Origin of the sequence: Micromonospora lupini, assembly GCF_026342015.1 — a bacterium.
Lineage (GTDB): Bacteria > Actinomycetota > Actinomycetes > Mycobacteriales > Micromonosporaceae > Micromonospora > Micromonospora lupini_B.
Window position 1 is genome coordinate 3074252 of the sequence record NZ_JAPENL010000001.1, and the last position, 55268, is coordinate 3129519.

The following is a 55268-nucleotide window of genomic DNA, read 5'->3' on the forward strand; positions in this document are numbered from 1 at the left end:
TCCGGCTCCCGCCCGGTCGCGAGGTACGCCTGGCAGGCCTCGGTGGTGATGGTGAAGCCGGGCGGGACGGGCAGGCCGAGGTTTGTCATCTCGGCGAGGTTGGCCCCCTTGCCGCCGAGCAGATCCTTGAGATCCTTGTTGCCCTCGGAGAAGTCGTAGACGTACTTGTGTTCGTCGGTCTCTTGCGCTGCCACCAGAGCCTCCCACGCGCGCCGGATTGACACTTAACGAAGGTTCAGGGCGAAGGTTAAGCGAAGATCGGGCGGCCTGGGACCGTTCGGTGACAATAGGCACAGCTATCACGACTATCCGCGTTCGTACCGGTTTTTGGGAACGCTTCCACGCGCACGATCACGCAATATCCCCGGTCCTCGTATTGTTGACGCCACTGGTTCTGCCGAAGCTCACTTTTGCCATATCCGACGCGAATAACCCCCTCCGGAGCCGTCGTCGTGTCATCCCTTCCGCTCTCCTCCCCCGCCCCCGAGCCGAGCACCGAGCCGACCGCCACCGAGCCGATCCCGACGGCCACCCCCGCCGACGCGGCCGCGCTTCCCACGCACCAGCCGGGGGCCGGCGACCTGGCCGTGCTCGCCGCGCGGGCGGCCGGCGACGACCTGCTCGCCCCAGCGGTACGCCTCGACACCGTCGTACCGGCGCCGGAGCGGGTCGAAGCGGACCCCAGCGCCACCTTCGTGCTCACCGGGGACACCGCCATCCGGGTCACCGCCCACCCGGGCGCCCGCGAGGTGGCCGACCACCTCGCCGAGCTGCTCCGGCCGGCAACCGGCTTCCCCCTGCCGATCGCCGACACCCTCGAGGTCGCGCCGACCGGCACGCTGACGCTCACCCTGGCCGCCACGCCCGCCAGCCCGGCCCCCGCACCCCCCGCCGACCTCGGCGCGGAGGGCTACCGGCTCGACGTGACAGGCACCGAGGTACGCGTCGTCGCCAGCACCGCGACAGGTCTCTTCTACGGCGTCCAGACGCTCCGGCAGCTACTCCCCGCCGCTGTGGAGAGCCCGACCCCGGTGACCACACGCTGGGCGCTGCCCGGTGGCACGATCCTCGACCGCCCCCGCTTCCCCTACCGGGGCGCGATGCTCGACGTGGCGCGGCACTTCTTCGCCGTCGAGGACGTCCTGCGGGTGATCGACCACCTCGCCCGCTACAAGCTCAACCACCTGCACCTGCACCTCACCGACGACCAGGGTTGGCGCATCGCCGTCGACTCCTGGCCGAAGCTGGCCACCGTCGGCGGGGCGAGCGAGGTCGGCGGTGGCCCCGGCGGCCACTACACCAAGGCTGACTACCGGCGGATCGTCTCCCACGCCGCCGCCCGCCACGTCACGCTGGTCCCGGAGATCGACCTTCCCGGCCACACCAACGCGGCGCTCGTCGCGTACCCCCAGCTCGCACCGGACAAGACCGCGCCGCCGCCGTACACAGGCACCGAGGTCGGCTTCAGCTACGTCGACCCGGCCGACGAGCAGACGTACGACTTCATCGCCGACGTGCTCGGCGAGGTGGCCGCCCTCACCCCCGGGCCGTGGCTGCACATCGGCGGCGACGAGGCGTTCAAGGTCAAGGGCGCGGTCTACACCGACTTCGTGGAGCGGGCGCAGCGGATCGTCGCCGAGACCGGCAAGGCAGTGGTGGGGTGGCACCAGCTCGCCCCGGCCGCACACCTCGACGGGCGCGTCCTGCAGTGGTGGGGTACCGACGCCGACGATCCCACCACTGCCGACGCGGTCCGGCGGGGCGCCCGACTGGTCCTCTCCCCCGGCAACCACGCCTACCTGGACATGAAGTACGCCGAGGACACCCCGATCGGGCACGACTGGGCCGGCCTGATCGACGTACGTCGGGCGTACGACTGGGATCCCGGCACGCACGTCGCCGGCGTGCCCACCACGGCCGTCCTCGGCGTGGAGGCCCCGCTGTGGACCGAATCGGTCACCTCGCTCACCGACGTCGAGTTCATGCTGTTTCCCCGACTGCCCGCCATCGCCGAGCTGGGCTGGTCGCCCCGGGCCGCACACGACTGGGCCGGGTTCCGGGAGCGCCTGGCCGGGCACGGCCCGCGCTGGTCCACGGCCGGCATCACCTTCCACCGCGCCCCCGAGATCCCCTGGCCGGCAACGCCCGCGATTCCCCGGCAGGACCGCGCACCCCAGCACGACCCGACAACCCCGTAGGTCCCCGCCAAAACGTGATCGAGGACTGGCCCCGACTGACCGCCAGGGACGTGAGTTTTTGTCCGGTATCAGAGTTTGCGTCCCGTGGTCGGTGCCACCCGGGCGGCGGAATCGTGGGCCCGGCGCGGTCGTTATACCTGGCATGCCGCCGCGACCCCCGGGCCGCGGCGCACGGCAGCCGCCGGGAACACCCGACCGGCCCCCACGGTTACACCCCCGCAGGGCCGAGCAGCACCACGTGCTGGCCCGTGCGGCCGTCGCCGGGAACACCCCGCCGGTCGCCACGGTTACACCCCCGCACCACCCGAGCACCGCGACCGTCGAGAGCCCGGCGGAATGACCCGCCGCCCCGCACGGTTACACGTTGTCCCGACGCCGGCCCCCTCGGGCCGCCGGGCAGAACCCCAGAACCTTCCCCCAGCACGCCGCGGCACCCCCGTCCCCCATGGGGTGTGCCGCGCACCCCCGATGCAGAGGAGCACGCCATCATGCGTACCGATCTGATTCGTAAGACCGCTCTGACCGCTGCTGGCCTGGCGTTCACCGGTGGCGCCATCGCCGGCCCGGTGACGACCGCGTTCGCCGCGCCGAGCACCGACAAGCCCACCACCCAGACCCAGACCGACCGTAAGCCGTCGGGTGAGCGTCAACTCGGCGTCCGCTACCAGGCGCAGCCGAACTTCTACTACTGCGGCCCCGCCGCGGCCCGTAACGCCCTGTCCGTGCAGGGCAAGGACATCAGCGTCGACGACATGGCCAAGGAGATGGGCACCACCGAGGCCGGCACCAACAGCATCAACGACATCACCCCGGTACTGAACAAGGAGACCGGCAAGGCCGACGCCTACCACTCCGTGGAGATCAGCAAGCCCGACGCCGACGCCACACAGACCGATACGCTGCGCGCCGACGTGGTCAAGACCGTCGACAACGGCCGGGCCGTGGTCGCCAACATCGCCGGCACCACCACCGACACCGACGGCGGCACCCACTCGTTCGAGGGCGGGCACTACATCAGCGTCGTGGGCTACCGCGACAACGGCACGATCGTGAGGATCGCCGACTCGGCCGACCCGAACACCGCCTCCTACGACGTCACCATCGAGCACCTCGCCGACTGGATCGCCACCCGCGGCTACGCCACCAGCTGACCCCGCGAACACACAAACCGACAGGGCCGGACCCCACCAGGGGTCCGGCCCTTTCGGCATGACGGGGTTGCCTGCTGTCCAGAGCACAGCAGGCAACCCGCCGACCGCGTCACGGGTCCTTTGGAGCTGATGTCGTAAACGAATCAGGGGATGGCCGACCGAGCCGCGAACGAAGCAGAGGATGGCCGGGCCGGGCCGCGAACGAAGCAGAGGATGGCCGGGCCGGGCCGCGAACGAAGCAGAGGATGGCCGGGCCGGGCCGGGCCGGGCCGGGCCGGGCCGGGTGATTCGTTCACGACATCAGCTCGACAGGTCGCCGAACTCACCTGCCGGCCCTGCGCCGAGGCCGGGTTCGGCAGGCATCTTCGCGGGGCATCTCTGCTCAGCCGACCAAGGGGCTCAGCCGCCGGAGTCGTCCATCTCGGCGCCCTCGGGGACGGTGTCGTCGTCCCGGCTGGCCAGCCAGCCGTCCGGGAGGAAGACCTTGCCCGGCGAGTTGGTACGCCCGCGCGGCTGACCCAGGGCGGCCACCGGGAAAGGCTCCGCCGGGTCGAGCTTGCCGAGCAGGTCGTCGAGCTGGGCCAGGCTCTCGATCATCGCCAGCGAGCGACGCAGTTCGCCACCGACCGGGAAGCCCTTCAGGTACCAGGCGACGTGCTTGCGGAAGTCGGTACAGCCGTCCCGCTCACCGCGGGCCGGGTTGCGGGCGCCGGCCACGAACTGGTCGACGAGCAGCTCGGCGTGCCGGCGCATGGTCACCGCCACCTCGCCGAGGGTGGGCAGGCGCCGCTCGGGCCGCCCGTTGAAGGCGGCCTCCAGATCGGCGAACAGCCACGGCCGGCCGAGGCAGCCGCGCCCGACGACCACGCCGTCGACCCCGGTGTGGGCGATCATCCGCAGCGCGTCGTCGGCTTCCCAGATGTCGCCGTTGCCGAGCACCGGCACGTCGAGGGCCTGCTTCAGCGTGGCGATCGCGTCCCAGTCGGCGGTGCCCGAGTAGCGCTGCGCGGCCGTCCGCCCGTGCAGGGCCACCGCGGCAACGCCGGCGTCCTGGGCGGCGAGCCCCGCTTCGACGTACGTCAGGTGGTCGTCATCGATGCCCTTGCGCATCTTCACGGTGACCGGCACCCCGGAGGGTGCGGCGGCGTCCACCGCGGCCCGCACCAGGCGGGCGAAGAGCCGGCGTCGCCACGGGAGCGCCGCACCGCCGCCGCGCCGGGTGACCTTGGGGACCGGGCAGCCGAAGTTGAGGTCGATGTGGTCGGCCAGGTCGCGCTCGACGACGATCCGCACGGCGGCGGCGGTGACCTCCGGGTCGGTGCCGTAGAGCTGGAGACTGCGCGGCTGCTCGTCGTCACCGAACGCGATCATGCGCAGCGTCTTCGGGTTGCGCTCGACAAGCGCCCGGGTCGTGATCATCTCGCAGACGTAGATGCCGCCGCCCTGCTCGCGGCAGAGCCGGCGAAACCCGACGTTGGTGATCCCGGCCATCGGCGCGAGCACCACCGGCGGCCACACCTGGTAGCCGCCCAGGGTCAACGGGCGTCCGGTCGCCACCGCAACATCAGTCACTCTCCGATTATAAGGAGAGGTTCCTCCACCTATGCCTGGCACACGGCGGGCGCCCGGGGCCGACCTAGCGAGCCACCCGTCGGGCGGTGCTGAATCCCGTCCCGCTCCGCCCCGTGCAGGTCTGGAGCACGAGGTCGTAGTGGCTCATCCAGGATGGCAGCGAGCCGCCCTTGCGCGGCTGCCACCGATGCCCGACCACCCGATAGGTACCCGTGCACGGCCCCGACCCGACCCGCACCACAGTCCCTGTCGCGAGGTCGTCCAGCCACGCCCAACCCATCGTGTCGTGCCCCGCCAGGAGGCACGTCGGCGACGTCGTCCAGGTGACCAGCGCTCCTCGGTCGACCGCGGTCTGCGAGTGGATCGCCGTGACGGGCGAGAGACGTGTCGTACCGGTCCCGGGGGACGCGACCGGCTTGCGAGCGCGCCGGGACGCGACAGGCGGCTCGGGCCTCTCCTGGGCGGCCTCGATCATCCCCTCGACGGACGACGTGACCATGGCGAGGGGACCGCTCGACCCGCGGGACGCCGACGCGTTCGGCAGCGGGCTGGCGTGGGCGGCAACCTCGGCGGGCGCAGGCCGGGCGGCGCTGTAGTGGGCCGAGGAGCCCGCAAGCGCCGGCAGGCCCGCGACAATCGACGCCGCAGCGGTCAAGCGGAGGACAGTAAATCGCTTCGCCAACGTCGTCTCACTTTCTTCCGACTGAGACCACGATATCGAAGAATGGCGTTGAATTGATTTCATCGGCCGCGACCCGCCGCCGGTCGACAATTGCCGACAACCGATTTCGTCTCGTGTCCCGTCCCTGGCCCGGAACCGAAAGTGCCTCCTCTCCACGGCGGTGGAGAGGAGGCACTTTCGCCATCGGGTCAGCAGCCGGGAAGGCGCTCGATCAGGTAACGCTCGACCTGGTCCAGGGAGACCCGCTCCTGGCCCATGGTGTCGCGGTTCCGCACCGTCACGGCGTTGTCGTCCAGAGTGTCGAAATCGACCGTGACGCAGAACGGGGTGCCGATCTCGTCCTGCCGGCGGTAGCGGCGGCCGATCGCCTGCGAGTCGTCGAACTCCACCACCCAGCGCTTGCGCAGCAGCGTCGCGAGGTCCTTCGCCTTGGGCGAGAGCGCCTCGTTGCGCGACAGCGGCAGCACCGCCACCTTCACCGGGGCCAGCCGCGGGTCGAACCGCATCACCGTGCGCTTGTCCACGCCGCCCTTGGTGTTGGGCGCCTCGTCCTCGTCGTACGCCTCCAGCAGGAAGGCGAGCACGGCGCGGGTCAGACCGGCGGCCGGCTCGATGACGTACGGCATCCAGCGCTCACTCTTGGTCTGGTCGAAGTACGACAGGTCGACGCCGGAGTGCTTGCTGTGCGTGGAGAGGTCGAAGTCGGTGCGGTTGGCGACACCCTCCAACTCGGCGAACTCGGTGCCGCCGAACTGGAAGCGGTACTCGATGTCGACAGTGCGCTTCGAGTAGTGCGAGAGCTTCTCCGCGGGGTGCTCGTAGAGGCGCAGATTGTCCGCCGACAGACCGAGGTCGAGATACCAGTTCCAGCGCTCCTGGAGCCAGTACTCGTGCCACTCCTCATCGGTGCCCGGCTCGACGAAGAACTCCATCTCCATCTGCTCGAACTCGCGGGTCCGGAAGATGAAATTGCCCGGGGTGATCTCGTTGCGGAACGACTTGCCGGTCTGCGCGATGCCGAACGGCGGCTTCTTGCGGGCGACCGTCTCGACGTTCTTGTAGTTGACGAAGATGCCCTGCGCGGTCTCCGGGCGCAGGTAGTGCAGCCCCTCGTCGCTCTCCACCGGGCCGAGGTAGGTCTTCATCAGGCCGTTGAACATCTTCGGCTCGGTGAAGGTGCCCTTGTTGCCGCAGTTGGGGCAGTTCAGCTCGGCGAGCGAGGCCGGCGCGTGGCCGTGCTTGGCCTCGTACGCCTCCTCCAGGTGGTCGGCCCGGAACCGCTTGTGGCAGAACTGGCACTCGGTGAGCGGGTCGACGAACTCGGCGATGTGGCCGGACGCCTCCCACACCTTGCGAGCCAGGATCACCGCGGAGTCGAGGCCGACGACGTCGTCGCGCTGCTGGACCATTGTCTTCCACCACTGCCGGCGGACGTTCTCCTTGAGCTCCACGCCGAGCGGACCGTAGTCCCACGCCGATCGGGTGCCTCCGTAGATCTCGCTGGAGGGGAAGACGAAGCCTCGGCGCTTGGCGAGGCTGACGACGGCGTCGATACGGTCGGCTGGCATGTTTCCTCCTACGCCGGCTGGCGGTCGGCGGGGGCGAGATGTGGATGGATCGGGTCGGTTCGGGACAACGGTACGACCACCGGCGTCCCGAGCCCAGCAGAATACCGGGGGGCGGGGTCAGCTCACCCCGCAGACCTCCATGCCGCCGGTCTGACCGTCCTGGCCCAGGCTGACCTGCTGGCGCTCCCGGCCACCCCCGTCGAGGGTCACGTCGACCGGGACGGTCAGGTTGTTGGTGTCCACCTCACCCACCCGGAACGCGGTGACCTGCGGCTCGGCGGCCGCCCGCCGCTCGAACTCGGGGCGGGACTCGCGCCGCTGCGCGTCGTCGCAGAGCTGGTCGTACGCCCGGCCGTAGTTCCGCTCGACGAGCGCCTGGTAGTAGTCGTCGGTGACCGTGCGGCCCTGCTCGCGGACCGCCTGCACGCCGCTCACGGCCAGGCCCACGACTGCCGTGCCTCCTCCGCCACAGCAGAGCAGCACGGCGAGGGCGCCGACGCCGAGGCCGATCCAGAGCCGTTTGCGACGACCCTCGGTGGGCGGCGCGGCGAACGGCGGAGCCACACCGGGACCGGGCGGCGGGGCGGGTGCGGTCATAGGAGCAGCGTAGTGTCCTGCCGCTCAGCGGTAAGGACCCGCAGCCCGATCACTCTCGGCGACCACCACGGCTCCCCCGGGTGCGGCGCTGGCCAGCGCCTCGTACGCGGACGGCTCGTCGACCGACTCGGCGAGCAACGGCACCGCGCTGACCTTTACCTCGAACGCGCCCAGCGCCCGCCGGTAGGTGCCTACCGACTCCCACTCGGTGACGAGTGACCAGTACCGGGGGTCGTCCAGGGCTCGGACCAGTTGGCCGCGCAGGTAGCCGGGGCAGGCGGCCAGCGCGGTGAGGGCGTTGTGCGCCCGTTCGGTGAAGCCGTCGGCGACATCGACGTCGACCACGAACCGGTTGGTCACCAGCACCTGGGGTTCCTCCTCGTAGAGTCTGTGGGATGCAGCGTACGCAGCGCCCTCTGCTGGCCCGGTTGGCCGGGGCTAACCCGACGTCGGTGTTCCTGCTCACCCTGGTGGTGGTGCTTGTGGCGTTCTTCACGCCGGGGGTGGTCGGCGGGCTGCTGACGCTGGCCCTCGCCGCCGTCCTGATCGCCCTGTTGGCGACCACCTGGCCGGTTCAGGCGCCGCAGACCCGGCTGATCCGGCTGCTGATGCTGACCCTGCTGGTCACGGTGGGTCTGGCGAAGCTGCTCTGACATGCAAGCATGCGTTTTTGACAATCATTGTCGTTACCACGGACAGTTGGGGACATGACCAACCGCACCACGTCCCGTGTCCTGGCCGCCGCGACCGCCCTGCTCGCCCTGAGCGCCGGTGCCGGCTGCTCCACCGGCGGCGCCGCCGGCGCCGACCCCCAACGGGTCGACGTGGTTGCCGCGTTCTACCCCCTCCAGTTCCTCGCCGAGCGCGTCGGCGGTGACGCGGTCCGCGTGACGAACCTGGCCAAGCCCGGCGCCGAGCCGCACGACCTGGAGCTGAGCCCGAGCCAGGTCGGTCAGGTCACCGAGGCCGAAATGATCGTCTACCTCAAGGGCTTCCAGCCTGCGGTGGACGAGGCGGTCGCGCAGGACGACGATGACCGGGTGTTCGACGTGGCAAGCGTGCAGCCGCTGTTGGACGCGAGCGCCGGTGGCCACAACCACCAGGGCGAGGAGGAGCAGGGCGAGGAGCAGCACGGGCACGCCAAGGACCCGCACGTCTGGCTCGACCCGACCCGCCTCGCCGACATCGGCGACCAGCTCGCCAAGCGTCTCGGCACTGTCGATCCGGCCCACGCCGCCGACTACACCGCCCGCGCCACGGCGCTGCGCGCCGACCTCACGACCCTCGACGGCGAGTTCACCCAGGGCCTGGCGACCTGCCAGCGGCGGGAGATCGTGACCAGCCACGCCGCGTTCGGCTACCTGGCCGACCGCTACCGGCTCGACCAGGTCGGCATCACCGGGCTGACCCCCGACGTCGAGCCCTCGCCACAGCGGCTCGCACAGGTCATCGAGAAGGCCAAGGAGCACCGGGCCAGCACGATCTTCTTCGAGTCGCTTGTCAGCCCGAAGGTCGCCGAGACCATCGCCGGTCAGGTCGGCGCGAAGACCGCGGTGCTCGACCCGATCGAAGGGCTCGCCGCGGGCAGCGGCTCGGACTACCTTTCGGTGATGCGTACCAACCTGCAGACCCTGCGGACGGCGTTGAGCTGCTCGTGAGCGCCCCCGTCATCACCGTCGAGCACGGCGCGGTCGGCTACGACGGCCGCCCGGTGCTCCGGGACGTCTCGCTCACCGTGACCGCCGGGGAGGTGGTCGCGGTGCTCGGGGCAAACGGCTCCGGCAAGTCCACGCTGATCCGCGCGATCCTCGGCCTCGTGCCGCTCGGCGCCGGCTCGATCACCCTCTTCGACAGGCCGTTGCGCCAGTTCCGCCAGTGGCAGCGCATCGGGTACGTCCCGCAGCGTCTCGGCGCCGGCGGAGGCGTGCCCGCCACGGTCCGCGAGGTGGTGGCCTCCGGCCGGCTGGCCCGCCGGGGCGTACTCCGTCCACCAGGCGCCGCCGACCGGGCCGCAGTCGACTCGGCCCTGCGCGCGGTCGGGCTCGCCGACCGGGGCAGCGACCCGGTGGCCACCCTCTCCGGCGGTCAGCAGCAGCGCACCCTGATCGCCCGCGCGCTGGCCGGCCAGCCGGAGCTGCTGATCCTCGACGAGCCCACAGCCGGGGTCGACGCGGCCAGCCAGGAGGCGTTCGCGGGCGCGCTGCGCGACTTCGTCGCCGACGGCGGGACGGTGCTGCTGGTGGCACACGAGCTGGGCCCGCTGCGACCGGTGATCACCCGGGCGGTCGTCGTCCACCAGGGCGGCATCTGTCACGACGGCGCGGTTCCGGACCCGGCCGGCCACCACGCGGAGCCCGACCACGACCACGTGCACCCGCACGGTCCCGACGAGCCCGCCGGGCTGTGGAGCAACTGAGAAATGGAACTCTTCCAGTACCCCTACATGCAGCGCGCCCTGATCGGCGCGTTGGTGATCGGCCTGGCCGCTCCGGCGCTCGGCATCTATCTGGTGCAGCGCCGACTGACGCTCATCGGCGACGGCATCGGGCACGTGGCGTTGACAGGCGTCGGCGCCGGCCTGCTCCTCAACCGCTCGCCGGTGCTGGTGGCGGTGATCGTCGCCACGGTCGGCGCGATCGCCATCGAGGTCGTCCGCGCTCGTGGGCGGACCTCCGGCGACCTGGCCCTGGCACTGCTCTTCTACGGCGGCATCGCCGGCGGCGTCCTACTGGTCGGCCTGTCGGACGCGACGAGCGCCAACCTCAACGCCTACCTGTTCGGGTCGCTGCTCTCCACCTCGACCAGCGACCTGATCACCGTCGGAGTGCTCGGTGCGGCGATCCTGATCACCATGATCGTGCTGCGGCCGGCGCTCTTCGCGATCAGCCACGACGAGGAGTACGCACGCGTCTCCGGCCTGCCGGTGCGCACCCTCAACCTGCTGATCGCGGTCACCACCGCGGTCACTGTGACAATCGCGATGCGGGCCGTCGGGGTGCTGCTCATCAGCGCGCTGATGGTCGTTCCGGTGGCCACCGCCCAGCAGATCACCCGGGGCTTCCGCAGCACGATGACCGCCGCCATGGCGCTCGGGTTCTTCGCCGCCGGCTCCGGTGTCTGGGTGGCGGCCACCGCCGACACCCCGCCCGGCGCCTCGGTGGTGCTGCTGGCGATCGCCTCCTTCCTGGTGGTGGCCGTGGCCGGCGCGATCTGGCGGGCCGTACGCCGTCGCACCGCGCAGGCCCCCGTGCCGGTGCCGGAACCGCACGAGGTCGTACTCGACCGAGGCTGATCGGCGGATGTCGGTGGTATTGGTTACCGTTGCAAGATGACCAGCGCAACGGGCTACGAGGGGTTCGACGGAGCCAGCGAGCTGCTCCGGGCCCTGTCGGCGCCCATCCGGCTGGCCATCGTCAGCGAGCTGGCCGGCGGCGAGCGGTGCGTGCACGAGCTGGTGGAGAAGCTGGGCGCCGCACAACCGCTGGTGTCCCAGCACCTGCGGGTGCTGCGCGGGGCGGGCGTGGTGCGCGGTTCCCGCCGGGGCCGGGAGATCGCCTACAGCCTCGTCGACGAGCACGTCGCGCACATCGTGGCGGACGCGGTCAGCCACGCCGGGGAGGGGTCATGAGCGAGAGCGGCGCCGCAGTGCGCAACACCCGGCAGCGCTCGGCGGTGAGCGCGCTGCTGGGCGAGATGGAGGGCTTCCACAGCGCCCAGGACCTGCACGCGATGCTCCGGCAGCGCGGTGAGCGGGTCGGCCTCACGACTGTCTACCGCACCCTCCAGGGGCTTGCCGACGCGGGCGAGATCGACGTGATGCGCCCGCCGGGCGGCGAGCACCTCTACCGCCGGTGCAGCGAGGGGCACCACCACCACCTGGTCTGTCGGGCCTGCGGGCGTACGGTCGAGGTCGCCGGCCCCGCGGTGGAGAGCTGGGCAGACCGGGTCGCCGCGCAGCACGGCTACGCCGACGTCAGCCACACCCTGGAGATCTTCGGCACCTGCCCGGCCTGCGTCCACTGAAACCCGCCGCCGGCCTCTCCGACCACCGATCGACGGGTGCCGGGGCGGAGCCGTTCGTGGCACGCTGTCCGGCGTGAAGATCTACGCCGATCGGTTTCCGACCGCCGTCCGCCAGTTGCTCACCGACCTGCTCGTCGTCGCCTGGGTGTACGTCGCGATCCGCGCCGCGCTCTGGCTGCACGATCTGGTGCAGAAGCTCGCCGTACCCGGGCAGAAGCTGGAGGGCGCCGGCAGTGGCCTCGCCGACAACCTCGCCGACGCCGGTGGCAAGGTCCGCCGGGTGCCGTTGGTCGGTGACGAGCTGACCGCGCCCTTCCAGCGGGCCGCCGACGCCGCCCGAGGGCTCGCCGACGCCGGCCGCGACCAGCAGCACCTGGTCGACCAGCTCGCCCTCGCCCTCACCATCGCGGTGCTGATCTTCCCGCTCGGCCTGGTGCTGTTCGGTTGGCTGCCGCTGCGGCTGCGCTGGATGCGCCGGGCCGGATCGGCCGCGAAGCTCGCCGCCGGGCCGGCCGGACGGGACCTGCTCGCCCTGCGCGCGCTCGCCACCCAGCCGCTGGGCCGACTGACCCGGATCGCGCCGGACGTCGCCGAGGCGTGGCGACGCGGCGACGACGCGACAGTCGACGCGCTGGCCGCCCTGGAGCTGCGCCAACTCGGCCTACGCAGCCGGGGCCGTTAGGGTCTTCGGGTGTTCTACTTCCTGATCGTCATCGCCGTGCTGCTGCTCGGCTACGCCGCCGTCCTGGTCTCCTTCGTCCGCAGGGGCAAGAAGATCCCGCCCGCGGCGTACCTGGGCCTGGCGGTGCTCAACGGCCTGATCCTGGCGGCGGTGCTGGCCTGGGCGGTCTCCCGCTGACCCCTGCCGCGGGCAGCCGGCGACGCTCCGGCCGGGCGACCCGACAGCCGGGCGCCCCGACAGCCGGGCGACCCGAGGGGCCGGGCGGCTTGCGTCACGGCTTCGGCGGGATGCGGCGGCGGACGTCCTCGGCGGTGGACGGGCCGGGCGACCAGCGGGCCACCCACGGCAACTCGTCTGACGGGGTGATGACGCCCTCCTCCAGCCCCGCGTAGCGCCCGGCGAGGATCCGCTTGGCGGCGGCGGTGTCGACGGAGTCGGTGTTGTCCCAGAGTGCGGCGAACAGCGCGTCCACCCGGACCCGGGCCTGCCGGCAGAACAGGTCCGCCAGCTCGACGTTCTCCGGCCGGGTGTCGCGCTCGGCGGACGCCCGGACACAGACGGCGGACATCGCGAACAGCTCCGCGCCGATGTCCACCACACGACCGAGGAACGCCTGCTTGCGCTCCATCTTTCCCTGCCAGCGGGACATCGCGTAGAACGTCGACCGGGCCAGCTTGCGCGACGACCGTTCCACCTGCCGCAGGTGCGCGGCCAGGGGGCCGAACTCGGCGTACGCCGATGGGCTCTGGCCCCTGCCGACCGCGAGGGTGGGCAGCCACCTCGCGTAGAACGCGCCCGCTCGTGCTCCGGCGCGCGCCTTGCGGCCGAGCCCGGCGTCCGGGTCGATGATGTCGCCGGCCACCGACAGGTGGGCGTCGACCGCCTCCCGGGCGATCAGCAGATGCATGATCTCGGTCGAGCCCTCGAAGATCCGGTTGATCCGCAGGTCGCGGAGCACCTGCTCGACGTTGGCCGGGCGTTCTCCGCGGGCGGCCAGCGAGTCTGCCGTCTCGTAGCCGCGACCGCCCCGGATCTGGATCAGCTCGTCGGCGATTTTCCAGGCCATCTCGCTGGCGTACAGCTTGACCAGCGCCGCCTCGATCCGGATGTCGTTGCGGTCGTCGTCGGCGAGCAGGCAGCACAGGTCGAGCATGGTCTCCATGCCGTACGTGGTGGCGGCGATGAAGGAGAGCTTCTGGGCGACCGCCTCGTGCTCGCCCACCGGCCGGCCCCACTGGACCCGGTCGGCGGCCCACCCCCGGGCCACGTTCAACGACCACTTGCCGGCGCCCACGCACATGGCCGGCAGCGAGAGCCGACCGGTGTTCAACGTGGTCAGGGCGATCTTGAGACCCCTGCCCTCGCCGCCGATGACGTTCTCCGCAGGTACGAACACGTCGTGGAACCGGGTCAGGCTGTTTTCCAGGCCGCGGAGGCCGACGAACTCGTTGCGCCGTTCCACAGTGATGCCCGCGCTGTCGCCGTCCACCACGAACGCGGTGATCCCTCCACGCCGGCCCTCGGCGGCCGGCACCCGGGCCATCACCACCAGCAGGGTGGCGACGATGCCGTTGGTGGCCCAGAGCTTCACCCCGTTGAGCCGGTAGCCGGCGCCGTCCTCGGTCGGCTCGGCGGTGGTGGCGAGCCGGGCCGGGTCGGAGCCCACGTCCGGCTCGGTGAGCAGGAACGCCGAGACCTCGCCCGCGGCGAGCCGGGGCAGGAAGCGCTGTTTCTGCTCGGCGGTGCCGAACATCTTCAGCGGCTGTGGCACCCCGATCGACTGGTGGGCCGAGAGCAACGCGCCGATCGCCGGGCTGACCGAGCCGGCCAGCATCAGCGCCCGGCAGTAGTGCAGGTTGCTCAGCCCGAGGCCGCCGTACTTCCGGTCGATCTTCATGCCGAACGCGCCGAGGTCGGCCAGGCCGTGGAACACCGAGTCCGGAATGGAGGCGTCCCGCTCGATGGCGGCGCCGTCCACCTCGGAGGTGAGGAACGCGCGGAACCGGCCGAGGAACTCCTCGCCCCGCGCCACGTCGTCGGGGTCGGAGCGCGGCCACGGGTCGATGAGGTCGAGCCGGAACCGCCCGAGGAACAACTCCTTGCCGAAACTGGGTCGGTCCCAGGTGGACTCCCGGGCGGCCTCGGCGACCTGCCGGGCCTCCTTCTCGGAGACCTGCCCGGCCTCGGCGGGCAACGGGGCCGCGCCGCCTGCGGTGTCGGGTGCGGATTCGGAGTCGGGGCCGTCCGGTGCCGGTCGGCCGTTCTGCGTCGTGGTCACGGCTGCCCCCTCGAAGCTCGGTGCGGCTGCGGCTGTTGCGCGTCCCCGGCGTCCCGGCTGGACCCGCCCGGACCGCGTCGACATGCGCGACTACCGCCACGCTACCCCCGGTTGTTACCCAGGGGTAGCGCTGCGTGCGGATCGACGTGCTCAGCGACCTCCGACCGCATCCGGGTCGTCGTCCTCGTCGTCGATGTCGTCGTCACCCCAGTTACGCCTGGCGAACGGCAGGATCACCCAGAACGCGAGGAACCAGAGCCCGGCCACCGCGCTGAGCACGAACGCGATCGGCCGGTCCAGCACGAAATCGGTGATCAGCAGCACCGCGCTGATCACCGCGATCAGCATGAAGGCGAGACCGCCGGTGGCCATCCGGTGCGCGAACCGCACCAGCTCCGGCTTGCGACCCTGGCGGAACAGCGCCCGGTGGAACGCCACCGGCGAGATGATCAGCGCGGTGGCGGCGGCCGCGGCGAGCAGCGCGACGATGTAGACGTCGCGCTGGAACTCGCTGGTCCGGGTGAACCCGTTGCTGAACGGCAGGGTGAGCAGGAAGGCGAAGAGGATCTGCACGCCGGTCTGTGCGACGCGCAGCTCCTGCAACAGGTCGGCGAAGTTGCGCTGCCAGCGCTGCTTCTCGGTCTCCTTGGACACGCGCTACCTCCGGAAAGACGCTACTGCCGGCGGTCCCGGCCGCCGGCAGCAACGCCAATGCCCCACCCGGCCGAGCGCGAAACAGGTTCACGACACGTCCCGGCCATCTCCCGGTAGCCCGCCGGTCATCTCCCGGTCGCCTGGCCGGTCACCTCCCGGTCGCCGCGCCGCCGGCCGCCCGGTCACCGCGCCGAGGGCACCGCGACGCCCGTAGCCCGTCACCCGTCACCCGGTGCTCGGTGTCAGGAGCCGCGGCGGATCCGGCCGGCGTACCGGGCCTCCAGTGCCGTGTTGTGCGCGTCGCCGTCCGGGATGTTCGCCGACAGGTAGACCGGAGGCCGCTCCCCCGCCGCCAGCAACCGGGCGACCACCTCGACGGTGACCTGCTGCGCCAGCAGCGCGGCGGTGATCGACGAGACCGCGCCGACCGCGCCGCCGCCGGGCAGCGGCAGCGTCGCGTCGCCGTACGGCGCGCCGTTGTCGAGCACCACGTCGGCGAGGTCGGCCAGCTTGCGCCCGGACGGGTGGCGGGACGTCATGCGGCCGGAGTGCTGCGCCGAGGTGATCGCCACCAGAGGGTGACCATGCTCCTTGACAAGCGTGGCGAACTCGACCATCGCGCCGTTGACCCCGGAGTTCGAGGCGAGCACGAAGACGTCGGCGGGCCGTACGGGGGCCAACTCCCACAGCCGGTGCGCCACCGCCGGATCCCGCTCCAGCAGCGGCCCGAGACGCTCGGCCGGTTCGCCGCCGAGCAGCACCAGGTCACGCAGCGCGATCCGGTTGGTGGGCACCAGACCACCCGCCCGACCAGCGATCTCCATGGCGAGGGCCTCCGAGTGCCCGGTGCCGAAGGCGTGCACCACCCCGTCGGCACGCACCGCTTCGGCGATCAGGTCGGCCGCCCGCCCCACCGCCTCCCGCTGGCTGGCGGACACCCGGCCGATCGTCTCGGTCACCACGGCCAGGTAGTCCTCGGCGCTCACACTCATGCGTCCTCCGTCGTCCGGTTGCGGGCCATCCACCGCTCCGCGAAGTCGACAGCCGCCCGCTGGCGTACCAACCTCCCCGTTCCGGCGCCCACCGCGCCGGAGCGCACCGCCCCGGTGGCCTCCAGGTCCCCGCCCAACGCGCCGAAGTCGCTCGCGTCGAGCCGGACGTCCTGCCACCACACCCACTCGCGGCCACCGTCGGCCGTGCGCACCGCCGCGCCCAGACGCTCGCGGACCAGCGCGGGGCGGCGGTACTCGGCCAGGTGCAGCGAGGTGTTGACGCTGTGGTCCACCCCGAGCAGCAGCACGTCGGCGTCCAGGTCGTAGAGCCGGGCCAGCGGAGACCTCTCGCCCAGCATGTCGGCCAGGCCGTGCCCGGTGACCACCTGCTCGGCCGTCGGCCCGAGCGCGGCGAACGACACGTGGGGATGCCCGCTGCGCTGCGCGGCGGGCCAGCAGCGGACCGTCTCGGCGAACACGCCCATGTGCCGGCTCGGCGTGACCGCCGGGTCGAAGCCCGGCATCTCGGCGCGGATCAGCGGCCACCAGTCCACGGGAACCGGCGGATTGCGCCACTGGGCCGGGTCACTGTTGTCGGGAGTGTGGGTGGGCACCACTATCGTTCCGTCCGGGCCGAGCGCGTCGCGCACGGCGAGCACCAGCGCCTGCGGCCCACCGCAGACGAAGCCGAGCGGGCGCATCCCGGCGTGCACCAGCAATGTCGAACCGGGGCGTACACCCAGCAGGCGCAACTGCGCGGCGATCGAGCGACGGGTGCCCAGCCCGCCGGCGGGCGTCGTCACGACGCTCGTCCGCGCGGCGCGCTTCGGCTCGGCGCTCGTCCGGCCGGCGCCGCTCCGCCCGGCACCCGCTCGCCCGGCACGGCTCAGGCCGTCCCGGCGACCCGGGCCAGGACCGCCTCGGCCAGCGCGGCGGGCGCGGCGTCCGGGATCCAGTGGCTCACCCCGGGCAGCGGTACGAAGCGGTAGTCGCCTGTGACGTTGGCGGCGCACGCCTCGGCGGCGGTCCGCCCGATGGCGATGTCCCGGTCGCTCCAGACGTAGGTGGTGGGCACCGCGACCGGACCGACGGCGGCCAGGTCGGCGCGGGACATGGCCCGGTACCAGTTCAGGGCGGCGGTGAGCGCGCCCGGCTCCCGCATCGGGTCGGCGTAACGGTTCACCCGGGAGGCGTCGCCCACCCCGCCGAGCATCCTGCGCAGCGCCGTCGCGTGCCACGCCAGCAGCACCTTCTCGGCCTTGCCCGGCTTGCGGAACAGCGCGATGTACGACGAGCGGGCCTTCTGCTCGGTGTCGGTGCCCAGCGCGTGCGCCATGGCCGCCGGGTGCGGCACGGACACCGCCGTCAACGTACGGACCCGCTCGGGGTGCGCGGCGGCCACCGCCCAGGCCACGATCGCGCCCCAGTCGTGGCCGACCAGGTGGACGGCGTCCACACCGAGCGCGTCGAGCACCGCCACCACGTCGGCGACCAGTTCGGGAATCCGGTACTTGTCCACCGCCTCCGGCCGGGCGCCCGGCGAGTAGCCGCGCTGGTCCAGCGCGTACGTGCGCAGCCCGGCGGCGTGCAGTGCCGGCACCACCTCGTCCCACTCGCCGCTGTGCTGCGGGAAGCCGTGCAGCAGGAGGACGGGGACGCCGTCGGAGGGGCCGCCGGTGCGTACCTCGAACGTGAGACCTCGCGCGTCGACCTGCATGATCGTCAGCCTACCCAGCCGCCGCCGCGCCGGTCCGGATGCGCGGGCGACCGGATGCCCTGCTGGGCCGTTACCCCTGGTCGGTGCTAGCGTCAGCGAGACAACTTCACATCCGACAGGGGAGCGCACAGCGCTGAGAGTGCGGGCACGCCCGCAGACCCTCGAACCTGATCTGGGTAATGCCAGCGCAGGGAGTTCGGTCGACCTCCAGCCGCGCCGTGAGTCCGGTGCCACCGGACGCGCGGCGTGCGTCTTCTCCTGGTTCGTTCCACTGAACTGGGAGCACAGCATGGACAACACCACAAGCCGTTGGCGCACCATCGACATCGTGGTCGCCTCGGTGATCGCGGTCGCCTTCGGCGTCATCTTCTGGGCCTGGGGCCTGGTCTGGAGCGCCACCGAGGGCGCGTTCGCCTTCTTCCCGCCGGCGCAGACCCTGATCTACGGCGTCTGGCTGCTGCCGGCCGTGGTCGGCGGCCTGGTCATCCGCAAGCCTGGCGCCGCGCTCTACTGCGAGACGGTGGCCGCTGTCGTCTCCGCGCTGCTGGGCAGCCAGTGGGCCGGCACGGTGATCCCCCAGGGCATCGTGCAGGGCCTCGGGGCCGAACTGGCCTTCGCCGCCTTCCGGTACCGGTCGTTCCGGCTGCCGACAGCCGTGCTCGCCGGTGCGCTGACCGGTCTCAGCGCGGCGCTGTTCGACTTCTTCGTCTGGAACGTCGACTACGCGCTGGGCGACTACCGCATCCCGTACGCCCTGCTCACCATCGTCAGCTCCACGATCATCGCCGGTGTGGGCGGCTGGGCCCTCACCCGAGCCCTGGCCAACACCGGCGCCCTGGACCGCTTCCCCGCAGGCCGCAACCGAGCCCTGATCTAACCCCCACCCCCAACCCCAACCCCCAACCCCACCCCCGCACCCACCCCGGTGATCAAGAGGTTTGCGTCATCGGAGGGCGGAATTCTGACGCAAACCTCTTGATCACGCGGCTGTAGGCCGGAGGGCCGGAGGGGGTGGGTGGGTGGGGGGCGGGGTTTTGTTGCGGGGGTTCGGGTGGCGGCATGCCGGGAGGCGGGCCTGGGCTCTGCGCGGGGTGGATCTGCGGGTCGAGGCCGGGGAGCGGGTTTTGCTGCTCGGGCCTTCGGGGGCCGGCAAGAGCACCCTGCTCAGCGCGCTGGCCGGGCTGCTGCCCGAGGATTCCGGCGAGCAGGAGGGCACCGTCGAGATCGACGGGCTCGACCCCCGCAAGGCGCGGGAACGGGTCGGCATCGTCTTCCAGGACCCGCAGAGCCAACTGGTGATGGCGCGCAGCGGCGACGACGTCGCGTTCGGGATGGAGAACCGGGGCGTGCCGACCGACGAGATCTGGCGCCGGGTCGACGAGGCGCTGCGGCGGGTCGGTTTCCCGTACCCCCGCGACCGCAGCACGGCCGCGCTCTCAGGCGGCGAACAGCAGCGCCTCGCCCTGGCCGGCGCGCTGGCCCTGCGGCCCGGTCTGCTGCTTCTCGACGAGCCGACCGCCAACCTCGACCCGGACGGGGCCGCCCTGGTCCGGGGCGCGGTGGCCGGCGCGCTGGACGCCGACACCACTCTGATCCTTGTCGAACACCGGGTCGCCGAGGCACTGCCGCTTGTCGACCGGGTGGTAGTCCTGGAGCCCGGCGGCGGGGTCCGCGCGGACGGTACGCCCGACGCGGTCTTCGCCGCACACGGCGCCGCCCTCGCCGCGGAAGGCGTCTGGGTGCCGGGTCACCCCGTCGCGCCCCGCACGGCCACCGCCGCCCCCGGCGACGTGCTGCTCACCGCCGACCGGCTCGGCCTGCCGTCCCGGCTGGGCCCCACCGACCTGGCGGTACGCGCCGGAGAGGCCCTCGCCGTACGCGGACCCAACGGCGCCGGCAAGTCCACCCTGGCGCTGCTGCTCGGCGGCCTGCTCAAACCGGGCACCGGCCGCGTCACCGCCTCGGTCGAATTGGCGGGGGCGGACCATCGCGCTCCCCCACACCGCTGGCGAGCGCCCGCGCTGGCCCGGCGGATCGGATCGGTCTTCCAGGACCCGGAGCACCAGTTCGTCACCGGCACCGTCTTCGACGAGCTGGCGCTCGGGCCACGCCGGACGGGTCAACCCGAGGCCGCCGTGCGGGAGACCGCCACGGCGCTGCTGGATCGTCTGGGGCTGACCCGGCTCGCGGCGGCCAACCCGTACACCCTCTCGGGCGGGGAGGCGCGGCGGCTGAGCGTGGCGACGGCCCTGGCCACGGCGCCCCGCCTGCTGATCTGCGACGAACCGACATTCGGGCAGGACCGGCGGACCTGGCGGGAACTGGTCGACCTCTTCGCCGATTTGCGGGACGCCGGGCACGGCGTGGTCACTGTCACCCACGACCTGGACTTCGTCGCCGCGGTCGCCGACCGGACCGTGACCCTGGAGCGCGGGTGATCACCCTCGAGCCGGTGGCCGCGCCCGGCGCCCCGCTGGCCCGCCGCAACCCGGTGGCGAAGGTGGCAGCCGCGCTGGTCTTCTCGTTCACACTGCTGGCGACGCTCGACCCGGTGGCGCCGGCGATCGCCATCGCTGTCGAACTCGCCGTCCTGCCACTGTTCGGCGTCCGCTACCGGGTGCTGGGCCGCCGCGCCCTGCCCCTGCTGCTCAGCGCCACAGGCATCCTGGTCACCCTTGTGCTCTTCGCCGCCGACCAGTCCGGCCGGGTCCTGCTTGACGTCGGGCCGGTGCTGGTGAGCACCGGCGTGCTGCGCACCGCTCTCGGCCTGGTGCTGCGGATCTTCGCGGTGGCCCTGCCCGGCGTGATCGTCTTCGCCACCACCGACCCGACCGACCTGGCGGACGCGCTGATCCAGAACGCGAAGGCGCCGGCACGGTTCGCCATCGGCGCGCTTGCCGCGTTCCGGCTGGTGCCGCTGCTCGGCCAGGAGTGGCAGATGATCAGCATGGCCCGGCGTGCCCGCGGCGTCGACGCCGGACGCAACCCGGTGGCGAAGCTGCGGCTGTTCACGTCGACGGCGTTCGCGCTGCTGGTCGGGGCGATCCGCCGAGGCACCCGGCTGGCCGTCGCGATGGACGCACGCGGGTTCGACGGCGACACACCCCGTACCGTCGCCCGACGCCAGCGCTTCGGGCTCGCCGACGCGCTGCTGATCGCCGGGGCGGTCGCGCTGGCCGGAGCAGCCCTGACGACGAGCGTGCTCCTCGGCACCTTCCGCCCCCTGATCGGCTGATCCTCTCCCCACCTTCACTCCTCGACACGCGCGATGATCCTCGACACGCGCGATGACCCTCGACACGCGCGATGATCCACCCCACATCGCCGACGTGGGGGCATCCCGATGCCCGGATACCCCCACGTCGCCGACCTTGAGCGGATCAACCGCCCGGCCGCCCCGGCGGTGCGGGGGTTGGTCAGCTCCGTCGGAAGGCGTAGCGGCGGGGCTGGCCGGCCCGTTGGCTCTTGCCGCCCACCGAGCGGGCTCCACCGGCCTGCGGTGGTCCGGCCTTGGGTGCCGGAGGCCGCACGGCCGCCGAGGGGTCGACCACCGGGGGCACGGCTGGCGCCGCCGGCACCTCGACCACCCCAGGCACGTCGACCACCACCGGTACGTCGACGGCCGCTCGCACCTCGACGGCGGCCGGCACGTAGACCGATCCGGACGGCTCGACCGGCAACGCCGGCAGCGAGGGCTCAACCGCCAAGGCCGGCAGGGCCGCATTCACCGGCAGGGCCGCATTCACCGGCAGGGCCGCATTCACCGGCAGGGCCGCATTCACCGGCAGGGCCGCATTCACCGGCAGGGCCGCATTCACTGGTAGGTCCAGCCCGGGCGGCCGGGCCGTGGCTGGGCCGTGGCCGGCCGTCGGGTCGGTGCCCAGCGGGTTTGGAGCGGGGATACGGGTCTTCTTCGGATTGCGCCTGGCAGGCATCCGGGCCTCCTTCGGTGCCGACCGTCCCGACGGTCCCGCGCTCCGGCGGTCGGTCGGATCGGCTGGTGACCGTCGCAGCGCGACTGTCGATTGGGGAAGGGACTGCTCACCGGGGGCCGGGCCGGGTCAACACCGCCGAACGGTGGACGGAGACGCGCGACGCCCGGGAGCGCACGGACCGCGATCGCGGGGCGGCGGGCCGGCTCGGGAAGAGGGGCGTCAGTTGCGCATGCCCGAACCCTAACCACCGCCCGATGAGACGCGCACCCGATTTTCCTGGCACGATCGGCGCATGCTGATCGCGTTCTCGATCACCCCGCTCGGCGCCGGCGACTCCGTTGGTGACCTGGTTGCCGAGGCGGTACGGGTGGTCCGCGAGTCCGGGTTGCCCAACCGGACCGACGCCATGTTCACCACTGTCGAGGGTGAGTGGGACGAGGTGATGGCGGTGGTGAAGCGGGCGGTCGACGTGGTGGCCGCGCAGGCGCCCCGGGTGAGCGTCGTCCTGAAGGCAGACGTCCGGCCCGGGGTCACCGACGCGCTCACCGCGAAGGTGGCGCGTGTGGAGGATCGACTGGCCGGTCGGGATGGGGACGCGCCGGGCGGACGGGCCGCGACCAGGCAGTGACCCGCCGTGGGACGACGTGCCCACGATGCCGCGCGCCGCGATACGGTCGCAGCAGGAAGTTCGACGGCGAGAGGTGGCGGCACGAATGGCTGAGCAGGCGACGGCGCAGATCGGCGTGACCGGGCTGGCGGTGATGGGCCGGAACGTGGCCCGCAACCTGGCCCGCAACGGCTTTACCGTGGCCGTGCACAACCGGTCCCCGGAGCGCACCCGGAGCCTCGTCGCCGAGCACGGTGACGAGGGCGCCTTCGTGCCCGGTGAGTCGATGGCCGACTTCGTGGCGTCGCTGGAACGGCCGCGCGCGGTGATCGTGATGGTCAAGGCCGGTGCGCCCACCGACGCCGTGATCGACGAGCTGGTGCCGTTGCTCGACGAGGGCGACATCATCGTCGACTGCGGCAACGCCCACTTCGCCGACACCCGCCGTCGGGAGGAGGCGCTGCGCGCGCAGGGGCTGCACTTCAGCGGCACCGGCGTCTCCGGTGGTGAGGAGGGCGCGCTGCTCGGGCCGAGCATCATGCCCGGCGGTTCCGCCGAGTCGTACGCGAAGCTCGGGCCGATGTTCGAGAAGATCGCGGCTCACGTGGACGGCGTGCCGTGCTGCACCCACGTCGGGCCGGACGGCGCCGGGCACTTCGTCAAGATGGTGCACAACGGCATCGAGTACGCCGACATGCAGCTCATCGCCGAGGCGTACGACCTGCTCCGGGCCGGCCTGGGCGCGAAGCCGGCGGAGATCGCGGAGATCTTCCGCGACTGGAACGGCGGCGAGCTGGAGTCGTTCCTCATCGAGATCACCGCCGACGTGCTCGCGCACACCGACGCGGCGACCGGCCGCGCGTTCGTCGACGTCGTGCAGGACCGGGCCGAGCAGAAGGGCACCGGTCGGTGGACCGTGCAGAGCGCCCTGGACCTGGGCATTCCGATCACCGGGATCGCCGAGGCGACGTTCGCCCGCTCGCTGTCCGGGCACGTCGACCAGCGCGAGGCCGCCCGCCGGGCCTTCCCGGACGCGGGTGAGCAGTGGCAGGTCGCCGACCGGGACACGTTCGTGGAGGACGTCCGCCGGGCGCTGCTCGCTTCCAAGATCGTCGCGTACGCGCAGGGCTTCGACCACATCCGGGCCGGCAGCCAGGAGTTCAACTGGGACATCGACCTCGGTGGCACGGCGACCATCTGGCGGGGCGGCTGCATCATCCGCGCCCGCTTCCTGAACCGCATCCGCGAGGCGTACGACGAGCAGCCCGACCTGCCGACGCTGCTGGTAGCGCCGTACTTCGCCGAGGCTGTCGCTGCCGGTGTGCCGAGCTGGCGGCGGGTCGTGGCCGACGCGGCCCGGGCGGGTGTGCCGACGCCTGCGTTCTCGTCGTCGCTTGCGTACTTCGACGCGCTGCGCGCCGAGCGACTGCCCGCCGCGCTGATCCAGGGCCTGCGGGACAACTTCGGCGCGCACACCTACCAGCGTGTCGACCGCGAGGGCTCGTTCCACACCACCTGGGCCGGCGACCGCACCGAGTCCCCGGCGTAACGCGTCACTGCACGACGCGCGCCGCGCTCATGATCGTGCTCGATCCGGGATGTAGTGGCCTCACCGTCCGGGGAGGCCACTACATCCTTGTTCGTGTGGCGTCTTCGAGGGCGGGACGCGGTCAGGCGACGGTGGCGTGCATCTCCCAGACGAGGATCTCGGCCGGCTCGTCGGCGGTCACCCGCCGGCCGCCGGTCATGGTGAGCCGGGCGGCGTCGCCGGTGCCGAGCGGGCCGCTGTCCTCCAGGGTCACCGTGCCATTGGGCACGTACAGGTGCACGAAGGGCGCGTCCGGGATGGTGACCTCGTCGCCGGGGCCGAGTCGGGCGGCGTGCAGGGTCGCGTACCGGTTGCGGATCCGGATCGCGGACGCGCTGTCGTAGCGGTCCATGCCCGAGGCGATCGGCACCAGGCCGCCGCGCAGCAACTCGTCCTCGATCTCCAACTGCTCGTACCCGGGGTCGACGCCCTGCTCGTCGGGGAGCACCCACATCTGCACGAAGTGCACGGGGTCGCTGTGCGGTTCCTGGTTGTCGAGCCGCCAGGCGTCGTTCTTCTCCGAGTGCAGGATGCCGGTGCCGGCGCTCATCCGCTGCGCCAGGCCCGGGTAGATCACTCCGGAGTGGCCTGTGGAGTCCTGGTGCACGAGCGAGCCGCGCAGCACCCAGGTGACGATCTCCATGTCCTCGTGCGGATGGGTCTCGAAGCCGGCGCCCGGCCGGACCACGTCGTCGTTGTTGACAAGCAGCAGCCCATGGTGGGTGTTGGACGGGTCGTAGTGCCGGGAGAACGAGAAGGAGTGCTTGGAGTCCAACCAGGAGATGCGGGTGGCGAACCGGTCGTCGGCGCGACGCACGTCCACCGACGGCGCGGGCGCGGTCACCAGGCACGCTGCCCGGTGTCGGGGGTCGACGGCGCCCAGGTCAGGGCCGGCTCTCCGGTGGCCAGCTCGGCGATCTCACCGGTACGCAGCTGCGGCGTGTGACCGAACTCCGCACAGTGCTGCTCGGCGATCTCGGCGCAGATCTCGGCAACCTGTTCGCAGATCGGGTCACCCAGATCGGCCGCGTTCAACGCCATGATCATCTTGAATCGGATATCCCGCATATATCCATCCCAACCGCCATCATCCCGCCATCTCCGGACCCTACCCGCCCCCATCCCCCACCACCTGCGAACGGTCGCACATCCCACGTCGACCGCCCGAGCGACGCCGCCACGTCCACCAGGCCGCCCGAGCGACGCCGCCACCTCCGACACCGGCGGCCGGAGCGATGGGCGTGGGCACGAAAAGGCGCCGCCCGCGTTCGTGCGGGCGGCGCCGGAGAGTCGGGATCTACCAGAACCGGCGGCGCTTGGCCTTCTGCGGGCGGATCAGATCCGCGCCCCTGGTCAGCAGCCGGGTCGCCCCGGAGGGACCACGCCGGGCCTCCAGGGTGTGGCTGAGCCGGCGGGCGCCGGCCGCGGCCAGCGGCACCGCGACGGCCATCACCGCCCACTGGGCAATGCGCTTCTGGATCATGTGGGTTCACCTCCGTCAGTGGCTGTCTGACGTCCTGATACCCAACGTGACGTGTGGGTAAGCCTCACTCAGACCGTCGGGGCCACCGGGTTGGGCAGCGCGCCGCCGAAGCGCCGGTCCCGCTGGGCGTACAGCTCACACGCGTACCACAGGTGGCGGCGGTCGAAGTCCGGCCAGAGCGTGTCCAGGAAGACCAGTTCGGCGTACGCGGTCTGCCAGAGCAGGAAATTGGAGATCCGCTCCTCGCCGGACGGCCGCAGGAACAGGTCCACCTCCGGGATCTCCGGGTGGTAGAGGTACTTGGCGACGGTCTTCTCGGTCACCTTCGACGGATCCAGTCGACCGGCCGCCACGTCCCGGGCTATCGCCGCGGCGGCGTCGCCGATCTCGGCCTGCCCGCCGTAGTTCACGCAGAACTGCAGGGTAAGCGTCGAGTTGCCCCGGGACATCTCCTCGGCGGTCTGCAACTCGGAGATGACGCTCTTCCACAACCGCCCCGGCCGCCCGGACCAGACCACCCGGACGCCGAGGTCGACCAGCTGGTCGCGGCGTCGACGGATCACGTCCCGGTTGAACCCCATCAGGAACCGGACCTCGTCGGGTGAGCGCCGCCAGTTCTCGGTGGAGAACGCGTACGCCGACAGGTAGGGGATGCCCATCTCGATGGCGCCCTCGATGGTGTCGAAGAGGCTGTGCTCCCCCGCCTCGTGACCCTTGGTGCGGGGCAACCCGCGGTCCTTGGCCCACCGGCCGTTGCCGTCCATCACGACTGCCACATGCTTCGGCACCGCCTCGCTGGGCAGCGCCGGCGGCCGGGCACCGGACGGGTGCGGCGTCGGTGGCGTCGGCTCGCGCCGGCCGGACCTCATCGATCGGATCACTCGGCTCTCTCCCTGCTCGTGCCGTCCGCCCCGGCCTCGGCGTCACCGCGCGGCCGGAGCATCGCAGCCCCACCGCCGCCCGGCGGCGGGACCGTGCCGGCGACCGAGGGCCCCCGGTCGACCAGCGGCAGCGAGCGTAGCGCGCGTTCCAGGTGCCACTGGAGGTGCGCCGCGACCAGCCCACTGCACTCCCGGCGTACACCGGTCTCGGTGGCGTCGGCGACCACCCAGTCGCCGGTGGTCAGCGCGGACATCAGGTCGATTGTCGCCGGCGCGGGGTGGGCCGCGCCGGGCGGCCGGCAGTCCGGGCAGACCGCGCCCCCGGCGGGCACGGAGAACGCGCGGTGCCGCCCGGGGGTGCCGCAGACCGCGCAGGCGATGAGCGCCGGCGCCCAGCCCGCGAGAGCCATCCCGCGCAGCAGGTACGCGTCGAGCACAAGCGTCGTCGCGTGCTCGCCCCGGGACAGCGCCTTCAGCGCCCCCACGGTGAGCTGGAACAGCCGCAGCGACGGCTCCCGCTCGACGGGCGTCAGCCGCTCGGCGGTCTCGGCGATCGCGCTGGCCGCCGTGTAGCGGGGATAGTCCCCGAGGAACCGCTTGCCGTACAGCTCGATGCCCTCGACCTGGCTGACGGTGTGCAGCGCACTGCCGAGGTTGCCCTTGGGGTCACCGGCGAGCTGGAGGTCGACGTGACCGAACGGCTCCAGCCGGGCGCCGAACTTGCTCATGGTGCGCCGGACCCCCCGGGCGACCGCCCGCAGTCGGCCGTGCCGACGGGTGAGCAGCGTGATGATCCGGTCGGACTCGCCGAGCTTCTGCACGCGCAGCACCACCGCGTCGTCGCGGTAGAGCTGTCGGCGGTACCCGGCCATCGGACCATTCTCCCTCGGGGTGTGAAATCAGGGTCGGTTCGGGGTGGACGCACGGACGAACCCCGATGCGCCAGGCTCGTCACCGGCCGTAGCGTGCTCGCCATGGCACTGCACCAGACCACCGCCGCCCGTCGTCGCCGCGCCGCCGCGCCCGTCGCGTTGGGGCTGACCACCGCCCTCATCCTGCTCGCCGCGTGCGACAACCTGTCCTTCCGCCGGCTCGACTACGACAACACCGAGGCCGTGAAGATCACCACCGTCCGGGTGGAGGGAGGCTCCGGAGACGTGATCGTCCGGGGCACCGGCACCGCCGGCGAGGCACGGATCAAGCGGGTCGTGCGCTACCAGGGCGGCGAACCCAAGGCCCGGTACGAGATCAAGGACAGCGAGCTGGTGCTGAACACCGACTGCGGCGACAGGTGCAGCGTCTCCTACGAGGTGACAGTCGGAGAGGGCGTGACCGTGCAGGGCGAGAGCGGCTCAGGTGACGTCGAGCTGACCAAGATCGGCGCGGTGAAGCTGCGGCTGGGCTCCGGCGACGTACGGATCAGCGACGTCACCGGGGCGATCGACGTGGAGACCGGCTCCGGCAACATCGAGCTGAGCGAGGCCCGTTCGGGCGTACGACTGCGCGCCGGCTCCGGCGACATCACCGCTCGCCGGGTGGGCGGCACGACTGACGCCGAGGCCGGCTCCGGCAACGTCACAGTCGAGCTGGAGACCGCCGCCTCGGCGCGTCTGCACGCCTCCAGCGGGGACGTCTCGCTCGTGGTGCCGGCCGGCAGCTACCGGGTCCGCTCCAGCACCGGCTCCGGCGACGCCCGGATCACAGTCGCCGACGACCCGGCCGCGTCCCTGGTGCTCGACGGCTCGGCCGGCAGCGGCGACGTGTCGATCAGCCAGCGTTGACGTCGATCAGCCGGCGTTGATCTCGCCGGTCGCCGCCGCAGCGGACACCCGCTGCGGCGGTACGGCCACTCGTCCCACGGTCCCGCCGGATGGCGCTCAGAAACCCAGCTTGCGCAACTGCCTCGGGTCGCGCTGCCAGTCCTTCGCGACCCGCACGTGCAGGTCGAGATAGACCCGGCTGCCGAGCAGCTCCTCGATCTGCCGGCGGGCGTTCGTGCCGACCTCCTTGAGCCGGCTCGCCTTGTGGCCGAGGACGATTGCCTTCTGACTGGGCCGTTCCACGTACAGGTCGGCGTAGATCTTGATGACCTTCCCCTCGGGGACCATCTCCTCGACCACCACGGCGATGGAGTGCGGCAGCTCGTCGCGGACGCCCTCCAGGGCGGCCTCCCGGATCAGCTCCGCGACCATCACCTGCTCCGGGTCGTCGGTAAGCATGTCGTCCGGGTAGAGCTGGGGCGACGGCGGCAGGTATTTGGTCATCACGTCGACGAGCGTGTCCACCTGGTGCCCGGAGACCGCGCTCACCGGCACGATCTCGGCGAACTCCCCCATCTGACTCACCGCGAGCAACTGCTCGGCCAGGCGGCGCTTGTCCACCAGGTCGGTCTTGGTGACGACCGCCAGCACTGTCGCCTTCAGCTCGGCCAGCTCGCCGGTGATGAACCGGTCGCCGCGTCCCACCGGCTCGTCCGCCGGGATGCACAGGCCGATCACGTCGACCTCCGTCCAGGTGGAGCGGACCAGATCGTTGAGGCGCTCACCGAGCAGCGTACGAGGGCGGTGCAGGCCAGGCGTGTCCACCAGGACGAGCTGTGACTCCGGACGGTGCAGGACCGCCCGGATGACGTGCCGGGTGGTCTGCGGCTTGTTCGAGGTGATCGCGATCTTCGTGCCGACGATCGCGTTGGTGAGCGTGGACTTGCCGGCGTTGGGCCGGCCCACGAAGCAGCCGAACCCGGCCCGGTACGGGCGCGGCTCCGGATCCTGGACGGGGCTCACTCGGTCACCGTGCCGAGCACCGTGCCGTCCGGCGCGGCCACGTGGATCGGCGCGTCCACGGCGAGATCGCGCACCGCGGCGTGACCGGCGCCGTCAAGCGTCGACGCCTCGGTCACCACCGCCGCCGCCTCCAGCCGACCCGCCCCGGCGGCCACCGCCGAGGCCACCGCCAACTGCAGGGCCGTCAGGGTAAGCGAGGGCAGCGCGACGCTTGCCGCCGCGTACGTCCGGCCGTCGGAGTCCCGGACCGCGGCGCCCTCCACGGCACCGACCCGCCCACGGGCGCCCCGGGCCAGGACGACGAGCTTGCCGTCCTCCGCGCTCAGCGGCGCCGGCGCGGTGGGGGTGGGCCGGGCGGCGGGCGCGGCGGGTGTCTCAGGCATCGGCGGCTTGCCTCTCCTCGTCTCGGTAATGGTCCGGGTCGTCCCCGGGGCCGGCGTGGTCGCCGCGCCCGGTGCTGTCCTGCTCGTCGCCCGACTCGACCCTGCTGACCAGGACTGTGTCGATCCGGTTGCGCCGGCCCGTGGTGCCCTCGGCGACCAGTCGGAGACCGGCCACCTCGGCCTGCGCTCCGGGGATCGGCACCCGCCCCAGCGACTGGGCGAGCAGGCCACCGACCGTCTCCACCTCGTCGGTGGGCAGGTCGGCGCCGAACATCTCGCCCAGGTTCTCCACCGGCAGGCGGGCGGTCACCCGCACCGAGGAGTCCGCGAGGCGTTCGACAGGCGGGCGTTCGACATCGTACTCGTCGGTGATCTCACCGACGATCTCCTCCAGGATGTCCTCGATGGTGACCAGACCACCGGTGCCGCCGTACTCGTCGACAACGACGACCAGGTGGTTGCGGGCCGCCTGCATCTCCGACAGCAGATCGTCGACAGGCTTGGACTCCGGCACGAAGGTGGCGGGGCGCATCAGCTCGGCCACCGGCAACTGCTCGGCGTCCGGCTCGCCGCCCCGCGACCTGCGGATCAGGTCCTTGAGGTAGAGCACCCCGAGCACGTCGTCGACGCTCTCGCCGATCACCGGAATGCGGGAGAAACCTGAACGCAGGAACAGCACCAACGCCTGGGCGAGGGTCTTGCCCTCCTCGATCCACACCATCTCGGTACGCGGCACCATCACCTCGCGGGCGATGGTGTCGCCGAGCGCGAAGACCGAGTGGATCATCTGACGTTCGCCGTGCTCCACGACGCCGCGCTGCTCGGCCAGGTCCACCAGCTCGCGCAGCTCCACCTGGCTGGCGAACGGCCCCTCCCGGAAGCCGCGCCCCGGGGTGACCGCGTTGCCGATCAGGATGAGCAGCGACGCGAGGGGGTTGAGCGCGCGGCCCAGCCAGCGGACCAGCGGCGCGACCGCCCGACCCACCGCGTACGCGTGCTGCCGGCCGATGGTGCGCGGCGCGACACCGACCACCACGAAGCTGACCACTGTCATCGCGCCGGCGGTGACAAGCGCGGCACGCCAGCCGGCGCCGAAGCTGTCCACCGCTACCAACGCCACAAGCGTGGTGGCGGTCAGCTCGGCGAGCAGCCGCAGCAACAGCAACAGGTTGAGGTGCCGGACGACGTCCGAGGCCACGACCTGGAGGGTCCGGGCGCCGCGTACACCGTCGCGGGCCAGCTCGGCGGCCCGGGCCGGCGAGACCGCGGCGAGCGCCGCCTCGGTCATGGCGATCACACCGGCCAGCACCACCAGGCCCGCCGCGAAGACGATCAGTTGCAGGTCGGGAAGGCCGGCCGTGGGGCCGACCGCGAGTAACGGAGGAGTGGACATCACTGGGTGCGGGTCGACCGCCAGCTCGCCAGCAGTCGAGCCTGCAGAGCGAACATCTCGCGCTCCTCCTCCGGCTCGGCGTGGTCGTAGCCGAGCAGGTGCAGCACCCCGTGCACGGTGAGCAGGTGCAGCTCGTCGGCCGAGGCGTGGCCGGCGGTCGCCGCCTGCTTGGCCGCGACCTCGGGGCACAGCACGATGTCACCGAGCAGGGCGGGCTCGCCGCCGGCGGGGGCGCTCTCGCCCGGACCGTGGTCGACGCTTCCCTCGTCCATCGGGAAGGCGAGCACGTCTGTCGGGCCGTCCCCGCCCATCCAGCGGTGGTTCAGCTCGGTCATGTAGTCGACGTCGACAAGCAACACGGACAGCTCGGCGAGGGGGTTGACCCCCATCTCGTCGAGGGCGTGCCGGGCGACGGCGAGCACGGCGTCGGTGTCGACCTCGACACCGGACTCGTTGGCGATCTCGATGGACAACTGCTTTCCTCTGCTTTAGCGGCGGCGGCCGGCCCGGCCGCCCTGGGCGGGTCGCCCGGGCACGGCATGGACGCCCTGCGCCTGCTGGTTCTCCCGCTCGGCGTCCCAGCGGGCGTACGCGTCGACGATCTCCCCGACCAGCCGGTGGCGGACCACGTCGGAGCTGGACAACTGGGAGAAGTGCACGTCGTCGACGTTCTCCAGGATGTCCCGAACCACCCGCAGGCCGCTGCTCGTCCCGCCGGGAAGGTCCACCTGGGTGATGTCACCCGTCACGACGATCTTGGAGTTGAAGCCGAGCCGGGTGAGGAACATCTTCATCTGCTCGGGCGTCGTGTTCTGCGCCTCGTCCAGGATGATGAACGCATCAGAGAGGGTCCGGCCCCGCATGTACGCCAGCGGGGCGACCTCGATCGTCCCCTGGGCCATCAGCCTCGGGATCGACTCGGGGTCGAGCATCTCGTGCAGCGCATCGTAGAGCGGGCGCAGGTACGGGTCGATCTTCTCGTTGAGCGTGCCGGGCAGGAAGCCCAGCCGCTCCCCCGCCTCGACCGCCGGTCGGGTCAGGATGATGCGGTTGACCTGCTTGGCCTGCAACGCCTGGACGGCCTTCGCCATCGCCAGGTAGGTCTTGCCGGTGCCGGCCGGGCCGATGCCGAAGACGATGGTGTGCGAGTCGATCGCGTCGACGTACCGCTTCTGCCCGAGGGTCTTGGGGCGGATGGTGCGCCCGCGACGGGAGAGGATGTCGAGGGTCAGGACTTCGGCGGGCCGCTCGGCGCTGCCCTGCTCGAGCATGCCGACGGTACGCCGGACGGCGTCACTGGTCAGGGTCTCGCCTTTCTCGATGAGTTCGAGCAGCTCACTGAAGACCCGCTCGGCGAGGGCGTTGTCCGCGGGGGCGCCGGTGATCGTGATCTCGTTGCCCCGGACGTGCACGTCACTCGCGACCGAGCGTTCGACGAGTCGCAGGATCTCGTCGCCCGCGCCGAGCAGATTGACCATGATCTTGGAGTCGGGCACGGTGATCCTGGTCTGCACCCGGGGCGGGCCGGGAGGTGGGGTGCCGGTCATAGGTCGGGCCGAAGGGCCCTGCGCACCTGCTCTCGATCTCGGCGCCGGCCCTGCTGGCACGGCGTGCGGACGTTACACCCATCGTATCGGGTCAACGCGGGCCGCATCGCGCCCATTTCCGCTGGCCGCGATCAACTCCCGGCCCGGAAGTCGTACCTGTCGAAGGTCTCCTGGTGGCGGGTGAACCGGTAGGTCGCCCAGTGCATCCGGACCACCGTCCGTGAGTCGTCCCGGGTGAGCCGCAGCAGCTCGCCGACCTCCCGGCCGGAGACCGTCCGGAACACGTCCGGCCGGTCCGGCAGCGGTGCGAAGACCGCCGGCGGGCGGCCCGCCGGGTCCCGGACCCCGCGCGCCTGAAGGGTGCCGTCGTGCCAGGAGAAGACATATTCGGAACCCTCGCCCCACCAGCGGCCGAGCATCCCCCGCAGGGCTGCCGGAGCGGATGCGCCGGGCACCCAGGGCTCGATGTCGGCGGGGTCGTGTTCGACAGCCTCGGTGAGCAGCCGGTGCGGCAGCTCTAACAGCTCGGCCGCCGTACCTGACGAACCGAGCACCGCGACGCCCATCGCGCCGGCCGTGCCGTCGCCGCCCCGACGGCCGTACACGCCGGCCAGGAAGCCCGGCATCGCGCCGTCGTGCCCCACGTGCACCACCCGTTCGCCCTGCGGGACGAGGATCAGGCCGAGCCCGAAGCCGGCGCCCCAGAGCGTCTCGTCGGTGGTGGTCAGCGGCCAGCGCATCTCGTCCAGGGTGCCCGGGGCGAGCACCGCGCCGGCCGGGTCGAGCGCCGCCGGGTCGGCGAGGAACGCCGCCCAGCGGGCCATGTCGGTAGCGGTGCTCCAGAGCTGGGCCGCCGGGCCGACCGCGCCGAGGTCGGTCGGCGGCTCCGGGTGCGCCTCGTCGGAGTACGCGTCGACCAGGTAGCCGGTGGCCGCCGAGGGCCTGGGCGTCACTGTGGTGTCGGTCAGCCCCAGCGGCGTCAGCACCCGCTCGGCGAGCACCTCCGCCCAACTTCCCCCGCGTAGTCGGCCGACCAGCAGGCCGAGCACGGCCAGACCCAGGTTGGAGTAGTGGAACCGACGGCCGGTGGGCAGCACCCGCTCGGCGCGGTCCAGCCCGGCCACCAACTGCTCGGCGTCCGGCGCGTCCAGGGTGTCCCAGACGTCACCGAACGGCTCGCGTTGCAGGCCGCCGGTGTGCGACAGCAGCCGGCGCACGGTCAACTCGCCGTGCGCGGGAAGCTCCAGGTGCCGGCTCACCTGGTCGTCCAGGTCCAGCAGCCCGTCGTCGCGGCACTGCAGGGTGAGCACCGCCGTGAAGGTCTTGGTGACCGAGCCGATCCGGAACTGGGTGCCCGGACCCAACGGGCTGTCGGTGCCGGTGCCTCCGACGGTGCAGGTCCACAGCGGCCGGTCGGCGCGGTGCAGCGCCGCCGACACCGCCGGCACCCGCGCGTCGGCCTGCACCCGCCGGACCAGCCGACCCAACCTGTCGTACGCGTCCGGTCCGTCCGTCACGCCAGGTCCCGGGCGAGCATCGGGCCGAGCGGAGCGCCACCGAGCAGGTGGGCGTGCGCGTGGAACACCTCCTGCCCGCCGTACGCCCCGGTGTTGAACATCAGCCGGAACCCGTCGCCGAGCAGCCCCTCGTCCTCGGCCACCGCGGCGGCCGTGGCGAGTACCGCACCGGCCAGCGCCGGATCGCCCTCGGCGAGCGTGGCGACGTCGGCGTAGTGCTCCTTCGGAATGACCAGGACGTGCACCGGGGCCTTCGGGTCGATGTCGCGGAAGGCGAGCGTGGTGGCGGTCTCCCGGACCACTGTGGCCGGGATCTCCCCGGCGACGATGCGGCAGAACAGGCAGTCGGATCCCATCGGGGCAGTGTAGGTAAGCGCGACCGGCTCGGGCAGGATGGCCGGCATGACGGATCGGGCGGTACTGGTGACCGGTTCCTCGCGCGGCATCGGCCGGGCGGTGGTGGAGGCGTTCGCCGCCGGCGGCGACCGGGTGGCCATCCACCACCGCGACTCCGCCGACGCGGCCGAGGAGCTGCGCGCGCGGCTGCCCGGCTCGGGGCACGTCGTGGTCCGCGCCGACCTCACCGACCCGGACGCGGTCCGGGCCATGGTCGACCGGGCCGCCGAACTGCTCGGCGGGCTCGACGTGCTCGTCAACAACGCCGGGGTGTACGGCGACCGGGACGCCCCGCACCCGGTCTTCGGCACCTCGTACGAGCAGTGGCAGCGGCGCTGGCGTCAGGCGGTGGAGACAAACCTGACCGGGGCCGGCAACGTCATCTGGTGCGCCGCCCAGCACCTGCGCGAACGTGGCGGCCGGATCGTCAACGTGTCGTCCCGGGGCGCTTTCCGGGGGGAGCCGGACCAGCCGGCGTACGGCGCCAGCAAGGCGGGACTGAACGCGTTGGGGCAGTCTCTCGCCGTGGCGCTCGCGCCGTACGGCATCACGGTTGCCACCGTCGCGCCGGGCTTCGTGGCGACCGACATGACGACCGAGCACCTGCGCGGCGAGCAGGGCGCGGCGATCCGGGCGCAGAGCCCGTTCGACCGGGTGGCCCGGCCGGAGGAGATCGCCGCGGCCGTGCACTGGCTGGCCTCGCCGCAGGCGGAGTGGGCCTCCGGCACCATCGTCGACCTCAACGGCGCCTCCTACCTGCGCAGCTGACCGGCCGCTCCGACAAGATCGGCTACCAGCGGCCCAGTCGGGTGGCGAGCACGCTGAGCGCGGCCACTCCGGCGGTGGAGGTGCGCAGCACCGCCGGGCCGAGTCGCACCGGCCGGCCACCGGCCTCGCGGAACGCGGTCAGCTCGGCCGGGGCGATGCCGCCCTCCGGGCCGACGACCAGGACGATCTCACCGGCGGACGGCAGCTCGGCGGTGGTCAGCCGCTCCTCGGCCTCCTCGTGCAGGACGAACCCGGCGGCGGCGCCGGCGATGCGGCGGGCGACAGTCGCGGTGGACTCGTCCGGCGCACCGGCCACCACCGGTAGCCAGGGCCGGCGGGCCTGCTTCGCCGCCTCGCGGGCGGTGGCGACCCACTTCTCCCGGGCCCGTACGCCCCGGTCGCCGCGCCACTGGGCCACCGAGCGCGACGCCGCCCAGGGCACGATCTCGTCCACCCCGACCTCGGTCATCGCCTGCACGGCCAACTCGCCCCGGTCGCCCTTGGCGATGCCCTGCACGGTGACGATCCGGGGTACGGGCGCGTCCGCGTACCCCCGGGAGGTGACGGTGACGTCCAGGCTGCCCTTGCCGACGGCGGTGACCACGGCGGCGGCCGTGCCACCCCGGCCGTCGGCGAGCAGCAACTCCTCGCCGACGCGCAGCCGCTGCACGGTCGCGGCGTGGTGGCCCTCGGGGCCGTCCAGGGTCAACGCGTCACCGGTGGGCAGCGCGTCGACCAGGAAGAGCGGCGCCGACACCTCAGGCGTGGCCGTTGAACGCGTCGCGCATCCGGGAGAAGAAGCCGCCCTGCTTGGTCAGCTCGGCGACCTCCTCGCCCCGGGTTTTGGCGAAGTCGCGCAGCATCTTCTCCTGGTCGGGGTCGAGCTTGGTGGGCGTCCGGACGTCGAGGTGCACGTAGAGGTCGCCCCGGCCGGTGCCGCGCAGGTGCGGTACACCCCGGGCGCGCAGCCGCAGCGTGCTGGCCGGTTGGGTGCCGGCCTTGACGTCGACGGTCTCCTCGCTGTCAAGCGTCTTGATGGTGAGCCGGGTGCCCAGCGCGGCGGCAGTCATCGGCACGGTGACGCGGCAGTGCAGGTCGTCGCCCTTGCGGGAGTAGACGTCGTGCGGCCGCTCGTGGATCTCCACGTAGAGGTCGCCGGCGGTGCCGCCGCCCGGGCCGACCTCGCCCTGCTGGGCCAGCCGGATCCGCATGCCGTCCTCGACACCGGCCGGGATCTTGACGGTGAGCGAGCGGCGGGTGCGTACCCGGCCGTCGCCGGCGCAGGTGGGGCAGGGGTGCGGGATGGTGGTGCCGTAGCCCTGGCAGACGGTGCACGGCCGGGCGGAGACCACCTGGCCGAGGAAGGTGCGCTGCACCGACTGCACCTCGCCCCGACCACCGCACGCCTCGCAGGTGGCCAGGTGGGTGCCGGCGGCCGTGCCGGCGCCCGAGCAGGTGGTGCAGAGCACGGCGGTGTCCACGGTGATCGGGGCCTCGACGCCGAACGCCGTCTCGTGCAGGTCGAGTTCGAGTCGCAGGATCGCGTCGGCGCCCGGGCGGGTCCGCGGACGTGGGCCACGGGCGCCACCTCCGGCGCCGCCGAAGAACGCGTCCATGATGTCCTGAAAACCGACGAACGGGCCGGCCCCGCCGGGGCCACCCGGGCCGCCGGCGCCGCCGCCTCCCGGGGCGAGCGGGTCGCCACCCAGGTCGACGATCTGCCGCTTCCGGTCGTCCGAGAGGACCTCGTACGCGGCGTTGATGTCCTTGAACTTCTCCTGAGCCTCCGGGTCCGGATTGACGTCCGGGTGGAACTGGCGCGCCAGCTTGCGGTAGGCGCGCTTGATCTCGTCATCGGAGGCTTCCCGGCTGACACCGAGGATGCCGTAGTAGTCCCTGGCCACTGCGTTCCGTGTCCTCATGTTCGTCTCGCGTTACGCCGACCGGCGGCCGCAGCCGGCCGTCGGCCCTGACTGGTCAGTTCTGGGCCAGCAGCTCGCCCACGTAGCGTGCCACGGCGCGCACCGTGGCGATATTGCCGGGGTAGTCCATCCGGGTGGGCCCCAACACGCCGAGGCCACCCACGATGGTGGCCCCCGGGCCGTACCCGGTGCTGACCACCGAGGCGGCGCGCAGGTTGTCGAACTCGTTCTCGTCGCCGATCAACACCCGGGTCGTGCTGGGCTCGGTCTCGCCGATGAGCTTGAGGAGCACGACCTCCTCCTCCAGGGCCTCAAGGATCGGCCGCAGCGAGCCCTGGAAGTCGAGCAGGCCACCCCGGGTGAGGTTGGCGGTGCCGGCCAGGGCGATGCGTTCCTCGTGCCGCTCGACGAGCGTCTCCAGCAGGACCGTGGCGAGGGTGGTCATCGCCGGACGCAGCTTGGGCGGCGCCTCCTCGACAAGCGCCTGCACCAGCGGCGGAGTGTCCGACAGCCGGGCGCCGGCGAGCTTCTCGTTGACGAGCCGGCGCAGGTCGGTGACGTCGTCGGCGGGGACCGGCCCGGGCAGCTCCACCAGCCGCTGCTCCACCCGCCCGGTGTCGGCGATCATGACGAGCATCAGCCGGGTGGTGGAGATCGGCACCAGCTCCAGGTGCCGCACCGAGGAGCGGGCCAGCGACGGGTACTGCACGACTGCCACCTGCCGGGTGAGCTGGGCGAGCAGGCGTACGGTGCGGTGCACCACGTCGTCGAGGTCGACCGCGCCGACGAGGAAGCGCTCGATGGCCCGGCGTTCGGCAGGGCTGAGCGGCTTGACCCGGGACAGCCTGTCGACGAAGAGGCGGTAGCCGCGGTCGGTGGGCACCCGGCCGGCACTTGTGTGCGGCTGCCGGATGTAGCCCTCCTCCTCCAGCACAGCCATGTCGTTGCGGACCGTGGCCGGGGAGACCCCGAGCTGGTGCCGCTCGACCAGGGCCTTGCTGCCGACCGGCTCCTGGGTGGAGACGTAGTCCTCGACGATGGCGCGGAGCACGGCGAGCTTGCGGTCGTCCAGACCCATCCTCCGCACCTCCTGTCGCACGTCGGCCGCAGGCCCGCGCGGGGCCGACGGCCGTCCTGGCACTCGACTGTAACGAGTGCCAGTCTACGTCGGCGCCCCCGCCGACGCGATGATCAACGACAGCCCGTCGGTGCGGTCCGCGCCACCCCATGCGAGCCGATCGGCCCGCGGGGCCGGGCGGTGTCGCTCTGGTGCGACGTTGCCGCCGGCACCTACCGTGACAGTCATGACTGAACCACCTCGCCCTCCCGGCGCGGGAGACCCCGGCAGTTACCCGCCGGAGCCGACTCCCCCGGGCTCGTCCTCCGCGGCCGAGCCGCCCACCGCACCACTGTCCGGGGCACCCGGCCCGGGCGGCTATCCCCCGGCCGGTGGCTATCCGCCGCCCACCGGTGACCAACCGCCGTCGGGCGGCTACCCTCCGCCGGGTGACTATCCGCCGCCTGGCGGTTACCCGCCGGGCGGCCCGACTGGCGGTTATCCGACCGGGGGCGCGTTCGGCGGTCCCGGTGGCGGTTACGCCAACAACGAGGACAAGACCTGGGCGCTTGTCGCGCACTTCGGTGGCGCGGCTGGGATGATCATCAGTGGGGGCGTACTCGGCTGGATCGCTCCGCTGGTGGCGCTGCTGGCCCGGGGCAACCAGTCCCCGACGGTCCGGTCACACGCCGTCGCCGCGCTCAACTTCCAGCTCATCTGGTCGATCGTCGGCCTGGTCGGCTGGGTGCTCTCGTGCATCCTGATCGGCTTCATCGGCGTCGGGGCGGCCATCATCCTCGGTGCCGTGTTCGGCATCATCGCCGGCATCAAGGCCAACGAGGGCAGCCTCTACCGCTACCCGCTCTCGGCCAACCTCGTCAAGTGATCCGGGCCGGCCGCTCCCCCGGCCGGTCCGGCGCACCACCATCGCCGCCCGGGCGGCACGCCGGGTCCGGGCGGCCGGGGCGGCACGCGGGGTCCGGGCGGCCGGGGCGGCACGCGGGGGTCAGGGCAGCAGGTCGCGGACGACCGCGTCGGCGAGCAGTCGCCCGCGCAGGGTGAGCACCGCCCGGCCGGCGGCGTAGTCCCCGGCGGCCAGCAGGCCGTTGGCCAGTGCCCGCTCGGCGCCGGCCCGGCCGGCCGCGTCGAGCACCGCCAGCGGCAGCCCGCTGGCGAGCCGCAGCCGCAGCATCACGTCCTCCATGTGCGCCTCGTCGACGGTCAGCACCTCGCGGGCCAGGCCGGGTGACGCTCCGGAGGCCAACCGCTGGGCGTACGTCGTGGGGTGCTTGACGTTCCACCAGCGCACCCCGCCGACGTGGCTGTGCGCCCCCGGGCCGAGCCCCCACCAGTCCGCGCCGGTCCAGTAGAGCAGATTGTGCCGGCACCGGGCCGCGTCGGTGCGCGCCCAGTTGGACACCTCGTACCAGGACAGGCCGGCCGCGTCGAGGGCGGCCTCCGCGGCCAGGTAGCGGTCCGCGGCGACGTCGTCACTGGGGTACGCCAGCTCGCCGCGCTTCATCCGCGCGGCGAGCCGGGTGCCGTCCTCGACAATCAGGGCGTACGCGCTGACGTGGTCCACCCCGGCGGCGACCACCTGCTCCAGCGTGGCGGCGAAGTCCTCGGCCCGCTCCCCAGGCGTGCCGTAGATCAGGTCCAGGTTGACGTGCTCGAACCCGGCGTCGCGTGCCTCCAGGGCGGCGGCGGTGGCCCGACCGGCGCTGTGTTTGCGGTCCAGGATCGCCAGCACGCCCGGTGCGGCGGACTGCATGCCCAGCGAGATCCGGGTGTAGCCGGCCGCCCGCAGCCGCCGCAACGACTCCGGCGTGACCGACTCCGGGTTGGCCTCGGTCGTCACCTCGGCGTCGGCGGCGAGCCCCCAGGTGCGATCGATGCCGTCGAGGATGCGGGCCAGGTCGTCGGCGGGGAGCAGGGTGGGAGTGCCGCCGCCGACGAAGACCGTGTCGACCCGGGGCGGCGGGTTGTCGCCGAGCACCCGGGCGGCGAGCGCCAGCTCGGCAAGCACGGTGTCGGCGTACGCCTCGCGGCTGGCGCCCCCGCCCAGCTCGGCGGCCGTGTAGGTGTTGAAGTCGCAGTAGCCGCAGCGGCTGGCGCAGAACGGCACGTGGACGTACACGCCGAAGCCGCGCGCGCCGACCGCCGAGGTGGCGGTGACGGGCAGCGATCCGTCGACGGGGACGGTCTCACCATCTGGAAGGACGCCGGGCATGGCCACTAGTGTGCCCGGCATGACCTCTCCCGACGTCCTCGTGCGGGTCGCCACGGCCCGTGGGGTGACCACCCTCACCCTGGACAGCCCGCACAACCGCAATGCGCTCTCCACCGCCCTGATGACCCAGTTGCTGGCCGGGCTGGCCGCCGCGGTGGCCGACGACGCGATCCGGGTGATCGTGCTGGACCACACGGGCCCGGTCTTCTGCGCGGGCGCGGACCTGAAGGAGACCGCCGCTGCGTACGCGAGCGGAACGGTGCCGGCCGGGATGCTTGGCGACGTCCTCGCGGCGCTCTGGGAGTGCCCGAAGCCGGTGCTCGCGCGGGTCGCCGGGCCGGCGCGGGCCGGCGGGCTGGGCCTGATCGCGGCCGCCGACCTGGCGGTCTGCGCCGACGAGGCGACCTTCGCGTTCACCGAGGTGCGGATCGGGGTGATCCCGGCGGTGATCTCCGCGACCGTGCTGCCCCGGCTGCACCCGCGCGCCGCCGCCGAGCTGTACCTGACCGGCGACACCTTCGACGGCCGACGGGCGGCCGAGATCGGCCTGGTCACCGCAAGCGTGCCGGCGGACGCGCTGGACGACGCGGTCCGGCGCTACTGCGACTCGCTTGTGCGCGGTGCGCCCGGCGCGCTGGCCGGCGCGAAGGAGCTGCTGCGCCGACCGGGTACCGCCGAGCTGCGGGGAGACCTGACCCGGCTGTCCGCCCTCTCGACCGGCTACTTCCTCTCCGACGAGGGGCGCGAGGGGGTCACCGCGTTCCGGGAGAAGCGATTGACGCGATGGGTGGCCGCTCTGGACGCGGATCACGGCGATCACGCGGGGTAGGACAGGTGGCGTTCGCGTCGGTCCTACCCCGCGTGATCCGGTCGGGTCACCAGGCGGTCGCGCCGCCGTCGACGGGGTAGTTCGCCCCGGTGATGTACGACGCCCGGTCGGACGCGAGGAAGACCACCAGCTCGGCGACCTCCTCCGGTCGGGCGAAGCGCTTGAGGAGCGTCTTCGCCGTGATGGCGTCCCGGGCCGCCTGGTTGTCGCCGAGGTCCCGCTCACTTGCCGGGGTGAGGATCGGGCCGGGGCTGACGGCCACGGCGCGGATGCCGTGGGGTGCGCCTTCGAGCGCGAGCTGCCGCGTCAGACCGATGACGCCGGCGTTCGCGGCGGTGTGGCCCACCATCGGGGGGACCTGGCCCGCGATCATGCCGGCCATCGAGGCGGCGTTGATGATGACGCCGCCACCGCGCCGGACCAGGTGCGGCCAGGCGAACTTCGACACGAAGTAGGGAATGTCGAGTTCCCCGGTGATGGTGTAGCGCCAGTCCTCCACCGAGAAGTCCGGCATCGGGCCGAAGCGCAGCGCGGCAGCGTTGTTGTAGACCACGTCGAGCCCCCCGTAGACGGTCGCGGCGTCCTCGACCAGCTTCCGGGCCTGTTCCGGGTCGGTCAGGTCGACGGGCGCGATGCTCGTCATCTCCCCGCCGGCCGCCCGGACGAGGTCGACAGTCTCGTTGTTGCCGTCGATCTGGATGTCGGCTCCGACGACCTTCGCGCCCTCGCGGGCGAAGGTGAGCGCCGCGACGCGGCCCAGACCGCCGCCGGTGCCGGTGATGACTACGACCTTGCCGTCAAGCGTTCCCATCGAACTCCTCCTTGCCTGGTCGGGATCCGTTTCCGGTCCCGCAGTTGACGTGTCAATCGCTCAAGTCCCTGACCTGTCGATCGCTTCCCGACGCCAGGGTTCCGGTGACCTGGGAGACAGGCCGGAGTCCGGCCCGCCCGCCAGGTGAGTTCCTCGCCGCAGCGGGAACGTCCCGATCGGTACGCGCCGGCAGCGCGGACCCCGAACCGCTCGGACGACCCGGACGACGCCACCGGGGACGTACGCTTGTCGAACTGTCGTTCAGGGGGTGTGGGTGCGAACTCGGGCAGCCGTGGCGGGTGGAGTGGTGCTCATCCTCGTCGCCGTGATCGCGATCTGGCTCGTCGTCCGGCAGGTCGGAAGTGAACTGCGCCTCCCGCTGGCCGGACGGACCTGCACGGTCCAGGCCGACGGCCAGGTCGCGCTGGACGTCGAGCAGATGGCCAACGCGGCGACCATCGCGGCGATCGGCGCCCAGCGCGGGATGCCGGAGCGGGCCGTGGTGATCGCGCTGGCCACCGCGTACCAGGAGTCGGGGCTGCGCAACCTCGCCGACGGCGACCGGGACTCGGTCGGCCTGTTCCAGCAGCGCCCGAGTCAGGGCTGGGGCACGTCGAAGCAGATCCGCGACCCCCGCTACGCGGCCACCCGGTTCTACAAGGCGCTCAAGAAGGTGCGCGGCTGGGAGAAGATGCGGGTCACCGACGCCGCCCAGCGGGTGCAGCGCTCGGCGTTCCCCGAGGCGTACCAGAAGTGGGCCGACGACTCCGAGGTGCTCACCAGGGCCCTGCTCGGCGACGTCACCGGCGCGGTGGCGTGCACGGTGGGGCGTACGCCTGTGATGCACGGCGCGGCGGCGGCCGCCGAGCTGACCCGCAACCTGGTGCTGGACTGGGGCGTGTCGAGCGCCGACCCGGCCAGCCAGACCGGGCTGGCGGTGACGGCGGGCGACAAACGTGACGGCTGGCGGTACGCGCACTGGCTGGTCTCGCACGCCCAGGACCACGGGGTGAAACGGGTCCGCTTCGGCGACCTGGAGTGGACCGCCCGCAACGGCACCTGGGGCCGGGTCACCGGCGAGCAGGGCCCTGCGGGCCAGGTGGTGGCCGAGGTCTTCGCCGAGGGCTGAGCGACCCGGATCTCTTAACCGGCAGTCACCGCACAATCGGGCACCGCACCACAGGACGCCCAATTCACCCCACACATGTCACTGTGCGCAGCAGTACCGCTGCATGCGGTCTGGCCGAGGCCCGCCCGCGTCGCACGCCCTCCCCGATGCCTGGACAGTCGCGTTACGATCGGCGGCCTGTGCCAGAAATGGTTTCACCTCATGGGGAGGGGTACGACGCGGTGTTCGATTACGGCGACCGGACCGGCTACGAACCGATCAGCGACACTGACCGCAAGGAGTTTCACGAGCAGGGCTTCCTCCTGCTGCGCAACGTCCTGACGGAGGACCACCGGGCGGCGCTGGAGGCGGCTGTCGACCGCGTCTACGCGGAGGAGCAGGCCAAGGGCAACACCAAGAAGGACGGCACGCTGCACCTGCTGGGCTTCCTGGAGCGCGACGAGCTGTTCGGCGAGCTGCTCACCCACCCGATCGCCTTCCCGTACATGTGGGGGCTGGCCGGCTGGAACATCTACACCCACCACAACCACCTGGACGTCACCCCACCGGCCGCCGAGCCGGAGAAACCGTACTGGGGCTGGCACCAGGACGGGTACCGCCAGAACTCCGACCCGGAGACGATGGACCCGAACCTGCCCCGGCCGATGTTCTCGCTGAAGGTCGCGTACGTGCTCTCCGACCTGTCGGAGACCGGCCGCGGCGCCACCAAGGTCATCCCGGGCAGCCACCTGAAGAACTCGCTGCCGCGGCCGGCGGACCTCACCGTGCAGAACCCCGACCCGGAGGGCACGGTGGAGATCACCGCGAACCCGGGCGACGCGTTCATCTTCGACCGTCGGCAGTGGCACTCCCGCTCGACGAACCTGTCGACCATCACCCGCAAGATGCTCTTCGTCGGCTACACCTACCGATGGATCCGCCCGCTCGACGAGCTGCACCCGGACCTGGACGGCGAGTGGTACCGCAACCGCACGCCAGTGCAGCGCCAGCTGATCGGTGAGGGCACCCACACCGCCAACTACTGGGGCATCAACTGGGACGGGTACGTCGACGACGAGATCCCGCTGCGCAAGGAGCTCAAGGAGCGCGGTCTGCTGGACCGCAACGTTCCCTGGCTGCGCTGATCACCGGCGTCTGAGGACGGCTCCCTGCCAACTGTGGCAGGGGGCCGTTCTCGTATCCGCTTCCGGGCCACCCGCTGCCGCGTCGCGGCGACGCCGTCAGCCGCGGAAGGTGAGACGGCGGCGGACCTTCTCCCGGATCGGCTCGGGCAGGTCGTCCGCGTCGAGCAGGCGGGGCAGCAGCTCCGGCTCCAGGCTGGTCGCCCGGAACACCTCACCGATGGTCACCCCGTGGGCGGGCCGGTCCACCACCTCGACCGGGTCGCCGGCGCCCACCTCACCCTCGCGCAGCACCCGCAGGTAAGCCCCCGGGCTGGCCCGCACGGTGAAGCGCCGGATCAGGTCGGGCACTCCCCAGAAACCCGCGAACGTCGTGCAGGGGGTACGGGGCATCGTCACCTGGAGCACCGCCGTACCCACCGCCCACTGCTCGCCGATGACCGCGCCGGTCAGGTCGATGGCGTAGGTGGTCAGGTTCTCCCCGAAGCCGCCCGAGCGGATGGACCGGCCGATCTCGGCCGACCACCACGCGGCGTCCTCCTCGGCGTACGCGTAGACGGCCATGTCCGGCCCGCCGTGCACGGCCCGCTCACCGATGAAGTCACCGGCCAGGCCCTCGGTGAGCACCGACACGGGCCCGTCGACAGGTCGCTTGTCGATGCCGCTGCGACCGCTCGCGTCGCCAGCCCACGCCGCCTCGGTCACGACGCCGATGTTCACCGCTGCCACCCTGCCCGTCATGACGCACAGCCTAGGTGAATTCGCGGTAGGGGACTTCGAGAGATGATGCGCCAGCGCGGCTGGTCCGGATGGAGCGGCTGGCGGACACGACCCCGATCGCTGGCCCCCGGGGCGTCGTGGCCGACCTGTCAGCCCTTGACGGCGCCGGCTACCAGGCCGGAGACCATCCGCCGCTGCACCAGCAGGAAGAAGATGATGACCGGCAGGGTGAACAGGGTGGAGGCGGCCATGACCGGCCCCCAGTTGGTGTCGTCGCGCCCGAAGAAGAACGTCATCGCCACCGGCAGCGTGTAGCGACTCTGGTCGTTGACGAACGTCAACGCGAAGATCAGCTCGTTCCACGCGGTGATGAAGGAGAAGATGCTTGTGGCGACCAGGCCGGGCGCGACAAGCGGGAACAGCACCCGACGGAATGTCTGGGCCCGGCTCGCGCCGTCGATGGCCGCCGCCTCCTCCAGCTCCTTGGGCACGGCGGCGACGAACCCGCGCAGCATCCAGACCGCGAACGGCAGCGAGAAGCCGAGGTACGTGAGGATCAGGCTGGGCAGGGTGTTGTAGAGCCCGAGCCGCTGGATCATCAGGAACAGCGGGATGACCAACGCCTCCAGCGGGATCATCTGCACCACGAGCAGCATGATCAGGAAGCTGGTCCGCAGCTTGAAGCGGAACCGGGCCACCGCCGTCGCGGCGAGCAGCGCGACCAGGCCGCTGAGCACCACGGTCGACACCGCGACGATCGCGCTGTTGACGAAGAAGTCGAAGAAGCTCACGCCGGGGATCAGGTTGCCGGTCAGGATCTCCCGGTAGTGCGCAAGCGTCGGGTGGGTCGGCACCGGCTGCGGGGTGGACGAGAAGATCTCGTTGCTCGGCTTCAGCGAGGTCGAGATCATCCAGTAGACCGGGAACGCCGCGAAGAGCGCGACAAGCAGCCCGGCGGCGTTGAGGGCCACCTTCTTCACGACTCGTCCTCCTGCCTGAGCACCATCCGTACGTAGAAGCCGGTCACCACGAGCAGGATCAGCGTGAGGATCACCGCGATGGCAGCGCCGAGGCCGTACTTCGGCGGCGGAGAGAAGGCTTCGGCGTACGAGTAGATGGAGAGCATGAACGTCGGCCGGTCCTGGGTGCCGCCGGCCAGGACGAACTGCTGGGTGAAGACCTTGAAGTCCCAGATGGTGGAGAGCACGATCAGGATCCCGAAGACCGGGCGCAACAGCGGGAACGTGATCTTCCAGAAGACCCGCCATGGGCTCGCGCCGTCCACCCGGGCCGCCTCGTGCAACTCGCTCGGCACGCTCTTCAGGCCGGCGAGCACGCTCACCGCGATGAACGGGAACGAGTGCCACACGACCACCAGGGTCAGGATGGCGAAGAAGAGCAGCGGCGAGTTGAACCAGCCATAGCCGGTCCAGTCGCTGCGACCGAAGAGGCCGTTGGACAGACCGTCGGGCAGCGCGTTGAACAGCCAGGTGACCAGGCCGCTCGTGTCATCGAAGATCCACTTCCAGACGATCGTGCCGGTCAGCGCCGGGGTGGCCCAGGCAAGCATCACGCAACTGGCGACGAAGGTGGCCATCTTGCGGCCGAGCCGGTTGAGCAGCAGCCCGACCAGGGTGCCGAGCACCATCGTGAGCAGCACGTTGGCCGCGGCGAACAGCACCGTGTTGCGCAGCACCGTCAGGAAGAACGGGTCGGAGAGGATGTCTGTGTAGTTGCCGAGCCCCACCCACGGCCACTCCCGGTCGCCGCGCAACTGCCGGACGCTGTTGAGGCGGTAGAAGGACATCGCCACCACCTGGCCGAGCGGCCAGAGCAGCAGCACCCCGATGATCACCAGGGCGGGCAGGAGCAGCAGGTAGGGCAGGCGGTCCACCCGGCGACGCCGCCGCGCGGGGTTCTCCCGCGCGGCGGCCGTCTCCGGGCTTTTTGTCTGTGAGCTCACTTGCTGTTCAAAATGCCTTCCATCTCACCGGCCGCGTCGGCGGTAGCCTTCTCGACCGTCTTCTGACCCTTCATGACCGAGCTGTTCATCGCCTGGGTCACCGTCTTCGTGCGGCTGACCTCCACCCACTTCGGGGTGAGCGGCGTGAGCTTGGTGTTCTGCATGGTGGTGGCGAACGCCGCCATCACCTTGTCGTTGGCGTACGTGTCGCCGGCGACCAGGTCCTTGTAGACCGGGAAGAAGCCGAGGCTGCTCGCGAAGCTCTGCGCGTTCTTCTTGTTCAGCAGCACGGTCAGGTAGTCCCACGCCAGGTCCTGACGCTCGCTGTCCTTCCAGATCGCCACGTCCGAACCACCGGCGAACCCGGGCGCCGCCTTGCCGTCCGGGCCGGGGATCGGGAACGTACCCCAGACCTTCTCGATCTCGGGGTTGTCCTTCTTGATGGCTGCCTGCTGCCAGCTACCGGCGAACGCCATGGCGGCCTTGCCGGTGGCGAACTGGGTGCGCGCGTCGATCTCGTTCCAGCCGGCGGCGGCCGGCGGGGCCACCTTGTGGACGGTCACGAGGTCGGTCCAGTACTTGACGGCCCGCTGCGCCTCCGGCGTCGTGTAGCCGGACTTCCAGGCGCCACCCTGGTTGGTCGCGATCTCCGCGCCGGCGCCCCAGAGGAAGGAGTAGAAGGGCAGCTCGGAGTTGCCCGGCAGCGCGATGCCGTAGGTGCCCTTCTTCTTCGCCTGCACGGCCTTGGCCACGGTGACCAGGTCGTCCCAGGTCTTCGGCGGCTGCACGCCCGCCTCGGCGAACCAGTCGGTGCGGTAGTAGATCGCCCGCACACCCGCGTACCACGGGACGCCGTACTGCTTGCCGTCGAGCTGCGCGTTGCGCACGAGGTCGGGCAGCAGGTCCTTGCCGTCCGCCCAGCCGCCCATCCGACCACTGACGTCGGCGAGCGCCTCCTGCGCGGCCCAACCCTGGGTCTCGGTGTTGCCCAGCTCGGTGATGTCCGGTCCCTCACCACCGGCGAGCGCGGCCTGGAACTTCTTGGGCGCCTCGAGCCAGGGGATGTATTGCACAACCACATCGGTGTCGGGGTGCTTCTGGCGGAACTCCGCCTCGACGCCGTCGAGGAACTTGTTCTGCGCGTCGCCGCCCTCGCCCATCATCCAGACCGTGAGCTTGCTGTCGTCGGCCGCCTTGTCGTCGGACCCGCCGCAACCGGTCAGCACCATCGCGGCCGAGGCCACTACGGCGGTGACCGGGGCCAGCCGCTTCCACCTGTTCACGCCACTTCTCCCCTCGCGCCGCCTGGAACTTACCTTCTCCGCCGCACCCTAGTACGAAGAAATCCTTTACGACAGTGGGCGGGCGGGCCGAAGCGTGGCGACCGTACCGCAGGGAACCGACCCGAACGGCCCTGGTATCGGGCCGAATCCGGGCACTCTGCCCACGGAAAGAGCGCCCGACCAGTGGTCGGGCGCTCTTTCCGTGGTGCGGTGATGCCAGGTTGTTACCGGGTGACGCGGCGGCGGCCACCCACGCCGGCCACCAGCGCGACCGCGATCGCGGCCACCACGACCTGCACCAGCAGCTCCGTCCAGTCGATACCCGACGTCTCGGTCGCGATACCCATCGCCCGCGCCAGCACCGTACCCAGCAGAGCCGCGCCGATGCCGATCAGCAGGTGCAGCCACATCGGCATGTTCTGCCGACCCGGGACAACCAGGCGGCCGAGCGCCCCGACGATGAGACCAACAACGATGGCAGTGATGATGCCCCACACGGTGAGCTCCACGGTCGCCCTCCTTCTAAGAATGTCTGACACACAATGTGTGCTTCCTGTCGTGGCGACTAAGTTCCCGACCCACCAAAAATCCAAACCGACTTCGTGGCCGAGACGATCACGACTTGGCCAACATGGGCAGCTTCCACCGGGCCAACCCCGGCCGGCCCGGCGCAGGCGCACCCAGCGCACTGCGGGCGCGCGCGGCACCAGCCCGCCGCCCGCCGGCCCGCCGCCCGGGAATGATCGACACCAGCTCGCCGAGATTGGGGTATCGCGGCGGCGGGAGAGGCCCACATCGCCGATGTGGAGTGGATCAAGGCGACGCCGCGCCGATTCGGCCCCGGCTGACCGGACCGTCGAGCCGGCCGACGAACGCCGAGGGGCGCCCGGCCTGTCGGCCGGGCGCCCCTCGGAAGTGGTTCGGTGTTACGGGTGTGCTTGTGTCATCGGGTGACGCGGCGGCGGCCACCCACACCGGCCACCAGCGCGACCGCGATCGCGGCCACCACGACCTGCACCAGCAGCTCCGTCCAGTCGATACCCGACGTCTCGGTCGCGATACCCATCGCCCGCGCCAGCACCGTCCCCAGCAGAGCCGCGCCGACGCCGATCAGCAGGTGCAGCCACATCGGCATGTTCTGCCGACCCGGGACAACCAGGCGGCCGAGCGCCCCGACGATGAGACCAACAACGATGGCAGTGATGATGCCCCACACGGTGAGCTCCACGGTCGCCCTCCTTCTAAGAATGTCTGACACACAATGTGTGCTTCCTGTCGTGGCGACTAAGTTCCCGACCCACCAAAAATCCAAACCGACTCAACCGTGCGGAAGTTGTCGGCGTCGATGCCGGACGGCTGCGTCGATTGGAGGGGAAATACGTCCACACAGGTCAGGCATCATGTTGCCCAGGGCGACGACCTGACGCCACGCCCCAAAAAATTTCCCCGGCCGGGCTCTCGCGCGCGCCCGGCGCCGGTGATCAAGAGGTTCGCGTCAGGATCCGGGTCCCGGCTGACGCAAAGCTCTTGATCACCGCGCGGGGGAGGCCGGCCCAGGCGGGACCCGGGGAGGGGGGTTACTTTTTGGGGGTTTTGCTGTCGGCGGAGTCGGAGGACAGGGCGGCGATGAAGGCCTCCTGCGGCACCTCGACTCGGCCGACCATCTTCATCCGCTTCTTGCCTTCCTTCTGCTTCTCCAGCAGCTTGCGCTTACGGCTGATGTCGCCGCCGTAGCACTTGGCAAGCACGTCCTTGCGGATCGCGCGGATGGTCTCCCGGGCGATGACCCGACTGCCGATGGCCGCCTGGATCGGCACCTCGAACTGTTGGCGCGGGATGAGGGTACGCAGCTTGGCGGCGATCGTGACGCCGTAGTTGTACGCCTTGTCCTTGTGCACGATGGCGCTGAACGCGTCCACCGGCTCGCCGTGCAGCAGGATGTCCACCTTCACCAACTCGGACGCCTGCTCGCCGGAGGGCTCGTAGTCGAGCGAGGCGTAGCCCTTGGTACGGCTCTTCAACTGGTCGAAGAAGTCGTAGATGATCTCGGCGAGGGGCAGCGTGTAGCGCAGCTCCACCCGGTCGGCCGAGAGATAGTCCATGCCGAGCAGGCTGCCGCGCCGGCCCTGGCAGAGCTCCATCACCGCGCCCACGTAGTCGTTCGGCGTCAGGACGGTGGCCCGCACCACCGGCTCGTACACCTCGGCGATCTTGCCGTTGGGGTACTCGCTGGGGTTGGTGACGACGATCTCGGCGCCGTCGTCGGTGATCGCCCGGTACACCACGTTGGGCGCGGTGGAGATCAGGTCGAGGTTGTACTCGCGCTCCAGCCGCTCCCGGATGATCTCCAGGTGGAGGAGGCCGAGGAAGCCGCAACGGAAGCCGAACCCGAGCGCGCCGGAGGTCTCCGGCTCGTAGTCGAGTGCGGCGTCGTTGAGCTTGAGCTTGTCCAGGGCCTCCCGCAGGTTCGGGTAGTCGGACCCGTCGATCGGATAGAGACCGGAGTAGACCATCGGCTTCGGGTCCTTGTAGCCGCCGAGCGCCTCGGCCGCCGGCCGGGAGTTGATGGTGACCGTGTCACCCACCCGGGACTGCCGGACGTCCTTGACGCCGGTGATCAGGTAACCGACCTCGCCGACACCCAGCGCCTCGGCCTTCACCATCTCCGGTGAGATGACGCCGATCTCCAGCAACTCGTGCACCGCGCCGGTGGACATCATCTTGATCCGGTCGCGGGCGCTGATCCGGCCGTCGATGACCCGGACGTACGTGACGACGCCACGGTAGACGTCGTACACCGAATCGAAGATCATCGCCCGGGCGGGCGCCTCGGCGTCGCCGACCGGCGGGATGAACTGGCGGACGATCTCGTCGAGCAGGTGCGATACGCCCTCGCCGGTCTTGCCGGAGACCCGGATGCAGTCGGCGGGGTCGCCGCCGATGAGGTGCGCCAGCTCCTCGGCGTACTTCTCCGGCTGGGCGGCCGGCAGGTCGATCTTGTTGAGCACCGGGATGATGCGCAGGTCGTTCTCGAGGGCCAGGTAGAGGTTGGCAAGGGTCTGCGCCTCGATGCCCTGCGCGGCGTCGACAAGCAGCACGGCGCCCTCGCAGGCGGCCAGCGACCGGGACACCTCGTAGGTGAAGTCGACGTGCCCCGGGGTGTCGATCATGTTGAGCACCGCGTGCTCACCGGCCCGCTCGCCCTCGCGGATGGTCCACGGCATCCGGACGGCCTGGCTCTTGATGGTGATGCCGCGCTCGCGCTCGATGTCCATCCGGTCCAGGTACTGCGCGCGCATCTGCCGGGGGTCGACCACGCCGGTGAGCTGCAACATCCGGTCGGCCAGGGTCGACTTCCCGTGGTCGATGTGGGCGATGATGCCGAAGTTCCGGATGCGACCGGGGTCGGTGGCACCAGGGGCGTTCGCGCCGGGATCGAGCTTCGGTGGCACAGCGGTCCGTTCTGGTCGGCTGACGTGAACAGGCCGGCGCGCCGCCGACCCCCTCCATGTTCCCACGCCGCCGGGGTACGCCCGCTGCGCGGGCGACGGATCGGCCCCGAGAACCTCTCACTCAATGGGCGGCTCGACGAACAGCGCGGCCAGCCGGGGCAGGCGACGCCGGGCCTCCTCCTCGTCGTCGAAGTCCCAGAAATCGTTCAGATCGGGCGTCCGCACCGGCTCGCGGTCCTCCGGCAACTCCGACGCGGTGGCCTTGCGGTACGCGTCCCACGGCACCGAGAGCATCCGCTCGGCGGAGAACTCCTCCCCGCTGAGCGACGCGGCCCGCACCTGGGGCAGCTCGGCCAGCGAGTCGGGGTCGGTGACCGCGCCGGCGAAGACCGCCCGCCCCTGGGTCATCAGCCAGCCCCGGAAGTGCTCGAAGCCGTCCGCCGAGGCGCCGCCGTTGATCAGGTACGCCGCGCCCCACAGGTCCGCCTTGTGCGAGGCCGCCAGCACCCTGCGCTGGTGGTGGGCGTACCCGACGATGTCCTCCGGGTCGCGCTCGGCGAGCAGGGAGACGGCCCGCGCGGCGACCGGCCCCGGCTCTCCCCCGCCCCCGGCGCGGGCCTTGTCGATCAGCTGCCAGAAGTCCTCGGTCCTCATGGCTTGGCAGTCTGGCAGTGTCGCCGCGCGCCGCGCACGTACCCCGGGGCAGCATGGTGGGGTGTCCTCCCCGCCGCTGCCCCCGGTGCCGTACCACGCGGGTGCCCTGCGCCCGTCGTGGCCGGCCCTGCCGGCGGCGCTGCGGGCCGCGATCGCCGGCCGCCTGGGCGCGCCGGTGGTCGCCGCCCGGGTCGCCGCCGCCGGCTTCACCCGGGGCTTCGCCGCCGTGCTCGACACCGCCGACGGCGGCCGGGCCTTCGTCAAGGCGGCACCCGTCGTCGGGCAACCGCGCCTCGTGCAGGGGTACGCGCGGGAGGCCGCGATCCTCGACCGGCTGCCGGCCGGCCTGCCGGCGCCCCGCCTGCGGTGGACGCTAGACGACTCCGGCTGGTTCGCGCTCTGCACCGACGCGGTCGACGGCCACACCCCACGCCTGCCCTGGACGCCCGCCGAGCTGGACGCCACGCTCGCCGCGTACGCCGAGGTCGCCGCCGCCCTGGCCACCCCGCCGGCCGGGCTGACCGCGCTCGGCCTGCCACAGCTCGCCGAGCTGGCCCGCTCGGACATCCTGTGGTGGGAGGAGGTCGCCGCCGGCCGGGAACCGCTCCCGACGCTGCCCGCCGCGGCCCGTGGCCGACTGCCCGAGCTGGTGGCGCTGGAGTCCCGCCTCCCCCGCTACGCGGACGGCGCGACCAGCATGATCCACGGCGACCTGCGGGTGGACAACGTGCTCATCGACGGTGACCGTCGGGCCTGGTTCTGCGACTGGACCTGGGCCTGCTCCGGGCCGGCCTGGTTCGACCTGGCCGGCCTGCTGCTCACCGCATACGCGAGTGGGCTGGACGCCGACCGACTCTTCGCGGGGCACCCGGCGGCGTCGGGCGCTCCCCCGGACGCGCTGGACGCCACCCTGGCGGCGTTGGCCGGCTACTACCTCACCGGAGCGGACGCGACACCCGTGACTGCCTCTCCGCACCGGGTGGCGCACCAGCGGTGGAGCGGCGAACAGGCCCTCGACTGGCTCGCCCGCCGGCAGGGCTGGCGGTGACAGCGGCCACGGCGGCCTCGGCGGCGCGGCGGCCTCGACGGCGCGGCGGCCTCGACGGCGGCAGCCTCGACGGCACGGCAGCCCGTGATCGACTCGGGTTCCTGTAAACCGGGCTGTCAGCTGCGGGCGGACACCCCGATTTCCAGGAAGCCGAGGCGCACGGTTGACGCCTGCGACCCGAGCGGACGCCGTATCCGGCCGAGCCGTTTTGGCTCGTCCCGGGCGACCTGGTAACCTGGCTCTTCGCGCAGCGGTGACGCATGTTCGTCATCCGGCGCACAGAAGCTGACCAACCCGAGCTATCAAGACGAGGCTGTCGCGTGGCGAACATCAAGTCCCAGATCAAGCGCAACCGGCAGAACGAGAAGGCCCGGCTGCGTAACAAGTCGGTCAAGTCGTCGCTGAAGACCGCCGTCCGGAAGTTCAACGAGGCTGCCGAGGCCGGTGACGTCGAGAAGGCCACCGCCCTCATGCTGGACGCCTCTCGCAAGCTGGACAAGGCCGTCAGCAAGGGCGTGATCCACTCCAACCAGGCCGCGAACCGCAAGTCCGCGATCGCGAAGCGCGTGGTGGCTCTCTCCGCCTGACGACTCGCCGTCAGACTGATTCGGAAAGCCCCGGACCATCGGTCCGGGGCTTCCGTGTGCCCACGGATCGGTCGACGTGCTGGCCTCGGCGGGCTCAACGACGCGTCCGCGCTGCCGGCGAAGCAGGCTGACCGACGCGCCCACGCTGCCGGCGAAGCAGGCTGACCGACGCGCCCACGCTGCCGGCGAAGCAGGCTGACCGACACGCCCACGCTGCCGGCGAAGCAGGCTGACCGACACGCCCACGCTGCCGGCGAAGCAGGCGAAGTCGCAGGCACCGGGCTCGGTGCCGGGGTTGGCAGCGCGCTCGGCGGCGGTCAGTCCGACGGGTCGGTACGGCGGGTGGGTCGCACCGGGTCCGCCGTGACCACCACTCCGGTCACGCCGTTCGAGACCCACTCGACCCGGGCCCGGCCGACCACCGGCTCCATCTGCCTGCGGAAACGGTCGCGCTCCTGCTCGGGCACGAGCGCGGCGGAGCGGACCACCACGGCGGCCACCATGTCGTTGAGCTTGACCATCGCCGCCACCACGACGGGCAGCACCAGCACCGCCCACCAGGTCACCAGCTCCGCGAGGGCGAGCAGCACCGCCAGGGCGATGGTGCCCTCGAAGAAGAGGAAGCAGAGCACACCGCCGGGGTTGACGAACCGCAGGCCGAGGAGCCGGGCGTAGAGCGGCCGGTACCGCTCCTCGTCGACGGGCATGGTGGCCCACGCCGCACGGTTGGACCCCGTCACCGGCCGCTGCCCTGCCGGGCGGCCACCACAGAGAAGACCGCGCGTTCCAGGGCGTACGCCCGGTCGTCCGAGCCACCCTTGACGGCCGCGTTGCACTCGGCGGCGACCTGCATGGCCCGGACCAGCCCCTCCGGCGTCCAGCCGCGCCCCTGTCGCTGCGCCCGCTCGATCTTCCAGGCCGGCATCCCGAGACTGCTGGCGAGCTGGTACGGGTTACCCCGCCCGGCCGACGCCACCCGGGCGACCGTACGCACGCCGTCGGCCAGGGCATCGGCGATGGGCACCGGGTCGACACCGACGTGCAGTGCCCAGCGCAGCGCCTCCAGG

General features: G+C 71.8%; 62 protein-coding genes and 1 riboswitch (2 of these 63 running past the window's edge). Of the genes, 23 read left to right on the forward strand and 39 right to left on the reverse strand.

Features of this window, described 5'->3' with window-relative positions:
* Positions 1-194, reverse strand: the beginning of a protein-coding gene (gene ppdK, locus OOJ91_RS14235) for a pyruvate, phosphate dikinase (protein ID WP_266245080.1). Its footprint begins 2515 nt before the window's first position; 194 of the gene's 2709 nt are visible here — the first part of the coding sequence; it begins with the start codon at positions 192-194; the stop codon falls past the left edge of the window.
* A gap of 258 nt (positions 195-452) precedes the next feature.
* On the opposite strand from ppdK, the gene OOJ91_RS14240 reads away from it, so the two are divergent.
* Positions 453-2198, forward strand: a complete 1746-nt coding sequence (locus tag OOJ91_RS14240; RefSeq protein ID WP_266245081.1) for a beta-N-acetylhexosaminidase — start codon at positions 453-455, stop codon at positions 2196-2198.
* Positions 2199-2686: 488 nt separating this feature from the next.
* Entirely contained in the window at positions 2687-3349 is a 663-nt protein-coding gene (locus tag OOJ91_RS14245; RefSeq protein WP_266245083.1) for a C39 family peptidase, read from the forward strand.
* 399 nt (positions 3350-3748) lie between these two features.
* On the opposite strand, the gene dusB is transcribed toward OOJ91_RS14245, so the two are convergent.
* The 5 genes from dusB to OOJ91_RS14270 all read right to left on the reverse strand — a co-directional run bounded on the left by dusB (position 3749) and on the right by OOJ91_RS14270 (position 8134).
* On the reverse strand, positions 3749-4921 hold the full coding sequence (gene dusB, locus OOJ91_RS14250) for a tRNA dihydrouridine synthase DusB (RefSeq protein WP_266245084.1): 1173 nt from the start codon (positions 4919-4921) through the stop codon (positions 3749-3751).
* Positions 4922-4985: 64 nt separating this feature from the next.
* A complete protein-coding gene (locus OOJ91_RS14255) occupies positions 4986-5576 on the reverse strand; it encodes a hypothetical protein (RefSeq protein ID WP_266245085.1) in 591 nt (196 codons plus the stop codon).
* A gap of 215 nt (positions 5577-5791) precedes the next feature.
* Complete coding sequence (locus OOJ91_RS14260; protein ID WP_266245086.1) at positions 5792-7171, reverse strand: glycine--tRNA ligase; 1380 nt, start codon at positions 7169-7171, stop codon at positions 5792-5794.
* A gap of 117 nt (positions 7172-7288) precedes the next feature.
* A complete protein-coding gene (locus OOJ91_RS14265) occupies positions 7289-7768 on the reverse strand; it encodes a hypothetical protein (protein WP_266245087.1) in 480 nt (159 codons plus the stop codon).
* A gap of 24 nt (positions 7769-7792) precedes the next feature.
* Entirely contained in the window at positions 7793-8134 is a 342-nt protein-coding gene (locus OOJ91_RS14270; protein WP_266245088.1) for an antibiotic biosynthesis monooxygenase family protein, read from the reverse strand.
* A gap of 29 nt (positions 8135-8163) precedes the next feature.
* Here OOJ91_RS14270 and OOJ91_RS14275 point away from each other — a divergent pair, with 29 nt between their 5' ends.
* The 8 genes from OOJ91_RS14275 to OOJ91_RS14310 all read left to right on the forward strand — a co-directional run bounded on the left by OOJ91_RS14275 (position 8164) and on the right by OOJ91_RS14310 (position 12650).
* A complete protein-coding gene (locus OOJ91_RS14275; protein ID WP_266245089.1) occupies positions 8164-8421 on the forward strand; it encodes a hypothetical protein in 258 nt (85 codons plus the stop codon).
* 54 nt (positions 8422-8475) lie between these two features.
* Positions 8476-9426 (forward strand): metal ABC transporter substrate-binding protein, encoded by a 951-nt coding sequence (locus OOJ91_RS14280; protein WP_266245090.1) that lies wholly within the window; start codon positions 8476-8478, stop codon positions 9424-9426.
* Complete coding sequence (locus tag OOJ91_RS14285) at positions 9423-10184, forward strand: metal ABC transporter ATP-binding protein (protein WP_266245091.1); 762 nt, start codon at positions 9423-9425, stop codon at positions 10182-10184. Before OOJ91_RS14280 ends, OOJ91_RS14285 begins: the two co-directional genes overlap by 4 nt.
* A 3-nt stretch (positions 10185-10187) precedes the next feature.
* Positions 10188-11060, forward strand: a complete 873-nt coding sequence (locus tag OOJ91_RS14290) for a metal ABC transporter permease (RefSeq protein ID WP_266245092.1) — start codon at positions 10188-10190, stop codon at positions 11058-11060.
* Positions 11061-11096: 36 nt separating this feature from the next.
* The gene (locus OOJ91_RS14295; protein ID WP_007463903.1) at positions 11097-11396 is read left to right on the forward strand and encodes an ArsR/SmtB family transcription factor; all 300 of its coding nucleotides are present in this window, start codon (positions 11097-11099) and stop codon (positions 11394-11396) included.
* The gene (locus OOJ91_RS14300) at positions 11393-11791 is read left to right on the forward strand and encodes a Fur family transcriptional regulator (protein ID WP_007463905.1); all 399 of its coding nucleotides are present in this window, start codon (positions 11393-11395) and stop codon (positions 11789-11791) included. Before OOJ91_RS14295 ends, OOJ91_RS14300 begins: the two co-directional genes overlap by 4 nt.
* A gap of 73 nt (positions 11792-11864) precedes the next feature.
* Positions 11865-12473, forward strand: a complete 609-nt coding sequence (locus OOJ91_RS14305) for a hypothetical protein (RefSeq protein WP_266245094.1) — start codon at positions 11865-11867, stop codon at positions 12471-12473.
* A 9-nt stretch (positions 12474-12482) separates the two neighbouring features.
* Positions 12483-12650, forward strand: a complete 168-nt coding sequence (locus OOJ91_RS14310) for a hypothetical protein (protein ID WP_266245095.1) — start codon at positions 12483-12485, stop codon at positions 12648-12650.
* Positions 12651-12744: 94 nt separating this feature from the next.
* Here the strand turns inward: OOJ91_RS14310 and OOJ91_RS14315 are convergent, their stop codons facing one another.
* From OOJ91_RS14315 to OOJ91_RS14335, 5 genes are all read right to left on the reverse strand, one after another.
* On the reverse strand, positions 12745-14751 hold the full coding sequence (locus OOJ91_RS14315) for an acyl-CoA dehydrogenase family protein (protein WP_266245096.1): 2007 nt from the start codon (positions 14749-14751) through the stop codon (positions 12745-12747).
* Positions 14752-14901: 150 nt separating this feature from the next.
* The gene (locus OOJ91_RS14320) at positions 14902-15405 is read right to left on the reverse strand and encodes a DUF6328 family protein (protein ID WP_266245097.1); all 504 of its coding nucleotides are present in this window, start codon (positions 15403-15405) and stop codon (positions 14902-14904) included.
* Positions 15406-15647: 242 nt separating this feature from the next.
* The gene (locus OOJ91_RS14325; RefSeq protein WP_266245099.1) at positions 15648-16397 is read right to left on the reverse strand and encodes an SIS domain-containing protein; all 750 of its coding nucleotides are present in this window, start codon (positions 16395-16397) and stop codon (positions 15648-15650) included.
* Positions 16394-17200, reverse strand: a complete 807-nt coding sequence (locus OOJ91_RS14330; protein WP_266245100.1) for an aminoglycoside N(3)-acetyltransferase — start codon at positions 17198-17200, stop codon at positions 16394-16396. The genes OOJ91_RS14325 and OOJ91_RS14330 overlap by 4 nt, the downstream gene beginning before the upstream one ends.
* Before the next feature lie 83 nt (positions 17201-17283).
* Entirely contained in the window at positions 17284-18114 is an 831-nt protein-coding gene (locus OOJ91_RS14335) for an alpha/beta fold hydrolase (protein ID WP_266245102.1), read from the reverse strand.
* Between the two features lie 107 nt (positions 18115-18221).
* A riboswitch (TPP riboswitch) is annotated at positions 18222-18326 on the forward strand.
* 77 nt (positions 18327-18403) lie between these two features.
* Between OOJ91_RS14335 and OOJ91_RS14340 the strand changes: the two genes are divergently transcribed.
* The 3 genes from OOJ91_RS14340 (at position 18404) to OOJ91_RS14350 (ending at position 21349) form a co-directional block, all read left to right on the forward strand.
* On the forward strand, positions 18404-18991 hold the full coding sequence (locus OOJ91_RS14340) for an ECF transporter S component (protein ID WP_266245103.1): 588 nt from the start codon (positions 18404-18406) through the stop codon (positions 18989-18991).
* A 142-nt stretch (positions 18992-19133) separates the two neighbouring features.
* Positions 19134-20552: an ABC transporter ATP-binding protein gene (locus tag OOJ91_RS14345; RefSeq protein ID WP_439117038.1), complete on the forward strand. Its 1419-nt coding sequence runs from the start codon at positions 19134-19136 to the stop codon at positions 20550-20552.
* Positions 20549-21349 carry an energy-coupling factor transporter transmembrane component T family protein gene (locus OOJ91_RS14350; RefSeq protein WP_266245104.1) on the forward strand — a complete coding sequence of 267 codons (801 nt, stop codon included), beginning with the start codon at positions 20549-20551 and terminating at the stop codon, positions 21347-21349. Before OOJ91_RS14345 ends, OOJ91_RS14350 begins: the two co-directional genes overlap by 4 nt.
* A gap of 181 nt (positions 21350-21530) precedes the next feature.
* Here the strand turns inward: OOJ91_RS14350 and OOJ91_RS14355 are convergent, their stop codons facing one another.
* Positions 21531-22049, reverse strand: coding sequence for a hypothetical protein (locus OOJ91_RS14355; RefSeq protein ID WP_266245105.1), 519 nt, complete (start codon positions 22047-22049; stop codon positions 21531-21533).
* 292 nt (positions 22050-22341) lie between these two features.
* Between OOJ91_RS14355 and OOJ91_RS14360 the strand changes: the two genes are divergently transcribed.
* Together OOJ91_RS14360 and gndA are read left to right on the forward strand one after the other, a co-directional pair.
* Positions 22342-22677: an MTH1187 family thiamine-binding protein gene (locus tag OOJ91_RS14360; RefSeq protein ID WP_266245107.1), complete on the forward strand. Its 336-nt coding sequence runs from the start codon at positions 22342-22344 to the stop codon at positions 22675-22677.
* An 85-nt stretch (positions 22678-22762) separates the two neighbouring features.
* The gene (gene gndA / locus OOJ91_RS14365) at positions 22763-24205 is read left to right on the forward strand and encodes an NADP-dependent phosphogluconate dehydrogenase (RefSeq protein ID WP_266245109.1); all 1443 of its coding nucleotides are present in this window, start codon (positions 22763-22765) and stop codon (positions 24203-24205) included.
* Between the two features lie 121 nt (positions 24206-24326).
* Here gndA and OOJ91_RS14370 read toward each other — a convergent pair whose 3' ends face one another.
* The 5 genes from OOJ91_RS14370 to recO all read right to left on the reverse strand — a co-directional run bounded on the left by OOJ91_RS14370 (position 24327) and on the right by recO (position 27480).
* Entirely contained in the window at positions 24327-25088 is a 762-nt protein-coding gene (locus OOJ91_RS14370) for a pirin family protein (protein ID WP_266245110.1), read from the reverse strand.
* Positions 25085-25312: a thioredoxin reductase gene (locus tag OOJ91_RS14375; protein WP_266245111.1), complete on the reverse strand. Its 228-nt coding sequence runs from the start codon at positions 25310-25312 to the stop codon at positions 25085-25087. The genes OOJ91_RS14370 and OOJ91_RS14375 overlap by 4 nt, the downstream gene beginning before the upstream one ends.
* Before the next feature lie 229 nt (positions 25313-25541).
* On the reverse strand, positions 25542-25727 hold the full coding sequence (locus OOJ91_RS14380; protein WP_007463934.1) for a hypothetical protein: 186 nt from the start codon (positions 25725-25727) through the stop codon (positions 25542-25544).
* Positions 25728-25795: 68 nt separating this feature from the next.
* Entirely contained in the window at positions 25796-26596 is an 801-nt protein-coding gene (locus tag OOJ91_RS14385) for an isoprenyl transferase (RefSeq protein ID WP_266245396.1), read from the reverse strand.
* A gap of 8 nt (positions 26597-26604) precedes the next feature.
* Positions 26605-27480: a DNA repair protein RecO gene (recO, locus tag OOJ91_RS14390; protein WP_266245112.1), complete on the reverse strand. Its 876-nt coding sequence runs from the start codon at positions 27478-27480 to the stop codon at positions 26605-26607.
* Positions 27481-27582: 102 nt separating this feature from the next.
* Here recO and OOJ91_RS14395 point away from each other — a divergent pair, with 102 nt between their 5' ends.
* Complete coding sequence (locus tag OOJ91_RS14395; RefSeq protein ID WP_266245113.1) at positions 27583-28389, forward strand: DUF4097 family beta strand repeat-containing protein; 807 nt, start codon at positions 27583-27585, stop codon at positions 28387-28389.
* A gap of 96 nt (positions 28390-28485) precedes the next feature.
* Here OOJ91_RS14395 and era read toward each other — a convergent pair whose 3' ends face one another.
* The 7 genes from era to OOJ91_RS14430 form a co-directional block, all read right to left on the reverse strand.
* The gene (gene era / locus OOJ91_RS14400) at positions 28486-29391 is read right to left on the reverse strand and encodes a GTPase Era (protein ID WP_266245114.1); all 906 of its coding nucleotides are present in this window, start codon (positions 29389-29391) and stop codon (positions 28486-28488) included.
* On the reverse strand, positions 29388-29774 hold the full coding sequence (locus OOJ91_RS14405; RefSeq protein WP_007463949.1) for a hypothetical protein: 387 nt from the start codon (positions 29772-29774) through the stop codon (positions 29388-29390). Before OOJ91_RS14405 ends, era begins: the two co-directional genes overlap by 4 nt.
* On the reverse strand, positions 29767-31191 hold the full coding sequence (locus tag OOJ91_RS14410; RefSeq protein ID WP_266245397.1) for a hemolysin family protein: 1425 nt from the start codon (positions 31189-31191) through the stop codon (positions 29767-29769). Before OOJ91_RS14410 ends, OOJ91_RS14405 begins: the two co-directional genes overlap by 8 nt.
* Positions 31167-31640, reverse strand: a complete 474-nt coding sequence (gene ybeY, locus OOJ91_RS14415; protein WP_266245117.1) for an rRNA maturation RNase YbeY — start codon at positions 31638-31640, stop codon at positions 31167-31169. Before ybeY ends, OOJ91_RS14410 begins: the two co-directional genes overlap by 25 nt.
* A 15-nt stretch (positions 31641-31655) precedes the next feature.
* The gene (locus OOJ91_RS14420; protein ID WP_266245118.1) at positions 31656-32714 is read right to left on the reverse strand and encodes a PhoH family protein; all 1059 of its coding nucleotides are present in this window, start codon (positions 32712-32714) and stop codon (positions 31656-31658) included.
* A 131-nt stretch (positions 32715-32845) separates the two neighbouring features.
* Positions 32846-34231, reverse strand: coding sequence for a serine hydrolase domain-containing protein (locus OOJ91_RS14425; RefSeq protein WP_266245119.1), 1386 nt, complete (start codon positions 34229-34231; stop codon positions 32846-32848).
* Positions 34228-34587, reverse strand: coding sequence for a histidine triad nucleotide-binding protein (locus tag OOJ91_RS14430; protein WP_007463963.1), 360 nt, complete (start codon positions 34585-34587; stop codon positions 34228-34230). Before OOJ91_RS14430 ends, OOJ91_RS14425 begins: the two co-directional genes overlap by 4 nt.
* Positions 34588-34633: 46 nt before the next feature.
* Between OOJ91_RS14430 and OOJ91_RS14435 the strand changes: the two genes are divergently transcribed.
* Positions 34634-35395, forward strand: a complete 762-nt coding sequence (locus OOJ91_RS14435) for an SDR family NAD(P)-dependent oxidoreductase (RefSeq protein WP_266245120.1) — start codon at positions 34634-34636, stop codon at positions 35393-35395.
* A 22-nt stretch (positions 35396-35417) separates the two neighbouring features.
* Here OOJ91_RS14435 and OOJ91_RS14440 read toward each other — a convergent pair whose 3' ends face one another.
* The 3 genes from OOJ91_RS14440 to hrcA form a co-directional block, all read right to left on the reverse strand.
* Complete coding sequence (locus OOJ91_RS14440; protein WP_266245121.1) at positions 35418-36152, reverse strand: 16S rRNA (uracil(1498)-N(3))-methyltransferase; 735 nt, start codon at positions 36150-36152, stop codon at positions 35418-35420.
* Position 36153: 1 nt separating this feature from the next.
* The gene (dnaJ, locus tag OOJ91_RS14445) at positions 36154-37299 is read right to left on the reverse strand and encodes a molecular chaperone DnaJ (protein ID WP_193376646.1); all 1146 of its coding nucleotides are present in this window, start codon (positions 37297-37299) and stop codon (positions 36154-36156) included.
* Positions 37300-37372: 73 nt separating this feature from the next.
* Positions 37373-38395, reverse strand: coding sequence for a heat-inducible transcriptional repressor HrcA (gene hrcA, locus OOJ91_RS14450; RefSeq protein ID WP_266245122.1), 1023 nt, complete (start codon positions 38393-38395; stop codon positions 37373-37375).
* A 226-nt stretch (positions 38396-38621) separates the two neighbouring features.
* Here hrcA and OOJ91_RS14455 point away from each other — a divergent pair, with 226 nt between their 5' ends.
* On the forward strand, positions 38622-39260 hold the full coding sequence (locus tag OOJ91_RS14455) for a DUF4870 domain-containing protein (RefSeq protein WP_266245123.1): 639 nt from the start codon (positions 38622-38624) through the stop codon (positions 39258-39260).
* 120 nt (positions 39261-39380) lie between these two features.
* Here OOJ91_RS14455 and hemW read toward each other — a convergent pair whose 3' ends face one another.
* Complete coding sequence (gene hemW, locus OOJ91_RS14460; protein ID WP_266245398.1) at positions 39381-40604, reverse strand: radical SAM family heme chaperone HemW; 1224 nt, start codon at positions 40602-40604, stop codon at positions 39381-39383.
* A 19-nt stretch (positions 40605-40623) separates the two neighbouring features.
* On the opposite strand from hemW, the gene OOJ91_RS14465 reads away from it, so the two are divergent.
* Complete coding sequence (locus OOJ91_RS14465) at positions 40624-41433, forward strand: enoyl-CoA hydratase-related protein (RefSeq protein WP_266245126.1); 810 nt, start codon at positions 40624-40626, stop codon at positions 41431-41433.
* Between the two features lie 46 nt (positions 41434-41479).
* Here the strand turns inward: OOJ91_RS14465 and OOJ91_RS14470 are convergent, their stop codons facing one another.
* A complete protein-coding gene (locus OOJ91_RS14470) occupies positions 41480-42244 on the reverse strand; it encodes an SDR family NAD(P)-dependent oxidoreductase (RefSeq protein ID WP_266245128.1) in 765 nt (254 codons plus the stop codon).
* A 274-nt stretch (positions 42245-42518) separates the two neighbouring features.
* On the opposite strand from OOJ91_RS14470, the gene OOJ91_RS14475 reads away from it, so the two are divergent.
* On the forward strand, positions 42519-43373 hold the full coding sequence (locus OOJ91_RS14475) for a hypothetical protein (protein ID WP_439117039.1): 855 nt from the start codon (positions 42519-42521) through the stop codon (positions 43371-43373).
* Between the two features lie 221 nt (positions 43374-43594).
* Positions 43595-44497 carry a phytanoyl-CoA dioxygenase family protein gene (locus OOJ91_RS14480; RefSeq protein ID WP_266245131.1) on the forward strand — a complete coding sequence of 301 codons (903 nt, stop codon included), beginning with the start codon at positions 43595-43597 and terminating at the stop codon, positions 44495-44497.
* 96 nt (positions 44498-44593) lie between these two features.
* Here OOJ91_RS14480 and OOJ91_RS14485 read toward each other — a convergent pair whose 3' ends face one another.
* The 8 genes from OOJ91_RS14485 to OOJ91_RS14520 all read right to left on the reverse strand — a co-directional run bounded on the left by OOJ91_RS14485 (position 44594) and on the right by OOJ91_RS14520 (position 52566).
* Positions 44594-45235, reverse strand: a complete 642-nt coding sequence (locus OOJ91_RS14485) for an MOSC domain-containing protein (RefSeq protein ID WP_266245132.1) — start codon at positions 45233-45235, stop codon at positions 44594-44596.
* Between the two features lie 128 nt (positions 45236-45363).
* Entirely contained in the window at positions 45364-46194 is an 831-nt protein-coding gene (locus tag OOJ91_RS14490; protein WP_266245133.1) for a carbohydrate ABC transporter permease, read from the reverse strand.
* The gene (locus OOJ91_RS14495; protein ID WP_266245134.1) at positions 46191-47177 is read right to left on the reverse strand and encodes a carbohydrate ABC transporter permease; all 987 of its coding nucleotides are present in this window, start codon (positions 47175-47177) and stop codon (positions 46191-46193) included. The genes OOJ91_RS14490 and OOJ91_RS14495 overlap by 4 nt, the downstream gene beginning before the upstream one ends.
* Positions 47174-48460, reverse strand: coding sequence for a sugar ABC transporter substrate-binding protein (locus tag OOJ91_RS14500; protein ID WP_266245135.1), 1287 nt, complete (start codon positions 48458-48460; stop codon positions 47174-47176). The genes OOJ91_RS14495 and OOJ91_RS14500 overlap by 4 nt, the downstream gene beginning before the upstream one ends.
* Positions 48461-48684: 224 nt before the next feature.
* Positions 48685-48969, reverse strand: a complete 285-nt coding sequence (locus OOJ91_RS14505) for a GlsB/YeaQ/YmgE family stress response membrane protein (RefSeq protein ID WP_266245137.1) — start codon at positions 48967-48969, stop codon at positions 48685-48687.
* Between the two features lie 434 nt (positions 48970-49403).
* Entirely contained in the window at positions 49404-49688 is a 285-nt protein-coding gene (locus OOJ91_RS14510) for a GlsB/YeaQ/YmgE family stress response membrane protein (RefSeq protein ID WP_266245139.1), read from the reverse strand.
* A 349-nt stretch (positions 49689-50037) separates the two neighbouring features.
* Positions 50038-51912: a translation elongation factor 4 gene (gene lepA / locus OOJ91_RS14515; protein WP_266245142.1), complete on the reverse strand. Its 1875-nt coding sequence runs from the start codon at positions 51910-51912 to the stop codon at positions 50038-50040.
* A 117-nt stretch (positions 51913-52029) separates the two neighbouring features.
* Positions 52030-52566, reverse strand: a complete 537-nt coding sequence (locus OOJ91_RS14520; RefSeq protein WP_266245144.1) for a DUF4240 domain-containing protein — start codon at positions 52564-52566, stop codon at positions 52030-52032.
* A 61-nt stretch (positions 52567-52627) separates the two neighbouring features.
* On the opposite strand from OOJ91_RS14520, the gene OOJ91_RS14525 reads away from it, so the two are divergent.
* Both OOJ91_RS14525 and rpsT read left to right on the forward strand, forming a co-directional pair.
* Positions 52628-53614, forward strand: a complete 987-nt coding sequence (locus OOJ91_RS14525) for a phosphotransferase (protein WP_266245146.1) — start codon at positions 52628-52630, stop codon at positions 53612-53614.
* Positions 53615-53934: 320 nt separating this feature from the next.
* The gene (gene rpsT, locus OOJ91_RS14530) at positions 53935-54201 is read left to right on the forward strand and encodes a 30S ribosomal protein S20 (RefSeq protein ID WP_007464006.1); all 267 of its coding nucleotides are present in this window, start codon (positions 53935-53937) and stop codon (positions 54199-54201) included.
* A gap of 317 nt (positions 54202-54518) precedes the next feature.
* Here the strand turns inward: rpsT and OOJ91_RS14535 are convergent, their stop codons facing one another.
* Both OOJ91_RS14535 and holA read right to left on the reverse strand, forming a co-directional pair.
* Complete coding sequence (locus OOJ91_RS14535; RefSeq protein ID WP_266245399.1) at positions 54519-54908, reverse strand: hypothetical protein; 390 nt, start codon at positions 54906-54908, stop codon at positions 54519-54521.
* A gap of 29 nt (positions 54909-54937) precedes the next feature.
* Positions 54938-55268, reverse strand: partial view of a DNA polymerase III subunit delta gene (gene holA, locus OOJ91_RS14540; RefSeq protein ID WP_266245150.1) — the 3' end only. Its footprint extends 650 nt past the window's final position; the window shows 331 of its 981 coding nt (coding positions 651-981); its start codon lies off the right edge, out of view — the gene reads right to left on this strand; its stop codon occupies positions 54938-54940.

Bases quoted from the DNA above. Each gene is read 5' to 3' on its own strand.
- OOJ91_RS14245 (WP_266245083.1), top strand. From the start codon at position 2,687: ATGCGTACCGATCTGATTCGTAAGACCGCTCTGACCGCTGCTGGCCTG.
- OOJ91_RS14260 (WP_266245086.1), bottom strand. From the start codon at position 7,171: ATGCCAGCCGACCGTATCGACGCCGTCGTCAGCCTCGCCAAGCGCCGA.
- OOJ91_RS14265 (WP_266245087.1), bottom strand. From the start codon at position 7,768: ATGACCGCACCCGCCCCGCCGCCCGGTCCCGGTGTGGCTCCGCCGTTC.
- OOJ91_RS14275 (WP_266245089.1), top strand. From the start codon at position 8,164: ATGCAGCGTACGCAGCGCCCTCTGCTGGCCCGGTTGGCCGGGGCTAAC.
- OOJ91_RS14280 (WP_266245090.1), top strand. From the start codon at position 8,476: ATGACCAACCGCACCACGTCCCGTGTCCTGGCCGCCGCGACCGCCCTG.
- OOJ91_RS14290 (WP_266245092.1), top strand. From the start codon at position 10,188: ATGGAACTCTTCCAGTACCCCTACATGCAGCGCGCCCTGATCGGCGCG.
- OOJ91_RS14295 (WP_007463903.1), top strand. From the start codon at position 11,097: ATGACCAGCGCAACGGGCTACGAGGGGTTCGACGGAGCCAGCGAGCTG.
- OOJ91_RS14300 (WP_007463905.1), top strand. From the start codon at position 11,393: ATGAGCGAGAGCGGCGCCGCAGTGCGCAACACCCGGCAGCGCTCGGCG.
- OOJ91_RS14325 (WP_266245099.1), bottom strand. From the start codon at position 16,397: ATGAGTGTGAGCGCCGAGGACTACCTGGCCGTGGTGACCGAGACGATC.
- OOJ91_RS14335 (WP_266245102.1), bottom strand. From the start codon at position 18,114: ATGCAGGTCGACGCGCGAGGTCTCACGTTCGAGGTACGCACCGGCGGC.
- OOJ91_RS14340 (WP_266245103.1), top strand. From the start codon at position 18,404: ATGGACAACACCACAAGCCGTTGGCGCACCATCGACATCGTGGTCGCC.
- OOJ91_RS14355 (WP_266245105.1), bottom strand. From the start codon at position 22,049: ATGCCTGCCAGGCGCAATCCGAAGAAGACCCGTATCCCCGCTCCAAAC.
- OOJ91_RS14360 (WP_266245107.1), top strand. From the start codon at position 22,342: ATGCTGATCGCGTTCTCGATCACCCCGCTCGGCGCCGGCGACTCCGTT.
- gndA (WP_266245109.1), top strand. From the start codon at position 22,763: ATGGCTGAGCAGGCGACGGCGCAGATCGGCGTGACCGGGCTGGCGGTG.
- OOJ91_RS14375 (WP_266245111.1), bottom strand. From the start codon at position 25,312: ATGCGGGATATCCGATTCAAGATGATCATGGCGTTGAACGCGGCCGAT.
- OOJ91_RS14380 (WP_007463934.1), bottom strand. From the start codon at position 25,727: ATGATCCAGAAGCGCATTGCCCAGTGGGCGGTGATGGCCGTCGCGGTG.
- OOJ91_RS14385 (WP_266245396.1), bottom strand. From the start codon at position 26,596: ATGAGGTCCGGCCGGCGCGAGCCGACGCCACCGACGCCGCACCCGTCC.
- recO (WP_266245112.1), bottom strand. From the start codon at position 27,480: ATGGCCGGGTACCGCCGACAGCTCTACCGCGACGACGCGGTGGTGCTG.
- OOJ91_RS14395 (WP_266245113.1), top strand. From the start codon at position 27,583: ATGGCACTGCACCAGACCACCGCCGCCCGTCGTCGCCGCGCCGCCGCG.
- OOJ91_RS14405 (WP_007463949.1), bottom strand. From the start codon at position 29,774: ATGCCTGAGACACCCGCCGCGCCCGCCGCCCGGCCCACCCCCACCGCG.
- OOJ91_RS14420 (WP_266245118.1), bottom strand. From the start codon at position 32,714: ATGACCGGCACCCCACCTCCCGGCCCGCCCCGGGTGCAGACCAGGATC.
- OOJ91_RS14430 (WP_007463963.1), bottom strand. From the start codon at position 34,587: ATGGGATCCGACTGCCTGTTCTGCCGCATCGTCGCCGGGGAGATCCCG.
- OOJ91_RS14435 (WP_266245120.1), top strand. From the start codon at position 34,634: ATGACGGATCGGGCGGTACTGGTGACCGGTTCCTCGCGCGGCATCGGC.
- hrcA (WP_266245122.1), bottom strand. From the start codon at position 38,395: ATGGGTCTGGACGACCGCAAGCTCGCCGTGCTCCGCGCCATCGTCGAG.
- OOJ91_RS14455 (WP_266245123.1), top strand. From the start codon at position 38,622: ATGACTGAACCACCTCGCCCTCCCGGCGCGGGAGACCCCGGCAGTTAC.
- hemW (WP_266245398.1), bottom strand. From the start codon at position 40,604: ATGCCCGGCGTCCTTCCAGATGGTGAGACCGTCCCCGTCGACGGATCG.
- OOJ91_RS14465 (WP_266245126.1), top strand. From the start codon at position 40,624: ATGACCTCTCCCGACGTCCTCGTGCGGGTCGCCACGGCCCGTGGGGTG.
- OOJ91_RS14470 (WP_266245128.1), bottom strand. From the start codon at position 42,244: ATGGGAACGCTTGACGGCAAGGTCGTAGTCATCACCGGCACCGGCGGC.
- OOJ91_RS14485 (WP_266245132.1), bottom strand. From the start codon at position 45,235: ATGACGGGCAGGGTGGCAGCGGTGAACATCGGCGTCGTGACCGAGGCG.
- OOJ91_RS14520 (WP_266245144.1), bottom strand. From the start codon at position 52,566: ATGAGGACCGAGGACTTCTGGCAGCTGATCGACAAGGCCCGCGCCGGG.
- OOJ91_RS14535 (WP_266245399.1), bottom strand. From the start codon at position 54,908: ATGCCCGTCGACGAGGAGCGGTACCGGCCGCTCTACGCCCGGCTCCTC.